The organism is Chryseobacterium culicis, from assembly GCF_002979755.1.
Taxonomy (GTDB): Bacteria; Bacteroidota; Bacteroidia; order Flavobacteriales; family Weeksellaceae; genus Chryseobacterium; species Chryseobacterium culicis_A.
The window spans coordinates 1,310,094-1,366,157 of the sequence record NZ_PCPP01000001.1 but is presented as its reverse complement, the minus strand read 5'-3'; the positions used below and the strand labels follow the sequence as shown (position 1 = coordinate 1,366,157).

Below are 56,064 nucleotides of genomic sequence, written 5' to 3'. Positions count from 1 at the left end.
TTTGTGAAAATCTGTAACAATTTTTTTAAATGAAAACTAACTCTATAGTAACAAGCTATGACCTCATTAGAACAAGAGTTTATACGTAAAATTGAACAGCATAAAGGAATCCTATTTAAGATTTCTAAAATGTACATGACTGAAAAGGATGATCGTGATGATCTTTTTCAGGAGATTACCTATCAGCTCTGGAAAGCATTTCCCGGTTTCAGAGGGGAAAGTGAATTTTCTACATGGCTGTACAGAATCTCTTTGAATACAGCGATTATTTTCCTTAAAACAGAAAAGAGAAGAAGCTTTATTGCCCGTGAAGATTTTTCTAATCAAATCATTGTTCAGGAAGATTATGATTACCATAAAGAAGAAAGACTGACAGAAATGTATAAAGCGATTCATCAGCTCAATCCCATTGATAAAGCCTTTATATTCTATTATCTCGAAGACTTTTCAGGAAAGCAGATTGCAGAGCAGATGGGTATTTCTGAAGGCAATGTAAGAGTGAAAATGAACCGGGCAAAAAATAAACTTAAAGATATCTTAAGCCAAATAAAAACCAACAAACATTAAAATCAGTAATCCTATGAATATAGATGAATTGAAAAATACCTGGAATGAAGATATTGTGGAAGAAACTCCTGAAATCAGTATAGAGCAAAGAAATAAACTGAATCTTCCCCTTGAAAAAATACGTAAAAATATGCGTGTGGAATTCTGGTGGGTAATAGGAATCTTTGTTTTCGCCTTTCTGGTGTGCTCTGTATGCAGACCATTCAAACTTCAATTGTACATAACGGTTTTGATTGCTTCCATGCTTATTGTCACCGTTTTCTTTTTCAGTAAGTTCTTTAAACTGTATAATGAAATCAGTAATCCTGCACCCAAAACTTATGATTCTCTGAAAGATCTGGTGATGCAGCTGAACCTTAATAAACAGTATTATCTCTCATACTACATCAGTTTTGCCCCATTTCTGGTGTGTGAAATTCTTATTGTCCTGGAATTTATTCCCTGGCCAAAACCATTGAGTGAACTGAAGATTGCCGTCATTTTAATCGGATCGGTGATTATAGGATTGTTTTTACTGTATCTGGCTGGAAAATTCTGGTTTCACCGCTATTACGGAAGATACATTCAGCACATTGAAAATCTTCTGGAAGAGTTGAAATGATAAAAAAGATTTCGGCGGGCTGAAAGCCCGCCGAAACTCTATACTTATTGTCCTTTATTTTGCTTTTCTTTTGCTATTTCATTTTTTATCCAATCCAGCTGAGGATCTTTTTTATCGAGAATATCCTGCATATTTTCAGTAATAGTCACATCAGGGACAACCCCTTTCCGTGAGTCTGAAAAATTAATATTAGGCTGTACCAAAAGCAATCCGATAGGAAATCTTATTTCAGAATTCGGAAGTTTCTGATACGAATAAAAACCGGCAACAGTTCCGTCATTGGCACCTCCGGTTTCTTCTCCTACCAGCGTTGCTCTTTTGTCGTTTTTAAGCTTAGCGGTAATAATAGAAGATGCGGAGAAACTTCCTCCGTTGATCAATACAAAAACTTTTCCGTGAAAGGATTCCTTTTTGGGTTTTGTAGGTTTGTCAGCCTTCATCTTGTAGAATACTTTTCCATCCTTTTTATACGTACTGAAAGTCTGTGCAAAAAAGTAGCTCGGATAGGCAATGCTTTTAAGGGCATATTCTAAGGGAGTACTTTTTCTGAAATAATTTGTACGCAGAGGAACATTCCTGGAAGTGAGCTGAGACGGTTTGATCAGGGTAAATGGTTCATCGGCCAGATAAGAATACAGATTATTGATTTCATACAATGATCCACCATAGTTATTTCGGACATCTATGATAAGGTAGGAAGATTTTGCATGACTGATCTTGGCAAAAGTTTTTTTATAAAATTCATCCGAATAATCTCTTGAAAAGCTTTTCACCTTAATATAAGCAATGGTACTGTCTTTATCCAGAAATCTGAAACTCCTGTTATAAGAATTACTGGAGGCTACATAGTCATTCAGTTTCTTTTCCGGAGTTTTTTTCTGCATTTCCTTATCCTTTTCAAGATCAGAATCGGATTTCGTTTCTCGGGTTAAGGTATATGTTCGCTTTTCTCCCTCATAAAGGGTTTCAAGAGTAGCTTGAGTCCCAAATCCATTTTCTGCAGTATAGAAATTAAAGAACAGATCTTTTAAAAAATACGGCTGGAAAGTGGTATTATCACCATCACTACTGATCAGGCCTCTGTACTTCTTTATATAATCAGATACAGGGATATTGTTGATGGATAAAATCTCAGTTCCCGGTTGTATATTTTCAATAGAATCTCTGTTTTGAATGATATACATCCGGTCTCCAGAAATGTAATATTCAAAACGGCTGAACATTCCTTTCTGATGTTCCAGTCTTTTGATTTCGGTTTTGGTAAATTTCTTTCTGGGAATTCTTAATGAAAGATGCCCTTCGCGAATTCCAGCAATGACAGGCTGGAGCTTAAAATAAAACTGTAGAGGAGTAAGAGGTTCGGTGATTGTCTGTTTAAGACTGTCAAATTTATATTCCAATTCCTTCTTAGGAATATACCAGTATAGTTGAGGATGCATTTGCTGTAATTTTGAATAAGCAAAATCTATATCCTCCTTAAGTTGCTCCGGTGGAATACATGAAGCCCGCTGTTCGTTATGTTTTTTTATAGAGGCACATGACGAAAAGATAGCGAGAAGAAATATTACCGAATAATTTTTCAATGTATCTGAGTTTTTTTAAGGTGCTAAAATAGAAAGTTTAAAATTAATGATGACCTAAAGACATAATAAATTTTTTAAAATACATGATAAATTTAGTTAAAAAATGCAGTAAAATGGAATATGTTTTCATTTAAAAGCAAAAGTCAATACATTTGAAGTTTATTTTATACAGATGATTTATTGGATTATTACGACTGTAGCTGTTTTGACAGTTACCTTTTTTATCGTGATTAATATGAAAGCGTTTGGCGGAGTGCCCAAAGGAAACAGGCTGAAACGCATCAGGAATTCGAAACTTTATAAAAAAAGACAGTTTCAGAATATAAACCATACCCCTTCCATTACAGAAGGCTACAAAATGTGGAAAGTGACATATGATTTCTTTTTAGGAAAGAAAGATCCTTTGCTGAAACCTTTGAAAACTATTCCATCGTTTCATACTGATTTAAAAAGTATCGATAAGAATCAAGATGTTTTTGTCTGGTTGGGACATTCGTCTTATTATCTGCAAACCGATGGTGTTTCTTTTTTAATTGATCCCGTCTTGAGTCTGTATGGTTCACCATTCAAATACTTTAATAAAGCATTTAAAGGCTCAGAGATCTTTCAATCCGAAGACATTCCCAATCTCGACTATCTGGTAATAACCCACGATCATTTCGATCATTTGGATTATCCTACCGTAAAATCTATTGAAGGAAGAACGGAAATGGCCATTATACCTTTGGGAGTAGGTGTGCATTTGGAAAGATGGGGCTATGCTGAAAACAAACTTATCGAAGAAGAATGGGGAACAGAAGTTACTCTGAAAAATGATATAAAAATTGTTTTTACTCCTGCCAGACACTTTTCCGGCAGAAGGGTAAGGCAGAATGATACACTTTGGAGTTCCTATGTTTTGATAACGCCTACAAAAAGAATTTTCTTAGGAGGAGACAGTGGCTATGATTCTCATTTTAAAACGATTGGTGAGCAATATGGACCTTTTGATTATGCTATTCTTGAGAACGGACAGTATGGAGAGGCGTGGAGGTATATCCATACATTGCCGGAGGATGTTATTCAGGCTGGAACGGATCTTAAAGCAGAACGTATTATTCCGGTGCATGCGGCAAAATTTGCATTGGCACTGCATCCATGGAATGAGCCTTTTCAAAAGATAACGGCTCTTGGAAAAGAAAAAAAACTGGATATCCTCACTCCGATGATCGGCGAGGTAGTAGATCTGAATCAGTCAGAACAAAAATTTACAGCCTGGTGGGAAAGCTGATCAGGCATGCCAGATTTCTTTATATCTCGCAGGGTGATTTTCAAACTGCTGTCTTACAAAATCACATTCCGGATCTACAAGCAAATCTTTCTCTTCTGCGTAGCGTACCAGCTCATCCAGTAATAATTTGGCGTATCCTTTTCCCTCACGCTCTTCTTCAAGTTTCGTGTAATATACGATAAGCAGTCTTCCATCAACCTCTATGGACATATAGCCTGCCTTTTTCCCATCTATAAGTAGCTGCAATTCATCCTGATATTGAGATACCTGAAACTTTATATTTTCCATAATAATGTAAGATTTGGATGATTAAAAATAATTTGAGAAGATCTTCTTAAAAACATTCTCTTCATTAAAATTACGAAATTAAATCATATGAAATAATAGTTTTTAGGAATCTTAACGAATTTTATAACATAAATGTGAAAAGATAAAAGATAAAAGATAAAAGATAAAAGATAAAAGATAAAAGATAAAAGATAAAAGATAAAAGATAAAAGATGTTGTTATTAAAATTCAATAGGGGTGGGCTTTAGCCCAGCCAGACTTTTAAAAGACATCCATTGGCTTTAGCTAAAACTTAGAATATTTACTCTTTATAAGACTAAATTTAATCCCGGTTTACTGATTATTATTTGTTTATCAAAAATCTCTGTTTAATAAAATTAAATGTATTGTGAATGTAATTTCAAGATGGCTAATCTGTAATGATTTCCTGAAAAATGTGTAAAATATTTTAAAGATAATCAGTTGTTTATGATTTTTCTTAACAAATATTAGCATTTGTGATGAAGGATTGGCACTTTAATTGACTATCTCTTCATGTTTAATTTTAAAGTGGAGTGAAATGAAAAAATTAATATTAACAGCATTATTGGTTGGGACATTTAGTTTGAGTTATGCCCAGTCAGATTATTATAATGATTACAGAAGGAGTATCTCAGATATCAATTGGCAAAGAGTAATTACAGATCTTGTGCTTTCAACAACGCAGGCCAATCAAATATATGTGCTGAATGACAGATACCATGATTATGATACATGGAACAGAGTGTATGTAGTGGAGCCGGGAAGATGGAGAAACGACCGTTATTCGGAGCTGGAAAGAATTCTGGGAAGAGAAAAGTATATCATTTTTAAAAAGAAATATTACAGAGGTCAGAACCCTGTAATTGTTTACGGCAGAAATAAAAACGACTATAAAAAATACCGTAAACAACAGGAAAAGTATTATAAAAATCAGGAGAAATACTACAAAAAACAAAATAAACATCGTGGTCATGGACATGATGACGATTGGGATTAACCCATTATCAAATCTATATCACTTTAAATGGCTGGCATCTTTTTGTCAGCCATTTTATTTTTTCAATCCCAGGATTATTTATTATTGTTATTTAATTTGTTTGATTTTTATAACTTTGATCTATGAAATCACACGAGTCACTCAAAGGTTTTTATGAAAGAAACGCTCCCAATCTTGCATCACAGTGTATTGGGGTGAATAAAATGGGGCATTTTAATGTCTTTTCAAGAGAATACTGTTCTCCTCTTACCCCTTACAGCAGAAGAGATTATTATAAAATTTCACTGATCATAGGAAAAGGGAAACTTCATTATGCCGATAAATGGATTAAAGTAGACCGCCCTGCCTTATTGTTTTCAAACCCTATTATTCCTTATTCCTGGGAGGCTGATGATGAAGATCAGAAAGGCTGGTTTTGTCTGTTTACAGACCAGTTTCTGCATAATGGAAGCCGTATGGGAAATCTTCAGGATTCTCCGCTTTTTAAGATTGGAGGAACTCCGGTTTTCTTTGTCAATGAAGAACAGCAGAGAATACTTTCTGAGATGTACACGAAAATGATGACGGAAATCCAGTCGGATTATATTCATAAATATGATATGCTGAGAGCTTATCTTCACCTGATGATTCATGAAACGATGAGGATGCAGCCTGCAGACAGCTTTGAACCTTATCAGAATGCTTCACAAAGAGTTGCTTCTTTATTCATGGAGCTCCTGGAAAGACAGTTTCCTATCGATAGTCCTGAAGCTTTTTTAAAATTAAAAACGCCTAATGATTATGCTCAGAGTCTTTCCATTCATGTGAATTCTTTAAACCGTTCCGTAAAAGAGATTACAGGGAAAACAACCAGTCAGCAGATTACCGGAAGGATTATTCAGGAAGCCAATGCTTTATTGAAACATACAGACTGGAATATTTCTGAGATCGCTTATGGATTAGGTTTCGAAGAACCCGCCTATTTTACCAATTACTTTAAAAAACAAACCGGAATTACTCCCAATGCCTTAAGAATGGATGTTGTTTGAATTTTATAATTCTTAGTTTGAATTCTATATCGTGGTTGGTCCTTACTTGTTCTAATTTTGTCTTGTAAAATTAAATCATACCTATCATGAAATTTAAAAAATTAGGAAACACAGAAGAACAGTTATCAGCCATCGGACTAGGATGCATGGGAATGAGTTTTGCTTATGGTCCTACCGATGAGCAGGAAAGTATCAATACCCTGCACAGAGCATTAGATTTAGGCGTTAATTTCTGGGATACAGCAGATATGTATGCCAATGGGGAAAATGAAAAACTGATCTCTAAAGTTCTGGTTCCGAACCGAGATAAGATTTTTATTGCGACCAAGTTCGGGTTCAGGTTTAAAGATGGAAAAGCCAGCCACAGCGGAGCTCCCGGAACTTATTTTGATGGTTCTCCGGAATGGATCAGACAGGCAGTAGATTTAAGCCTTCAAAGATTAAAGATCGATACCATTGACCTTTACTATGCCCACAGAGTAGACCCGAATGTTCCGGTGGAAGAAACAGTAGGAGCAATGGCTGAGCTGGTGAAAGCAGGAAAAGTGAAATATATCGGATTATCTGAAGCTTCGGCAGAGTCTATCAGAAAAGCTAACAAAATTCACCCGATCGCAGCCTTACAGTCAGAATATTCTATTTTGACCAAAGATGTTGAAAAAGAGATTTTACCAACCATCAGAGAGTTGGGAATTTCTTTAGTTCCTTACTCACCGTTGGCGAGAGGACTTTTCACCAATATCTATGATGTACAGAACCTTGGTGATGACGATTTTAGAAAATCATTACCACGTTATCAGCAGGAATATCTTGAAAATAATACCAAACTGGCTAACGAGATTAATGAGCTTGCCGCTTCCAAAGGCGTGAAAGGAACTCAGCTCGCATTAGCCTGGGTATTGAACCAGGGAGATGATATTATCCCAATTCCAGGCACTAAGCGAATTAAATATCTGGAAGAAAATATTGCCGCTGTCAATATAGAGCTTTCCCAATCAGATCTGGATACCATTGATGCTATTCTGAAAAAATACCCGAATGTAGGGGAAAGATATACCGAAGGTTCAATGAAATTGGTCAATAACTAAAAGACTATGATATAAAAACTGAGTTCCCAATCATGAAAGGAACTCAGTTTTTTGTTTTGATAGTTAAAATGAACAAACCTAACCTATGAACAGAAGAGAATTATTAAAGAACGGATTATTAGCGGGAACATTAAGCATGATCCCTTTTTCCGGTTTAATGGCACAGTCTAAAACAACTGTTGAAAAAACTGAAGATGATCTTTCCGGTTTTAAGAAATTAAAGTTTGGAGAACTTGAATTATTTGTACTTACCGATGGGTATATCCGTGAAGAAAATGTGAACACCTTTGCTCCGAGAGCCAATATTTCGGAACTGAAATCAATTCTTACAGATCATTTCAGACCGGATCATTATATTGATCTGGCGATGAATATCCTATTGATTAAAACAAAAGATAAGCTTATTATGATGGATGCCGGAATGGGGAATTTTGCTGATGAAAGAACCGGATTTTTACTAAAAAGCCTTCAAAAAGCAGGGTTCTCTCCAAAAGATATCACCGATATTTTTATTTCTCACGCACATCCTGATCATATTGGGGGCGTTATCGATAAAAAACAGAATCTGGTTTTTCCGAATGCCAATATTTTCATTTCAAAAATTGAACATGATTTCTGGATGAAAGCTTCCCTTAAAGATTTTAATAACAGTGCTTTGAAAAATCACCCTGAAGTTCTCAATCATATTATTCCTGCTCTTCAAAACATATTAAAGACCATTCAGCCGAAACTGAAGTTCTATGATTTTGATAATCCGCTGTATAAGTATTTCAGTTTTCAGCTGGCTCCCGGTCATACCCCGGGTTTAACCATTACCACAATATCTTCGGGGAATGAAAAGCTATTGTATATTGCTGACCTTATCCATTCTGATATCATTCTTTTTCCTCATCCTGATTGGGGATTTTCCGGAGATACTGATCTGGAAATTGCAACCGCTTCAAGAAGAAAAAATCTTCAGCAGTTGGCAGAAACTAAGACCAGAGCATTTGCCAGTCATTTACCATGGCCTGGACTAGGATTTACAAAAACAAAATCCGGCGCATTTGAATGGTTTCCGGAAAGTTTTATGAATTAGGTAATAGGTAATAGGTAATAGGTAATAGGTTGCAGGGATTAGGGATTAGGGATTAGGGGGATAAATAGAAACGAGTGATCTCAATCAATAGTAATGAGGTGCTTAGGATTCCCCTTCTCCGGAGGGGTGGCAAAAATTCAAAAAATTTTTGACGGGGTGGTTAACGAAACGGAATGGTTAATCATGCGTATAATCCAATCAATAGAAGCGGACTTTAGTCCGCTTTTTTAATAGATATTTATTCATTCGGCTTTAGCCAAAACTTATTGATCACTACTTTTACACAACAAATCCTCCCGGACAACGAGAGGATCTGTTTTAACATAAGAAAAATTAGAGTTTATCATTAAGCCTCTCCGAATATCAATTCCGGAGAATAGAGTTTTCTGAACATCAGATAAGTCATTGTGAGCATAGAAAAAGCGACTATAGCATCTATTGTAGACGGAAAACCAAGCACCACTATTTTTGAAAAGAAAGCAAAGAGAATATCAAAGAACATTCCTGCAAATACCCATTCTTTCAGTCTTAATAATCTGTTGGGAAGGAGAAGGACAAGAACACCTGCAATTTTAAAAACACCCAATATATAAATAAAATGAGGAGGATAGCCAAGCTGTTGGGTAATGTCCCATACAACCGGGTTTTTTGTAAGTTCAAAGAAACCACTGGCTCCAAACCAAAGTGACATAAAAATGGCTCCTGCCCAATAGATGATTTTTGTTGTTTTTGTTTTCATTGTTGTCGTAATTTTAATTGTTGATGATGTAAAAAATTATTGAAAAGTTGTTTTTGCTGATCCTGAAATTTTTCCGGTTTTAACATTCTGAATAAAGGCTATGACTTCCCAGTTCTGTGGTGAAAAACCTTCCGGAAGTTTGAATGCTGTTGTTCCTCCCTGTTGCTTATTCAGTGAGATCTGGTTTTGCTGGTGTACGATTTGCCAGTGATGCAGATGACGTCCTTCATTTTCACCTTTTCCTACCTGAGTGGAAGAATGTTTTTCAACCAGATTAACCAGAAGCATACCCTGAGGATCAAGGGATGACGTTTTATACTGCACATCAATTGTATTCTGTGAAACATTTGCAGATAATTCTACATTTGTTTTTTTAGCGGCAAACAAAGCTTCCTGAATAGCATTTTTGATATTGCCCTCATCAGAACCTACAAATTCCTTTTGTCCGTTGACTACCAGCTGTGGCGTATACACCTGTGAATGTAAGATACGGCTGTATTGCTGCTGTCTCTGGGAGTTTTCGGCGGTACTGAATCTATCCTTCCATCCAAGGCGGTTCCAGTAATCCACATGGTAGGAGAGAAGGTAAACAGGTTCATCCTTATATTCTTTTTCAATTTTTCCCATAAGTTCATCAGCCGGAGGACAGCTTGAACACCCTTCCGAAGTAAAGAGTTCCAAAACAGCAAAACCATTGTTTTCGGAAGCTTGCTGTAATGTTGTCTTTTGATCTTTATTTTGATAAATAAATGCTGACGTAGCAAATAATAATGCGGTGAAAGCGCTTACTGTGATTAAGTTTTTTAGTATCATGTCTTTTAATTTGATTCAAAAGTAGATACTCTGGAAAGGCAGAAAAATGAAAAAAAGGGTTAACCGGACAAATCAGAGGGTTAACCCGGAAATTGTAGGCGGAAAAGTTTTAAGGCTGGAAGCTGGAAGAGGGAGGCTGGAAGTTTTTGGAGTGCAAAGAGGAATTGATGTTTATATTTTTGATAGTAAAAATATGAGCAATGAAGCTTAAAAAATTAAAGCAAAAGAAAACCCTGATCATCTCAATCAGGGGTATAATGTATTTCAAAAGAGATCTATATCTTAGAATGACTGCAAGTACTTCCTTCTTCCAGCCTCCTACTTCCAGCTTCCTTACATCATCTATCCTCCAGCCACGTAAAGAAACTATGGGTTTTTTCTTTATTAATAAGAAGCTTTTCAGGGGTTTCAATGGTGAGTTTTACCAATATTTTTCGCTGAAAATAATGTTCCATCTCCTTAATTGCTTTAAAATTAACAATATACTGTCTGTTGACTCTGAAAAATTGTTTGTCAGAGATCTGTTCTGCAACCTGTCCCAAAGGCTGGGTGAGGGGAAACTGTTCTTTTGCAAATGTAACAAGATGAGTGATCTCATTATGGATATAAAAATACGCAATATCTTCAGTAAGAACTGTAGTGTATTTTTGATTTTTAAAAACCAGAAAACTACTCTTACCAGTAGGAGCAGGCTGGTTGATTTTTTGTATCAGCAATTCCAGATCGGGGAGATCATTCTTCTGAAAGAATTTTTTCAGTTCATCAACTTTTCTCAAAGCTTCAGCAATATCTTCCCTGGAAAATGGTTTTAAAACATAATCCACTCCCTTGCTTTTAAAGGCATCCAGCATGTACTGGTCAAAAGCGGTACAAAAAACTACAGGACAGGTGATGTCCACCGATTTGAAAATTTCAAATGAAAGTCCGTCCGAAAGATGGATATCCATAAAAATAAGATCGGGTTTGATCTCCTTTAAGCCTTCAATACTTGCTTCAATACTGTCGTAAACACCCAATATCTTTGAGTCCGGTTTTAACTCTGAAATTAAATTCTGAAGGGATTTTGCGGCCCTGAATTCGTCTTCAATAATGATTATATTCATGGATTAATGGTAGTTTTATCTGAAATGTTTTTTCGTCTGAATGAATAGTAATATCCTTTTCCAGCAAGTGTTTGTAACGCATTTTAATATTGTCAAGTCCAACCCCCAAAGAATCTTCAGTATTTACTTTTCGCTGTATCGGATTTTCAATCACAATATTACCGTGAGCAGTATAGATTTTAATATGTAAAGGTTTACTTTGTGAAACAATATTATGCTTGATACAATTTTCCACCAGAAGCTGAAGCGTAAAAGGAGGAATAAGAGTAGAGCAGGTTTCTTTTCCAAGCTCATTGGTAAACATAATGCCGTCACCAAAACGTGCTTTCTGAAGAAAAAGATAAGCATTTACTATTTTCATTTCTTCCTGAACACTGATCAGGTCTAATTTTCGGCTTTCGAGGGTAAATCTGTAAAAATCGGAAAGCTTCACAATAAAGTCCACTGTTTCTTCATCACGGGTTTCTGCCATCAGTTTTAACGTATTCAGGCTGTTGAAGAGAAAATGAGGATTGATTTGCTGTTTTAACAGTTCATACTGAGCTCCAAGATTGTCACTTTTTACCTTTTCCAGTTCCAGCTGTACCTGTTGTCCTGTATAATTGTTCTGAAGAAGATTCAGGAACATATAGCAGACCAGATTGATTAAAATTCCTCTTACTTCAATCATCAGCATCACCGGGCCAAAATTAATGTGGGAAAGAATCAGCTGCTGAATCCAGGCCAGGCCAAACATAATCACCATTCCAAAACCCAGGATCACCATCAACCTTGAATAGGAAATATGCTGTCTTCGTTTTTTTGTGCGGTTCAGCATGTAAATATTGATGTACCACATGATGACAGAAAATGCAGCCGTAATTCCGGAGTTGACAACGGCTTCTTTCCAGTTGAACTGATGGGATGCAAGCTGAGGTACAGAAGATAAAATGCCCAGAAAAATAGAGCTTATCCAGATAATGGCCTGTGAGATTTTTATTTTTTGCTGTTGCATGAAATCTGCTGATTTGAAAGGGTTAAATTAATGTTTTTTCTTGAAAATATTATGATAAATAGTGAAACGTAAACTTTTATGCATTTACAGAGTACGATCATTATTAAAAGGCAAAATTCAGGATTTACAAAAAGTTACCCTATGGTTACTTTTATTAAGGTCTGCTGACTGGTCGGTAGCTCATAAAATACTGTATTCTTCCTTCTTTATCAGGAGAAGTACTTTTTGCCGGATCGTTTTTAATTTCATAAGAAATATTTCCAAGATGATCAGCCTGAACAGTTTCAATACTTAATAATTCTCCGGTGATTGTTCCGCCAATATATTGAGGATTTTCATGATATTTCCAGGTAACCAGTTTCATAACGGTACCCGCTTCCGGTTTTTGAGTTTCCTTTGATAAAGATTCCAGTGCTTTTTCATTTCCGTATAAAGCAGACATCGTTTCTTTCTTAGGATTTAAAGAACTGGAAATGAATTTGAGTTGGCCCGGGTCAAAAACAACCCTTGAAAGTCCATTATTTGTATCACTATTTTCTTTGCTGCAGGCGGTAAGTGAAATAAGGCTTACCAGTAAGATCAGGATTGTATTTTTCATTTTTTCTGTAAATTTTGGATTAATCTTTGGGTATTTACTTTCATGGGAACATCAAAAAGATAACCTGTTTTTTCTGCTAATTGTCTATGGCAGGCAATACAGGATTCTTTGGCGAAAGAAGCTGTTTTTCCGGTTGGATGGAGGTCGTTTCCTGAGAATTTTGCAAACCCCCAACCCTCAGTATCTTTATACTGTCTGGAATCTTTTACCATAAACTGTGCATTGACAAATTTTCCGGGTCTGATTTCTCCATCAGGCATTTCCTGTTGCGTCCATACAGATTTTACGACGATACTTCCGTCTGGCCATGGGTGAAAGTTTTCTGTTTCCACAGCTTTTACAGCAATATCATTTCCATAAATGACACGGATAGAATGGTCAAAGAGCGTACTCATACTTATCACTTTCCAGTTTTTAAAATCAGGAGTGTATTGAACTCCATTGGGAGAGACCGGAAATTTTGTTGATGCCGGCATGGGTACGATGGATGAGGTTTGAGGGGTTTCAGTACTTTTTTGAGCCGATGGACTTACTGAGGATAATGAAAGGGTATATTTTTTAATGGTTTCAATATCTTTTTGAGTGATTTTAGCCGAAGGATGAAGAAGAGTATATTCATGAAGAGGCATTTTTCCGCTTTGCATCATATTGAGAATGGCGTACATTTTTCCCTGATTTTCAGCAGGAGATTTTCCCCATTCTGAAAAGTTCAGGACTTCTCTGGCTCTTTTAATATCTTTATTGACGGCCCAGGAAACAGGAGCAATTTTATCATACCAACTTAAATTTTGCTGGTTGGAATGACAGCTAAAGCATGAGTTTTCAAGAATACTGATCACTTCCCTTGGTGCTTCAATTTTTCCTGTAACCGGTTTCCCTTCCAAAGGTTTGCTGAATAGCTGCAATCCTCCGAAGATTCCTAATATAGCCAGAAATACTATGGCAATGGGATTTCTTTTTTTCTTTACGGTATCCATAATGAGTATTGTTTTTATTTTCTGGTTCAAAAGTAGGTGGACAGCACCTCCTGTGAAACGGAAAACAGGCTGATCCGGACAAATCAAAAGGCGAATCCTGAATTTTTGACTCCGAAAATACACAAGAAAAATCCCGGTAACACAATGACCGGGATTTGATTAAATCTGTTATTTACAAAGTAATACCGCCGTCTATCACAATTTCGGTTCCGGTGACATAACTTGAGATCTGATCATCTGACAAATAGGTAACCAGTTTGGCAATTTCTTCAGCTGCTCCCATTTTTTTCAATGGAATCTGATCAATGAGATGATTTTGAATATTTTTTAACGTTTCCTCATCCAGTCCAGCCTTGCTCATGATCTCAGTTTTTATAGGGCCGGGGCTTATCATATTCACTCTGATTTTTCTCGGTGCTAATTCTGCTGCTGCCGTTTTTGCAATGGAATTCAATGCGGCTTTGCTTGCCTGATACGCTGAACTGTTGGGTTTATAGGTAGAAGCCACAATAGATGATAAGAATATGACAGAAGCACCGTCGTTCAATAAAGGAATGAATTTGCTTAACGTAAAATAAGCACCTCTGAAATTAATATTCATTACCTGATCAAAATTTTCGACATCCATGTTTTCAATAGGAGTCAGACTTCCGGTAATGCCTGCATTGATGAACAGAATATCTATTTTACCAAACTTTTTTTCTACTTCTCTTTTCAGCAGATCAATATCATCAAGGTTAGCCTGATCTGCAATGAATGGAATGGCTCCAAGTTCCTGAGCCGCTTTTTCTACAGCTTCTTTCCGTCTTCCGGTGATGAGGACCGTTGCTCCTTCTGAAATAAGTTCTTTTGCCGCAGCGAATCCGATTCCACTGTTTCCTCCTGTTACAAGAGCTACTTTATTACTGAATTTTTTCATTGTAAAATTTTTGACAAAGTTATCTCAAAATGGTATACTTTTGTAATCAGTATCACATAGTATACCAATATCATTGGTGATATCACTTAACTTTGCAGCTATGGAAAGAGATCAAAACGAAGAACTTAGAGCACTGCAGGACACCCTTTATTTTATTGGAGGGAAATGGCGAATTCCTGTAATCAACTCACTTTGTAACGGAAACAGACGTTTCAGGGAAATTGAACGCAGTATTCCCGGAATTACCACCAGAATGCTTTCAAAAGAACTGAAAGATATGGAACTGAATAAGCTGGTAAAACGCACCGTTTATCCGGAAACACCTGTTCTGATAGAATATGAACCCACAGAATATTGCCGCACCTTCGGAAATATCATTCAGGAAATGATCAACTGGGGGAGAGCGCATAGGAGAGTGATTGTGGAGGATAGGTAGCGGATGTTAGGTAGCGGGTTGTAGGGATTAGGGATTAGGGATTAGGGATTAGGGATTAGGGATTAGGGACGCGCTGGACTTTGATGAGTAAGTATGTGTTCAGTATTCCCCTCCTTCGGAGGGGTGGCAAAAATTCAAAGAATTTTTGACGGGGTGGTTTTAACATGGAGATGATATCCATAAAAAAAGCCCCTTTAAAAAAGGAGCTTTTAATTGTATATCAGAACGAAAATTAGATTCCGTCAATGATTTCATTTAAAACTGTACTAGGTCTCATGGCTGCATACGTTTTATACGTATCAGTTTTGTAGTATCCTTCAATGTTCTGAGGTTTACCCTGAGCACCGATTAATTCAGCATTGATTACTTCTTCATTTTCCTGCATTGCCTGTGCAACCGGAGCAAACTGAGCTGCTAATTCAGCATCAGCTGTCTGGTTAGCCAGTGCTTCAGCCCAATACATTGCCAAATAGAAGTGAGAACCTCTGTTGTCAATCTGACCTACTTTTCTTGCAGGAGATTTATCTGTTGCCAAGAACTTAGCATTTGCTTCATCCAATGCATCAGCTAAAACCTGAGATTTTGTATTTCCCTGAGTCTGTGCCAAGTGCTCTAAAGAAGCCTGAAGAGCTAAGAATTCACCTAGAGAATCCCATCTTAAGTATCCTTCTTCCAGGAATTGCTCAACGTGTTTTGGAGCAGAACCTCCGGCACCAGTTTCAAATAAACCACCACCATTCATTAATGGAACGATAGAAAGCATTTTTGCAGAAGTACCAAGCTCAAGAATTGGGAAAAGATCTGTTAAGTAATCTCTCAATACGTTTCCTGAAACAGAGATTGTGTCTTTACCTTCTCTTGCTCTCTTCAATGTTTCAGTCATAGCATCTTTTACATCAAGGATTCTGATGTCAAGACCTGCTGTATCATGATCAGCAAGATATTTTTCTACCTTTTTGATGATCTCTCTGTCGTGAGCTCTTCCTTTATCTAACCAGAAGATAGCAGGCGTATCAGATAATCTTGATCTGTTTACCGCTAGTTTTACCCAGTCCTGGATAGGCGCATCTTTAGTCTGGCACATTCTGAAGATATCGTCTTTTTCTACTTTCTGAGAAAGAAGAACGTTTCCAGCTTCATCCTGAACTTCTACAGTTCCGTCAGCCGTTAATTGGAAAGTTTTATCGTGAGAACCATATTCTTCAGCTTTCTGAGCCATTAAACCTACGTTTGGAACAGATCCCATTGTTGTAGGGTCTAATTTTCCGTACGCTTTCATATCGTCAATTACAGACTGGTAGAAACCTGCGTAAGAACGGTCTGGAATGATACAAACGGTATCTTCCTCATTTCCTTCTTTGTTCCACATTTTACCTCCGCCTCTTACAAGAGCAGCCATAGATGCGTCAACGATAATATCAGAAGGTACGTGGAAGTTAGTAATTCCTTTGTCAGAATTTACCATTGCCACTCTAGGTCCTTCAGCTAAAGCTTTTTCAATATCAGCTTTGATGTCAGCTTCCTGAGCATTTCCTTTGATTTTGTCAAAAAGGTCAGCAAGACCATTGTTTGGATTGATATCTAAAGATTTGAAAGTCTCAGCATATTTAGTAAATACTTCTTTGAAGAAAGTCTCAACGATAGCCCCGAAAATAATTGGGTCGGAGATTTTCATCATTGTCGCTTTAAGGTGAGCAGAAAGAAGTACATTTCTTTTCTTAGCCTCCTCAATTGCCTCCTGAACAAATACTCTTAATGCATTTAAGTTCATTACTGAAGAATCAATTACTTCACCAGCCTGAAGACCTGCGAAATCTTTTAATACAGATTCAGAACCATCATTTCCTTTGAATACGATTCTGTATTTTGTAGCATTTTCTAATGTTGTAGAAGTTTCTGTACCGTAGAAATCACCATTGTTCATGTGAGCTACGTCAGTTTTGCTGTCAGATGCCCAGTCGCCCATTCTGTGAGGGTTTGCCTTTGCATAGTTTTTAACAGCTTTTGGAGCACGTCTGTCAGAGTTTCCTTCTCTTAACACAGGGTTTACAGCACTTCCTAATACTTTAGCATATTTAGCTTTGATGGCTTTTTCTTCATCATTTTTAGGCTCTGCAGGATAATTTGGAACTGCGAAACCTTTCCCCTGTAGTTCAGCAATTGCTGCATCCAGTTGAGGTACAGAAGCCGAAATGTTAGGTAACTTAATGATATTAGCATCAGGTTGTGTTGCCAATTCTCCTAGTTCTGCCAACGCATCACCAATTTTCTGTTCGTCTTTTAAAAACTCAGGGAAGTTTGCTAAAATTCTTCCTGCCAAAGAAATATCCGGAACTGCGATTTCGATATCTGCTGATTTTGTGAAAGCTTTTACGATAGGTAAAAACGAGTGAGTAGCCAGCATTGGAGCTTCATCAGTAAGTGTGTAATAGATTTTTGATTTTTCTGACATTATACTGTTATTTTTTATTTGAAATTTTAAGTCCCACAAATTTAGTAAATATCATTGTTTTATTTGGGATATTTCCATAAAAAAAAGAGGCTTTTCTGTCTTTAATTTTATATCTGTCTAATTGTATTGCTTCCGGATGTGTTGTCATTAATTCTAAAAATAATGGTAGACTTTAAACGATTGAACTTTTGCCGTCTAAAGCTTAGTTTTTTTAAGAGTATCAACATATAAGTAATTCTATTTGAAAACTGAGGATCAGACGAATGAGTTTTATTTTCACTTTAAGATTAATTTAACCATAATAAAACGGAGAAAATTTTCTTTTTTGACTAAATTTGAAAAACTAAAAAAATAAATATTATGTCAACGACAATCACTTTAAAAGGAAACGAAGTACACACAATAGGAGCATTACCATCTGTAGGAACTACTGTAAAAGACTTTGCACTGGTAGATTCAGGATTAGCGGTAAAAACGCTTGAAACTTTTGCAGGAAAGAAAAAAGTATTCAATATTTTCCCAAGTATTGATACCCCTACTTGCGCTGCTTCTTCCAGAAAATTTAATGAAGAAGCTTCAAAACTTGATAATACAGTGGTGATCAATGTTTCTAAAGACCTTCCTTTTGCATTAGGAAGATTCTGTGCTGCTGAAGGTTTGAATAATATGGAAACACTTTCAGATTTCAGAAGCAACTTTGGTGATGATTATGAAGTGACTATTACAGATTCTCCTATGAAAGGATTATTGAGCCGTGCTGTGATTGTAACAGATGAAAACAATAAAGTAGTATATACGGAGCAGGTTCCGGAAATTGCTAATGAGCCTAATTACGATGCCGCTCTTGCCGCATTGAAATAATAAAATAATTTTTTGTAGAAAAGCCTTGTGAATAATTTTGCAAGGCTTTTTTTGAATATAAAACCTAATCAAATAAACACCAAATGACGTCTAACAATTATAAGAAATATGGAGAACTTTTTCAGGTAGATTCAGATCACTTTGAAGAATTCTACGCTTTACTTCATGATACAAAACTTTTAAAATCTGATTTTTTTCTAAAACAAGGGGAAAAATGCAAGTATCTGGGCTTTATTAAAAGAGGAACCATCAGAAGTTTCTATATCAATGATCAGGGACGCGAAATCAATTTCGGATTCTATTTTGAGAATGAATTTTTTACGGATTATGAAAGTATTCTCTGCGATACTGTATCTAATATGAATATTCAGGCGCTGGAAAACTGTGAAATTTTACTGCTGAGTAAAGATAGTTTGCAGGATTTATATAAAAAAGAAGCGTACTGGCAGCAATTCGGGAGAATGATGAGTGAAAAGATCTATCTGGATGCCAAGAAACGGATTGATGATCTGTTGTGTTTTTCCCCCGAAAACAGATACCTTAATCTGGTCAAAAAACAGCCTGCACTCTTTCAGAAAATAGCCCAGAAACATATTGCCAGTTATCTTGGTGTAACAGAGCAGTCGCTCAGCCGTATAAGAAGCCGGATTGTTAATTAACTTAAGTTAACGTCCACTCATGTTTTAAGCTGTAGCTTTATCATCATCAAATTCTAACACAATCATTATGGAACAAAAAGATTTGACCATTATTTTGGTACACGGAGCATGGGGAGACGGTTCACACTGGCAATACGTTATCCCTTCATTGACAAAAGCTGGGTATAAAGTAAGAAGTGTTCAGAACCCATTAACTTCGCTTCAGGACGATATTAATAAGACCAAAGACCTTATTGATGCCCAGGAAGGGAAAGTGCTTTTAGTAGGACATTCTTATGGGGGTGCTGTTATTTCAGGAGCTGGACATCATGATAAAGTAGTAGGGCTTGTTTATATTGCTGCTTTTGCACCTGATGCGGGAGATAGTCTTGGGTCTCTTTTAGGGAGAAGGGAGTCACCGGGCGGAGCAAGTATTTATCCTGATAACAAAGGCTTTTTATGGATTAAATATGACGAATTTAAATCTGCTTTCTGCCAGGATTTAGATGATGAAAAGGCATTGGTAATGTCATTATCACAAAAACCTATTCACGGACAATGTTTTGGGGATGTAGCGGGTGAACCTGCATGGAAAACACGCCCAAGTTGGTATCAGATTTCATTGCAGGACCGTATGATCCCTGCAGAAACAGAAAAAGAAATGGCAGAACGTCTTGAGCCTAAGAAAATAATCTCTCTGGATGCAGGACATGCTTCATTGGCTTCGCATCCCGAAGAAGTTACTCAGCTGATTTTAGACGCAGCTTCTTCAATTTAACAGAATATATACTACAATAATTTATAAAGCCTTGTGAAATTTTATGTAATTTCACAAGGCTTTTTTTAATGAAAAATCAGTCAGAATGGTAAAAAGAATCGTAGCCAATATCAAAACAAATGATCTTTCCAGAGCCAATCAGTTTTATCAGGATATTCTGGAACTGGACGTTTTGATGGATCATGGATGGATCAAAACATTGGGTAATAACGAAGAGGCAAAAGTTCAGATCAGCTTTGCCGAACAGGGAGGAAACGATACAGAAGTTCCTGATTTCTCCATTGAAGTGGATAACGTAGATGAAATCTATGGTAAAATGAAAGATGCTGGTTTTGAAATCGCTTATGAATTGACCAATGAGGAATGGGGCGTTCGCCGTTTTTTTGTTAAAGATCCATTTGAAAAACTGATTAATATACTGTCACACCAATAAAAATATTTCCCAATGAAAGCAGAAAAGATTATTCCTGTACTAAGAATTTTCGATTATCAGAAAACAAAAGAATTTTATGTAGACTGGCTGGGATTTGAGATTGTATGGGAACATTATTTCGAAGAAAATACACCCGTTTATATGGAAGTGAAAAAAGAGAATATCATTTTCCATTTAAGTGAACATCATGGGGATGGAACACCTGGAACAAAGGTGTCGATCTGGGGTGAAGGCGTTCCGGAATATCATAAGGAGCTGATTGAAAAAAAATATAAATACAACCGCCCGGGACTCGAAAAAACGTTTTATGGCGCTGTATCCTTTACGGTAATTGATCCTTTTGGGAATACAATCACTTTCGAAGAAGAATATGATGAGGCAAAACATAAAGACCTGCCATTGTATTCACATGATTGATTTTGTTCAAACAACATAACTGATTTTTAGTAAATTATGTTTTCAAATATACATCAGGAATTTGAAGTCCCGGAAGAACTTCAGGATACCATAAAATGCTTTTGGTATAACAGAAGGGATTATGGAGAAGCACTGTCGGAATTTACAGTACTGCCGGATGGTTATGCTGAAATTATTTTTCACTTTGGCAGCGGATGCAGTATTTCTCATCAGGGAATTTTGCAGGCTTTACCATCTCCGTTTATCATGGGATTACTCAATCAGCCTGCTCTTTTTTATGCTCAAAATCAACTGGAAATCATCGGAATCAGGTGTTTTCCATGGGCTATTTTTGATATATTGGGACTTTCATCAGAAAAAACAGAAAACGCAATTCATAGGTTTGAACATCCCGTTGCAAAGCTTCAATCTGCCTTGAATGACCTTATTACTCAGGGGAAAATAGAGGATGCTATCTTTCAGGTAGAACAATATTTTCTGAAATTACACTCACAGATTACCATAGACAGTCTGCTTTTCAAAGCTGGTGCGGCTATGAGAAAAAATTACGGAGTTATTCCAGTAAACCAGGTTGCTGATTCTGCTCATACAACAGTTCGGACATTAGAAAGAAGATTCAAACAGTCTTCAGGACACACTGTAAAAGATGTTTCCGGAATTATGCGTTTTGAACAGATCAGAAACCGCTTATGGCATGCTCCTGAAACTTCTATTGCGGCACTTGCACAGGAATTTGGATATACTGATCAATCTCACTTAAGCAGAGAATTTAAACGATACAGCGGTTCTACACCTGCAGCTTTTGCAAGAGAAGCAAGAAAAAGAAAACAAGCGATGAGCAATGATTTTGTCGCATTTGTACAAGCATGATACAATTGCATTCCTGAATTTTGTGGCATAATAAATACATCACAAAATTATGGTACTGAATCATAAAAAAGTAGCCATCATCGGCGCAGGCCCTGTGGGTTTAACCATGGCGGTCTTATTACAGCAAAAAGGCGTTGAAGTCAATGTTTATGAAAGAGATATGAATGCACAGACCAGAGTCTGGGGCGGTACATTGGATCTTCATCAGGACTCAGGGCAGAAAGCGATGGAAAAAGCTGGACTGCTTAATCAATATTATGCCACAGCATTGCCTATGGGAATCAACATTGCTGATGAACAGGGCAACATACTCTTTACAAAGGAAATTACACCAGAAAACCAATATGACAACCCGGAAATCAACAGAAATCATTTAAGAGAAATGTTACTGGGCAGCCTGGCAGATCATACCGTAATCTGGGATATGAATTTTACCGGAATGGAAGAAAATGACGGAAAATGGCTGCTTCATTTTAAAGATAAACCTGATGTGACTGCGGATCTTGTTATTGGTGCCAATGGTGGAATGTCCAGAGTAAGAAAATACGTGACAGATGCTGAAGTGGAAGAAACCGGAACATTTATTATTCAGGGAGATATTCCTCAACCCGAGAAGACATGCCCTGAATTTTTTAAATGGTGTGACGGAAAAAGACCAATGGCCGCGTTTGAAGGAAATTTATTGGTGGCTAATCCATTTAATAACGGAGCTTTGACGTATGGAGTCATATTCAAAAAGCCTGAGGAATGGAAAGATGGCTGTGATTTGGATTTTAAAAATACAGAACAGGTCCGTCAGTTTCTTTCTGAAAGATTGTCTTCATGGGATGAGCTGTATCAACAGTTATTCCTTTCAACTTCCTTTTTTGTAGGACTGCCGACAAGGAAAATTCCATTAGACAAACTCTGGAAAAATCATCGTCCTTTACCTGTAACATTGATTGGGGATGCTGCTCATCTTATGCCTCCTTTTGCAGGACAGGGAGTGAACAGCGGACTGATGGATGCTTTAATTTTATCGGAGAATTTAACTGAAGGAACCTATCAAACGATATCCGAAGCCGTTGAAGCTTACGAACAAAAAATGTTTATCTATGCCGGAGAAGCACAGCTGGAGTCAGGTAAAAATGAATTGGAGATGCGTGATATCAACTTCTCTTTTACAAGCCTTATCCACTAGTTGCTGATTCAACGGCACAATTAATGATCCGGATCATTAAATAGTAAGATGAATATAACTTACCTTTACATTTTAATAATAGAATGAAACGTTCAGGCACAGCAGATTTACCTCTTCACTATGGCAAAGTACCGCCATGGCTGTATGAGCGTATGTCTGTTCTGGGACTTTCTATTATTGAAGTAATTCTGATGGATTACGGTAAAGATGAGGTATTGCGCAGATTGGCAGATCCGTTTTGGTTTCAAAGCTTTGGAGCGGTAATGGGGATGGACTGGCATTCTTCAGGAATTACCACTTCCGTTATGGGCGCATTGAAACGTTCCATTAATCCGAATTCACAATCGTTGGGACTTTATATCTGTGGCGGAAAAGGGAAATTTTCCCGTGAAACTCCGTCAGAACTGATAAGAATTGCCGATAAAACAGGGCTCAACGGAACAGAGCTGGTAAGAGCCAGCAAGCTTTCCGCAAAAGTGGATAATACGGCTATTCAGGATGGCTATCAACTATATCTGCATAATTTCATCCTGTCAGATAACGGAAACTGGAGTGTCATTCAGCAGGGAATGCATGAATCAGACGGAACAGCAAGACGATATCACTGGCATTCTGAAAACATCACATCATTTGTAGAAAAACCTCACACAGGAATTAATGGTATTTCAAGAGGAAAAATTCTGAATCTTACCGATACCGAAGCTTCAGAAAACAGAAAAGGAATTTTAGATATTTCCCATACCGATTCAGCAGAAGTGATGAAAGATTTCGCCAGACTGATTCTTCCTGCCCACCATGATGTTCGGGCTTCAGATGTAGATTTAAAACGTCTGGGAGCACTTCTGTATGTAACCCGGGAACAGCAGCCTCAGAATTTTGAAGATTTGCTGATGCTGGAAGGATTAGGCCCCAGAACCATGCAGTCCTTGGCTTTGGTAAGTGAAGTGATTCATGGAGCACCTTCAAGATTTGCAGATCCTGCAAGGTTTTCCTTTGCTCATGGAGGTAAAGACGGACATCCTTTCCCTGTTCCCATCAATACCTATGATGAAAGTATCAGCATTCTCAGAAAAGGAATAGAAAAGTCCAAACTGGGAAATTCTGATAAATTAAGCTCTTTAAATAAACTTCATCAGATCATAACCGAAGCAGAAAAAGACTTCACTCCGGATTTTGATATTCAGCAGGTCATTGAAGAAGAAAGACAAAACTCATGGCGTCTTGGTGGGAAAACTGTATTTGGAGATGCTCAGAAACCCAGTCCTCCAAAACCTATACAGCTTTCTCTGTTTTAAAAATTCTTTCCCTTTAAAAGTCTAAGATCACAATCATCAACAAATAGTCATTCCCATCCTTTGGAGGGATGGTGAAAATTCAAAGAATTTTTGACGGGGTGGTTTTAAATAACTGTTTAAAAAAAGAATAAGTTTAAAATACCTTTTATTTCAATATGGTATCTGATGGTCTGTGAAAGTATTCAATTCACTGTTTAATGTTTTTTTTGCTCTTAATTCAATTAAAAATTTTATTTTTAAAGTCTTAAAAAATTGACACCAATGACCAGTAAAGCCTTAGAAATCTGCTATGACTTTCCATTTTTTTTCAAGGAAGAGCTTGAAGAGATATTTCAGGCTCACGAAAAAAGATCCTTCCAAAAAGGTGATTTCATTCTTGAAGAAGGTAAAACAGCCAATGAATACTATATTCTGGAAAGTGGGCTGGCACGTTCGTATGTGAATGATTTTAATGGGAATGAAGTAACCACCCATTTTTTTACGGAGAATGAAGTGATTATTGAGGTTTTATCAATGTTTCAGAGAATACCTTCCCAGGAAAATATCGTTTGTATTACAGATTGCGAATGCTTGAGGCTGGATTATGATACTTTTCAGGAGCTATTCCATAAAATCCCGAATCTCAGAGAATGGGGAAGATCATGGATGTCTCAGGAGCTTTTTGCCTATAAACAAAGGTCGGTAGAAATGTTTACCCTTTCTGCCACCAAAAGATATCTTAATCTGCTGGAGCAGAAACCTAAAGTCATACAATTTGCACCCTTGAAACAGATTGCTTCCTATCTGGGAGTTACGGACACTTCTTTGAGTCGTATTCGTAAAGAAATCGTTTCCCATCCTAAGAAAATTTAAATCTTGCCTTATGACAAGTTGATTTTCATTGCACCTTGGTAATTTTGGATAACAGTTTAATACTAAAATTACAAAAAATGAAAGTCAATCAAATTTATGTAAACCTTCCGGTAAAAGATGTGCAGAAAACAAAAGATTTCTGGACCAGGGTAGGTTTCCCGATTAATGAACAGTTTTCTGATGATAAAGCAGCCTGCGTTGTTTTGAATGATACCATCTATGCGATGTTTTTGCAGGAAGATTATTTTATGACCTTCACCAATAAGCCTGTGGCTAAAGAGAATACCAGTCAGGTTCTTGTTGCGGTAGGACTAAACAGCCGTGAAGAAGTAGACAAAATAGTGAACACTGCGGTAGAAAATGGGGCGTGGCAGCATGAAGAACCTCAGGATTACGGATGGATGTATCAGAATTCTTTCTGGGATCTTGACGGACATGGCTGGAATATTACTTTTGCAGATCTATCGCAAATGCCAACAGAATAGTTTTCATTTCAGATAACAAGACTTTTCTGAAATTTAACAAATAAATCTTGTCTTATGGCAAGCTCATTCTTATCACATCTTGGTAATTTTGAGTACAATTCACCACTAAAATTTACAAAATGAACATTACCGATATTTACGTCAATTTACCCGTAAAAGACGTTCAAAAAACTAGAGAATTCTGGACAAAGCTTGGCTTTTCTATCAATGAACAGTTTTCAGATGATAAAGCAATATGTGTTGCAATGAAAGAAAATCATATCTATACGATGTTTCTTAAAGAAGAGTTTTTCCAAACCTTTACCAACAGGCCTTTTGCTAAAGGAGATACAACACAGGTGCTTTTGGCTATTGGAGTCAGCAGCCGTGATGAGGTAGATGATATGGTAAAAACAGCTATCGAAAACGGAGGTTCAAAATATAGTGAACCAGTAGATTACGGATGGATGTATCAGAGCAGTTTTGCAGATATCAACGGCCATCAGTGGGAAGTGATGCATGGAGATGCCTCTCAAATTCCTACAGAATAATTCTTTATTTTTCTTTAAATACCAATCACATGGAAACACAATCAAACGATATAGAAATCATAAAAAATCAGGTAGCCAGCAACTATTATGTGATTACTATGAATATTGACGGCATCTCCCACGAAGAGTCTATGATTTTTCCGAATGGTGAAGCCAATTGTATGAACTGGGTTCTGGGACATTTGATCTACATCAGAAATCCCTTACTGAATATTTTAGGAGAAGAATCTGTCTGGGACAGTGAAAAATTCTCCTTCTATAACAGAGGTGAAATTGCCTTAAATCGAAAAGATGAACTGGTAAGCTTTGAAGATTTACAATCCTATTTGAAACAGTCTCAGGACAAACTGGAAGCAAAACTCAATACTATTGAAAGTTTTCAGCCAGAAACAGTTAAAGATATATCCACTTTAAGCCTTCATGAAATTTACCACAGCGGGCAGCTGGGCTATCTCCGCAGAATTTTAGGAAAACCTGGGGCGATAAAATAGCATGCTATTTTTAGATTCCTTGCTTGGCTCGGAATGACAAGTATATCGCTGACATATTAGTATTGCATTTTTAGAATAGTACAATTTTATCGAAGATAAAATCCTCGCGCCTTAAAAACGCATGGTTGGTAAACCCTTAGCGTCTTAGCGTTTCTCCAAAATTCTAACCTCTAATTTCTAACTTCTAATATCAAAATTACAATGAACACCCCAAAATCAAAAAAAATGGAAGTCATTATTCCGGCTTACAGAATGCATTCCCAAAGCTTTATGAATGTTTTGGACGGCATTTCGGAAGAAGATGCGTTGAAAAGAATTGAAAATAAAACCAATCACATTGTATGGATGGCTGGAAACTTTGTCAACATGCGCTACGGCTTAGGCTGGGTGCTTGGACTCCAGGAAGAAGATCCTTACAGCGAATTGTTTTTTCAGGGAAAAGCTTTGGATGAAAGTTTTAAGTATCCAACTTTAACTGAACTGAAGGAAAATTTCCATGCCATTTCCGCTAAAGTATACCAAAGACTTCATGAAGTAACGGATGAAGAACTGGATGAAATATTTGAAATAGGAATGAATATCCCCTTCATCAAAGAAACAAAACTCAATTTTGCCGGAATGTGTATCGGCCGTGAAGACTATTTATGCGGGCAGATCGGTCTGATGCGTAGAATTTTGAACTATCCGGGAATGAAGTATGATGTAGATGAAAAACTTACCTATTAACAATGAATCCAGTAGAAAAAGGCTATAAAAAAGTCAATGGAATCCAACTGTATTACGAAATCTACGGATCAGGAAAACCTTTGGTTTTGATTCATGGCGGAGGCTCGTCTATTCTGTACGATTTTAAAGAGGTGATTGTAAGATTGCAGGATAAATTCCAGCTTATAGGAATTGATCTGCAAAACCACGGACGCAGTGAGCACCGCGATATTCCCGAAACCTTTGAACAGGATGCTGACGATGTTGCCGGACTTTTAGCAGAACTCAATATCGGAAAAGCTTCGTTTTGGGGATTCAGTAATGGTGGAAGTACCGTAATGCAGATCGCCCATCGGCACCCCAGACTTGTTGAAAAAATAGTTGTTGCTTCAGCATTTTATAAAAAAAACGGGATGATAGACGGCTTTTTTGAAGGAATGCAGGATGCCACTTTCGAATCAATGCCTGAACCTTTCAAAATCAATTTTTTAAATCTCAATCCGGATTTTTCAAAACTGGAAAACCTTTTTGAGAAAGACTGCAAAAGGATGCAGACTTTTGAAGACTGGGATGATGAAGTACTGACTTCCATACAATCTCCCACATTGTTCATCAGTGGGGACCAGGATGTCATGAAACCGGAGCATACCGCAGCAATGTGGCGTCTGGTGAAAGATTCCCGGCTTATAATACTTCCCGCTACTCATGGTATTTATATGATGCCAGACTTTGACGGAAGTATTGATACAAACTTAATAGACTTTACCGTCAACGAAGTAGAAAAATTTTTAAATCATTAAGACTTTAAGAACGGCAAGCTGGCTTCCGGTAATGGAAACCGTCTTTACGATTCATATTAACTTAATTAATTCTTAATGAACCAGCAGTAGAACCTATATTTTATAATAATAACTTTAAAATTAAAAATCATGGCTAAATTAAATCCGTATCTAAATTTTGATGGAACAGCTGAAGAAGCGTTCAATTTTTACAAAACTGTTTTCGGGGGTGAATTCGTTGGAGGAATTCATAAAATGGGAAATGCTCCCGGTACTGAAAACCTTTCTGAAGAAGAAAAAAACAGGGTAATGCATATCGCTTTGCCTATCGGAGGTGACCTGTTAATGGCATCGGATATTGTACCCGGATTCGGACAGACTCTTACTGTAGGAAACAATAATTATGTATCTGTTTTCCCGGACTCCAGAAATGAAGCAGACAGAATCTTTAAAGAACTTTCTGACGGCGGAAACGTAGAAATGCCGATTGAAGACCAGTTTTGGGGAGATTATTTCGGTTGCTTTCAGGATAAGTATGGTGTTCATTGGATGGTGAACTATAATGAAGAATATGCAAAATAATCTTATATTTAACTAATAATAATAAAGAGGTGCTCATTTTTGGGCAGCTCTTTATTCAAACATAAAAAAATTAGAACTATGGATCCAATTAAAATAGACATTACAATTTTAGCACCGGTGGAAAAGGTTTGGAATTATTTCAATGAACCCAAACACATCACAAAATGGAATTTCGCCCACGAAAGCTGGCAGTGTCCTAGTTCTGAAAACAACCTTACAGTAGGAGGCAAATTCAAAAACAGAATGGAAGCTAAAGACAAAAGTTTCGGATTTGATTTTGAAGGTGTATATGATGAAATTATCCCTCATGAGGTTATCAAATACCACATGGAAGACGGAAGGAAAGTAGAAGTCATTTTCGATAAAATAGATGAAAATACAACGAAAGTGATTGAAATTTTCGATCCGGAAAAACAAAATTCTGTGGAAATGCAGCGAGATGGCTGGTATGCTATTTTGAACAATTTCCATAAGTATGTTGAGAATCATTAACAATATTTTTTGTAGCCATGATCAATTTAGTTATCATGTCCAAGAGTTTAAATTCCATTTATGCTTTTAATTATGACCCTACAGAAGATTTTCTTCATGGGGTTATTGCAATACCTGCAAGAAGAGCCTTAGAAAAAGAAAAAATAAATTCTTTGGAAAAACTTTCAGATTATTCCGAGAAAGAAATTATGCAGCTTCATGGTTTTGGTAAAAATGCAATGATGAAACTGAAGAATTACATGCAGGAAAATCAGGTCTCTTTTAAGGAAGTATAATAAGTAAGTAACCGAAAACTTGTTGGAATGTCTTGCAATAAACGGAATAACTTCGTTCAAATGCAAGGGCATAAGATATCTTTTGCGGTTGCTTCATGAGGAAGCTAGAAGTATAAATACACCCCTTATTAAAATGTAAAATTATGAATAAAGATATTTTCCCATGTCTCTGGTATGATGGAGACGCCAAGCAGTCTGCCGAATTTTATTGTAAAGTTTTTGGAGGCGAAATTACGGCAGATACTCCTGTGGTGATGAACATTGATTTGTTTGGGCAAAGATTGATGCTTCTGAACGGAGGTCCTCAATTCAAAAAAAATCCTTCCATATCTTTCATGGTGATCTGTGAAACAGAAGAGGAAGTTCAAAAATACTGGGATCAGTTACTGGATGGCGGTATAGCGCTAATGGAACTGGGATCTTACTCATGGAGCCCAAAATACGGATGGGTTCAGGATAAATATGGAGTAACATGGCAGTTGTTTCTGGGCGAAAAAGCAAGTGATCAGAAAATAGTTCCTACCCTGATGTTTATCCATCAGAATAATGGGAAAGCAAAAGAAGCAATGGAGCTTTATACCAGAACTTTTCCAAATTCCAGCATAGGAAGCATATTAACCTATGGAGCAGGAAGTGAAGGACATGATATTCCGGAACCGGCAGAAAATGTTCAGCATGCTCATTTTGTGATTGACGGTTACAGCTTATTCTGTATGGATAATTCCTATGACCACCCATTTGATTTTAATGAAGGAATATCATTGGTCGTGATGACCGATGACCAGGAACAAACCGACAGATATTGGAATACCTTTACAGCAGACGGAGGCAGAGAAAGTATGTGTGGCTGGCTGAAAGATAAATATGGATTGAGCTGGCAGATTGTTCCTAAAAGACTCATTCAGTTAATGAACGATTCTAATCAGGAAAAAGCTTATAAAGTAGTTCAGGCAATGATGAAAATGCAGAAAATTATCATCCAGGATCTGGAAGATGCTTATCAGTCATAAATATTTTTCGGCGTATTGTTTGATGTAATTTAGAGAAAAGATTTGCTTATGAAGACACAGAACAAATCACAATCTAAGTCAAAAGTCCCTAAAGAAGGGGTATTTCCGGAAATTATTCGGAACGATTATCGGGGAAGCCGGAAGTTGCAAAATAAAAAAGCGGTTATTTCCGGGGGAGACAGTGGCATAGGACAGGCCGTTGCTGTTCATTTTGCCAGAGAAGGGGCTGATGTCGCTATTATCTATAAAGAAAGTGATGATGATGCCAAAGAAACCCAAAAACTGGTTGAAAAAGAAGGACAGAAGTGCCTTTTGATCAAAGGTGACCTTACCCGGAAAGCTTTCAGGGAAAAATGTGCAAATAAAATCAAAACCCAATGGAAAAGCCTTGATATTCTTGTGAATAATGCAGGAATTCATACTTCCAAAAGCAGTCTGGAGAAAATCTCTGATGAACAGATTCAGGAAACATTTGATACCAATATCATTTCCATGATTTCTTTCACCAGAAATTTTCTTCCGATTATGGGAAAAGGAGGACGGATTATCTGCACAACTTCTGTCACAGCGTATCGTGGAAGCGATCACTTGATTGATTATGCAGCTACAAAAGGAGCTGTTTTGTCTTTTATCCGTTCATTGGCTGATAACCTTGCGAAAAAGGAAATTCTGGTGAACGGAATTGCACCGGGGCCTATTTGGACACCTCTTGTAAAAGAAGCTTTTGATGACCTTTCCCAATTTGGAAAAGATACTCCGCTGAAACGAGCTGGTCAGCCATCAGAAGTAGCACCGGCTTATGTTTTTCTTGCTTCCAAAGATGCAAGCTATATTACGGGAGAAGTCATTCATATTAACGGAGGTGATTTTGTCGGAGGATAATTAGAAGTTAGAGGCTAGAAGTTAGAAGTGTCTATAAAATAACTCTCTTACCCTCAAACCCTCCAACCACCCGCAACCTATTATCTACTATCTAAAACTTAAAAATATATGGAACGATTATCATATGAAATAGAAATCAATGCCGAACCTGAAAAAGTATGGAGTGTCCTTTGGGGAGATATTACCTATAGGCAATGGACAACGGCATTTACAGATGGTTCTTTTTATGAAGGAACTTTAGAAGAAAACAATATCATCAAATTTCTTGATCCCAAAAATAATGGAATGTACAGCAAAGTACTAAAAGTCATTCCTAATGAAGAAATTAAATTTCTACATCTGGGAGAAATTTATGAAGGTATCGAAGTTGCGAAAGATTGGGGAGAAGCAACAGAAGCTTATTTTCTTGAGGAAAATGACGAAGGAACGTTACTGAAAACAGAAATTCAGACTCCCGCAGAATTTAAAGATTTTTTTGAAGAAAAATTTCCAAAAGCAATGGCGATTGTTAAGCATCTTTCAGAAAATCAGCTGTAAATAATTTAGTTAGAACGAAAGAAAAAATCATTGAGCTTTAAGATTGCTTCGCTTGGCTCGCAATGACCAATCTAAAAAAATGAAACAAATGGAAACCTTATCATACGAAACAGTAATTGATGCTCCTTTACAAAAAGTATGGGACATCCTCTGGAATCCGGAAACCTATAGTGAATGGACAAAATATTTCGGTGCAGGATCTGTCATGAAATCAGACTGGAAGGTAGGAGGGAAAACCTATTTTCTGAATGCTCATGGTGAAGGAATGGTTTCAACCATAGACAGCCTGGATGAACCTAATCAGATTGTTTTTAAACATCTGGGCATGGTAGATAAAGAAGGTAATGAAGATACACAAAGCAAAGAAGTAATGGAATGGAACGGAAGCTTTGAAAAATACTTTCTGATCGACTTTGGCGGGAAAACAAAACTTCATGCCGAAGTTCAGGTGGAAAAACAATGGCAGGATCACATGAATACAGGATTTACAAAAGGGCTGATGGTGGTAAAAAGCCTTGCAGAAGGCGTAAGTTTTGGATCAGTATAATGAAATTCAAAGTTCAAGGTTTAAAGTCTAAAGTTGAGGTTTTGATCCTGAATCCTAATCCCTGCTACCTACTACCTACTACCTGCCACCTATAACCTCTCATCTATACCCTAAAAAATGAAACTACTCGTAATACTTTTCATCACCTGTATTCTGGCTTTGCTGGGAACTTTTTTGGTTCAGGGAAAACCAGATTTCATATTTTCAGGCAATCTTGGAATGGCTGTTTTCATCATATTTACAGGTTTTTCCCATTTTAAATTTCAGAAAGGAATGGCGATGATGATTCCGGATGTTATTCCTGCCAGAATGTTTTGGGTATACTTTACAGGAGTACTGGAAATTGCAGCAGGAATTGGATTGATGATTCCGGCTATTCGTGAAATTACTGCTATTTTACTGATCATTTTTTATGTATTGGTTTTTATGGCCAATATCAATTCTTCCAGGAAAAAGATTAATATTTTTAAAGCCGATTACACAGGCCCGGGAATGAAATACCTTTATACTCAAAGAATTCCCATGCAGATTATCTTAATCATCTGGACATGGTATTTCGGAATATACTTACACTAAATAATAAAGACAGTCATTGAGGCTGTCTTTTTCATATAATTGATATTTTTTAAAATTAATTGTTAAAATAGTGTAACGTTTTATAGGGATAGCGTGTCTTATTATATAAATGCATTTATTTTTTATTGTTTTGAAAATAAGTGCCTATATAACTTTAACCTTAAAACAGAAGTTATGAAACTAAATCACAACATTTTCGGTACAGCATTTATTGTACTATCTACCATCATGACCAATGCACAAAGCTCTACTGCCGCACTGCCGGGAGATCCTACTTTACCATCTTCCAAAGCCAGTCTTGAGAAACTTATTTCTTATGACAAAGGTAATTTTAAATACAAAGTGGAAGACTACTTTGCAAGACCAAAAGCTTCAGCATTTAAAATCTCTCCTGACGGGAAGTTCCTTTCCTATAAAGAAAAAGATCATGATAAAAAGAATCATGTCTATGTAAAAGACCTGAAAACAGGAAAAATTACCAAAGCTATTGTAGAAAAAGATGACCTGGTAAGAGGGTATGGCTGGCTGAACAAACAACGTCTTTACTACACTCAGGATAGAGGAGGGAATGAAAATATTCATTTGTATGCCACAGATATCGATGGAGGAAATCAGAAGGATTTAACACCATTTGACGGAGCAAAAGTACAGTCAATTATTCCTATAAAAGATACAGACTTTGTTGTGGTTACCATGAATAAAAACAATAAGCAGATCTTTGAACCTTTTAAAATCAATTTCGTTACCGGAGAAATAACTCAGCTGTATGAAAATAAAGATGTCAACAGTCCTATTGACGGCTATATTTTTGATAAAGACGGAACTTTGAGAGGATATAACATTCTTAAAAACGGACTGACTACAAAGACATATTATAAAGATCTGCAGACAGGAAAATTCAATCTGATTAAATCTGCTGACTGGTCTGATACCTTTGGAATTATTGAGTTTAATGAAAATTCTAAAAATAAAGATGAAGCCTATGTCGTAACGAATCTGGATAGTGATAAAGCCAGAATCGTACTGTATGATCTGAAGAAAAATGCAGTGATTAAAGAAATCTATTCCAATCCTGTATATGATGTAAGCTCAATAAGTACAGCCGGTAAAAACAGAAACTATGAACTGGATTTTATCAGCTATGAAGGAATCAAAGGAGAAACAGTTCCGGTAAGTAAATTTTATAAGGAAATAGATGACAAATTAAAATCTCAATTTGGAGACAAGGAATTTGGAATCGTTTCTTCTGATGATAATAATGATAAACTTTTAGTGGTTGTAGGAAGTGATAAACTGTATGGAACTTATTACGAATATGACACAAAAACCAAACAGACCAAGCTTCTTTACAACCTGATGCCTCAGCTGAAGGAAGAAGATATGGCTGAAATGAGGCCTATTGAATTTAAAAGCAGAGACGGATTGACCATCCGAGGATATATTACACTGCCTAAAGCCGCATTGGAAGGGAAAAAAGTTCCTTTAATCGTTAACCCTCACGGTGGTCCTCAGGGAATCAGAGACCGATGGGGATTTAACCCCGAAACACAATTATTTGCAAGCAGAGGCTATGCCACACTTCAGGTCAACTTCAGAATTTCCGGAGGCTATGGGAAATCATTCCAGAAAGCTGGTTACAAACAGATTGGAAGAAAAGCGATGGATGATGTGGAAGATGGAGTAAAATATGCTATTGAACAAGGATGGGTAGATAAAGATAAAGTAGCCATTTACGGAGGAAGTCATGGTGGATATGCAACCTTAATGGGATTAATCAAAACTCCGGATCTGTATACCTGTGGAGTAGATTATGTAGGAGTATCCAATATTTTTACCTTCTTTGCTTCCTTCCCGGAATACTGGAAACCCTACAAAGAAATGGTAAAACAAATCTGGTATGATCTTGACAATCCTGAAGAAGCCAAAATTGCTAAAGAAGTTTCACCTGTCTTCCAGATTGATAAAATCAAGAAACCTTTATTTGTGGTACAGGGAGCGAACGATCCAAGGGTGAATATCAATGAATCTGATCAGATTGTAAAAGCAATGCGTGCCAAAGGTTTTGAAGTTCCTTATCTGGTAAAATATGATGAAGGACACGGATTTGGAAAAGAACAGAACAGAATTGAACTTTACAAATCAATGTTAGGATTCTTTGCAGAGAACTTTAATAAATAAACTATTAATCTTATAATAATGGAAACGGAAGGCAAAAGCCTTCCGTTTCTTTTTTGTTATTGTGAGCGATTGAAAAAGTCATTGCGAACCGAAGGTGAAGCAATCTCATTATAATTGTTACATTAAGGGTTTAGAAAGTGGGAATGAATATACATAGAAACTTTTATCATTCATCACTTATTATCCTAGCCCCGATAGCAGCGGTTACCCCGGAGCATGAATGGGAGAGTCGGAGGGTAAGAGTGTAGGATGGTGGGGCGTGAGGAGTATGAGCGGATAGCGGGAAAAAGCTCCTTTAAACATAAGCAATGAGTAATGAGTAATGAGTAATCCGGGAATAATTGAGAAGATGAAAATGCTGATGGGTAAAAGAAAAATTGAATTGTAAGAAAAATATTTTAAATTTATTAAAGTAAAACCAAAAGATCAGCCGTCATAGCAATATGGAGGTTGTCGAAAAAATAACAATGCCACAGAAGGATAAAGAAAGTATCATCTCACAGACCGTTTCGAGCTACGGAGGGAAGCTGATGTCTTATATTCGTCCGAAAGTGAAAAACACGGAGGATGCGGAAGATATTCTGCAGGAAGTGTGGTATCAGTTCAGTAGCCTTACGAATATTTCGGAGATCGTAAATGTTGGTGGGTGGCTGTACAGGGTAACGGCGAATAAAATTACAGACCGTTACCGTAAAAAGAAAACGGAAAATCTTGAAGATTTCGTATATGAAGATGAAGACGGTAGTTTTTCTATCAAGGATATCCTTTTGATGGATGAAAGCGCAGGCCCTGAAGTGAAGATGTTTCAGGATGAGATCTGGAAGAAACTGTTTGAAGCTCTTGATGAACTTCCTGAAAAACAAAGGCTGGTTTACGTAGAAAATGAACTGAACGACAAAACCCTCCAGGAGATTGCCGATGAACAGGGAGAAAATATCAAAACCATCATCAGTAGAAAAAACTATGCTGTGAAGCACTTGAGAAACAGGCTGAGAAAGCTATACGAAGATTTAAAAAGTTAGAAAAAGAAATTATGAATCATAAACACAAAAAGGGCTGGATTTTTTTATTGTTATGTCCACCATTAATTTTAGCCGCAGTTACATGGATTGTAATGCTGCTTTGGAATTGCCTTCTCCCAGAGATTTTAGGCGTGAAAACCATTAATTTCTGGCAGGCAATGGGGATACTGATCTTAAGCAAAATTCTTTTTGGAGGTTTCCATTTCGGTAAGGGAATGAGAGATTTTAAGGAAAGAAAAATGAGAGAAAAAATGGAAAGCTGGTCGCCTGAGGAAAGAGAGAAATTCAAAGAAGTATGGAGAAATAAATGCTCAGGTGGATTCTTCAACAGAAACAACGAATAATTTGAAATTTTTAAAGAAGTAGTAAAGTAAAATTAGAATTCATTCGTCTCTATAAAAAATAAGAAGTAGTAAAATTTAAAATTTTGAAAAAATGAAAAATTCAGCATTAAAAGGAGCTCTTGGAGCACTAGCCGTTGTAGGCGTAGCCTTAATTGCCAAAAAAGCAGCCCAAAGAAAAAGATTCATCAAAGGTATTTTTGATGAGTACGGAATCAAAGAAAAATCACCTTTCGGACTGGCAGATAAGATCAGAGAAATGAATGACGAAGACTATCAGGAACTGAAAGGAAAATTTAAAAAAGAATTCAGTTCAAGATGCTGCAAAAAGGATAATACCTGCGAAGCATAATATCCTAAGAACTAAATTGAAATTGTTTAATTCCGGCGCGGGAAGCTCTGCTTCCCGCGCCGGAATTTTTTATATAAAACGGTTTCCACAAAGGCTTTTTAATACTATATTTGTTATTACTAAATGCTATTTCAGGTTATGATGAGGGTCAAAAATATTTTCATTACAGTATTTTTCTTTTTATCAATGATTGTGTTGGGGCAAAAGCCACAACAAAAACAATACATTTTCTTTTTACATAATAAATTTTTGGAAGATCATTCTTTTGGGGAAAAACATCCTAAATATGGTGTTGCAGAATATGAAACAATACTCAACAAACTAAGGGCTCAAAATACAGTTGTTATTTCAGAGAAAAGGAAATCAGATACAGATCCATCGGTTTATGCTGAAAAGGTAAAGAAACAGATTGATAGCCTGATGAAAAAAGGAATTCCGGCCGGAAAGATTACGGTTGTAGGAACTTCTCAGGGAGGATATATTGCACAGTATGTGTCTTATTATGAGAAGAATCCGCAATTGAAGTTTGTATTTATCGGAGCTAGTTTCAAAGATGATTCTTTGGAAAAGGATAAAAACTTCAGGTTGTACGGAAGAATTCTTTCCATTACAGAGAAATCAGATGACGGACATGTACGGTTATCACAGGAACAAAGGTTTATCAGATCTGGTATTAAAGATTTTAAAGAAATTGAGCTTAACACAGGATTGAATCATGGTTTTCTTTTTAAAGCGCTCAATGATTGGATTGTTCCCACTAAGGATTGGATTTCCCGTAAATAGATATTGGTAAGTTTATTACCTTTTAGTGGTTATCATTGAAGTTGTTGCGAAATGATCTGCGTAATCTGCGGGAAATACCTCTAATCGAAGTTGAGATTCCTCGCTATGCTCGGAATGACAAAAGTGCCGTTGAAATATCCATTTTACTTTTAGAGAAGTACAATTTTATCGGAGATAAAATCTTTGCGTCTTAAAAATATTCAGATAGCAGAAAAAACTTGGCGCCCTTGCGTTTTCCAACCTATAGATTACGAGCTGTATTGAGATTGCTTCACCTTCGGCTCGCAATGACAGCGTGACTGTTGGGGTAAAGGTTTCATTTTTTAGGAAAGTACAATTTTATCGGAGATAAAATCTTTGCGTCTTAAAATTATGCAGGTAGCAGAAAAAAACTTGGCGCCCCTGCGTTTTCCAACTAATAGATTACGAGCTGTATTGAGATTGCTTCACCTTCGGTTCGCAATGACTTTTTGATCTATACTTTCAACAAAATTTTACCATAAACATCAAACACAAAGAAAAATAAATCCTTATTTTTGTAATGCTCAATGAAAGATTACTACTATTTTCTCGGTATATCACAGGATGCTTCGGAAGAAGACGTCAAAAAGGCTTATCGAAAGCTTTCTTTAAAATATCATCCCGATAAAAATGACAATGACGATTTTTTTTCAGACCGGTTCCGTGAAATTCAGGAGGCTTATGAGACATTGAGTGATCCTGTCAGGAGGCGCTCCTATGATCAGAATTTAGAAAATCATCAGAGAAGTTTCAGGTATAATATTCCGCCTGCCATCAAAACTTTTACAGCGAATAAAATTCATGCGAAAAAAGGGGAGGAGATCATCATCAACTGGCAGACGAGCAATGCTGATGTGGTAAAGGTATTGCCTTTCGGATTAGAAAAGCCGTATGGAGAGAGGATCTTTAAGATCACAGAATTTAAAGATGGAAAATTCCAGCTTTTGCTTCATGCAACGAATTCTCTTTTGCACAAAACGGTTGTTCAGGGAATTACCATCACGGAAGTTTTTGAAAACGATTCTGAGAAATTCAAAAACTCGGTGGAAGAAATGTTTAAGCCACAACCCAGAACAAGAATTAACAAATCGGGTCAGCCTAAGATTATGATGCTGATTTGGGGAATTATTATCTTAGCAATTGCTGTTTATATCCTGATCAGAAACTTCAGCTAGTTTATGCCATTTTCTTTCTACCAGGACATTTTTTACATCTTTTCCCTTTCTTGAATTTTTTACAACACGATTTCTTTTCACAAAACATCTCTTCGTTATTGAATGAGTAAGGTGCCAATGGCGGAACTTTAAATGGAACAATCATATTCATGTTGCAAATATATTAATTTAGAATAAATATAATTAATAAATTTTCATAAAATTCTTTAAACCTGATGTATAGCAGAAGGAACCTGCTTTCAAAGCAATTAAAAGACTCCCTTTTCATGCCTGATAGCTTCTTATATTCACATAAATAATACGCTAATTTATACTTTGAATACAATTAAACTGTATGGATTATTTTAAAGGTAGACTTAATCAATAGAAAGAGACTGTTGAAAAATTCACATTATTTTTAATAAAGTGGAAAGTGTTTAATTGTGTGAAAACTGATGTTATTATTGTGTATTATGCATAGAATAGAGAGTGTGCTTGTTTGGATTTATGAAAACCCTGTTAAAAGTTTATTTAAAATAGAATGTGATAAAAATCACAAATATTTTTGTGAATGAGCACCCTGGAAATGCTCTTGTACAATCGTCTAAAAAATTGTAATTTTACGAATCTTTTTACAAACAAAATCTAATAAATAAAAATGAATACAGAACAGTTTGTGAGCCGTCACATTTCCCTTAATGAAGCCGATAAACAGGCGATGTTGGAAAAACTTGGCGTTTCTAGTATTGAAGAGTTAATTTCTCAAACCATCCCTTCTTCTATCCGTTTAGAGAAAGATCTTGAGATCTCGGAACCACTTTCTGAATACGAAATGTTGAACCACTCAAAAGAATTGGCATCTAAAAATACAGATTATACGAGTTATATCGGATTTGGATACCACAACACCCTTTTACCTTCAGCAATCCAGAGAAATATTTTTGAAAACCCTAGCTGGTATACGGCGTATACTCCATACCAGGCAGAAATTGCACAGGGGAGACTTGAAGCTCTTCTTAATTTCCAGACTGTAGTATGTGATCTTACAGGTTTCGCGTTAGCCAATGCATCTTTATTGGATGAATCTACTGCTGCTGCTGAAGCAATGCACATGTTCTTCAACAACAGATCTAAAGACCAGAAAAAAGCAGGAGCTAATAAATTCTTCATTTCTGATCTTGTACTTCCTCAAACAGTTTCTGTATTAAAGACAAAAGCTGAAGGACTAGAAATCGAAGTGGTAGTTGGAGATCATAAAACCTATCAGTTTGATGGTTCTTATTATGGAGTTTTATTACAATATCCTGGTAAAAACGGAATCGTTTTAGATTATACAGAAGATATCGTAGAATATAAAAAACTTGACCTTCAGGTAGCAGTTGCTTGTGATCCGATGGCTTTGGTAAAACTAAAGTCTCCGGCAGAAATGGGTGCTGACTGTGCAGTAGGAACTACACAGAGATTCGGTATTCCATTAGGATACGGAGGTCCTCACGCCGCTTTCTTTGCTTGTAGAGAAGATTACAAGAGAGACATTCCGGGAAGAATCATTGGGGTTTCCCAGGATATGTACGGAAGACGTGCATTAAGAATGGCGTTACAGACAAGAGAGCAGCATATTAAAAGAGAAAAAGCGACTTCAAACATCTGTACAGCGCAGGTTCTTTTGGCAGTAATGGCGGGGATGTATGCTGTATATCACGGTCCGAAAGGATTAAACTATATCGCAGATCAGATCCACTTTAAGGCAAACGCTTTGAAAAACGGTCTTAAGGCATTAGGATATCAGGTAGTAGAAGAGCCAATCTTCGATACAGTGAAAATGACAATGGCTGAAGAGGAGAAAGCAAGATTAGTAAGACTGATGCTTGATCACAGATTAAACCTTAACTATTTCACAGAAGGAGTAGTAAGTATTGCGATCAACGAAAGTACTACATTAGAGAAATTAAACTACCTAATGGCTTCTTTTGCTCAGTTTAAAGACAAGCAGACTTTCAAATTAGAAATAAAAGAAGGATACAGCATTCCTGAAGAAAACTTAAGAAAAGACGAAATTCTTACGGAATCAGTATTCAACAAATACCACACGGAAACAGAATTGATGCGTTACATCAAGCGTCTTGAGAGAAAAGATTTATCATTGACTCATTCAATGATTTCTTTAGGATCTTGTACCATGAAACTGAATGCAGCGACTCAAATGTTACCGCTTTCATGGGAAAACTGGGGTGCAGTTCATCCATTTGTGCCTGTAAATCAAGCTGAAGGGTATCAGGAAATGATCCGTGAACTGGAGAAAGATTTAGCAGAAATTACAGGTTTTGCAGGAACTTCTCTTCAGCCAAACTCTGGAGCTCAGGGAGAATATGCAGGATTAATGGTGATCAGAGAATATCACATTTCAAGAGGAGACCACCACAGAAATGTAGTATTAATCCCTCAGTCTGCACACGGAACAAACCCGGCTTCTGCGGCTATGGCAGGAATGAAAATCGTTGTGGTGAAAAACCTTGAAAACGGGGAAATCGACTTCGAAGATCTTAAAGCTAAAACAGAACTTCATTCAGCAAACTTATCTGCTGTAATGATTACTTATCCTTCCACTTATGGATTCTTTGATGCTAACATTAAAGAAATTACCAACCTTATCCACGAGCACGGAGGACAAGTATATATGGATGGTGCCAACATGAACGCTCAGGTAGGATTTACAAGTCCTGGAAACATCGGAGCTGACGTTTGCCACCTTAACCTTCACAAAACATTTGCAATTCCTCACGGAGGTGGAGGTCCTGGAGTGGGTCCAATTTGTGTTGCTAAACACTTAGTGCCTTTCCTTCCTTCTAATGCAAATATCAGAATTGGTTCTAAAGAAGCTATCGAAGGTATTTCGGCTGCTCCTTACGGTTCAGGATTGATCCTTAACATTTCTTATTCTTATATCAAAATGTTAGGAACTGAAGGTCTTAAAAAGGCTACAGGACACGCCATCATGAATGCCAACTACCTGAAAGAAATTTTAGCAGAGCATTTCCCAATCTTATATTCAAACGAAAACGGAAGAGTAGCTCACGAATGTATCGTAGATTTCCGTCAGTTCAAATCTTTAGGAATTGAAGTAGCGGATGTGGCGAAGAGATTGATGGATTATGGATTCCATGCTCCTACCGTTTCTTTCCCGGTTGCTGGTACATTGATGATTGAGCCTACAGAATCTGAAAGCAAGTCTGAAATTGACCGTTTTGCAGAAGCATTAATTTCAATCAAAAAAGAAATTGATGAAATCGCCAACGGTGAAGCAGATGCTGCAAACAACGTATTGAAAAATGCTCCTCACACAGAACAATTGGTAATCTCTGATTCTTGGGATAAACCATACAGCAGAGAAAAGGCAGCTTATCCATTAGAGTGGGTAAGAGACCACAAATTCTTCGCTTCTGTATCAAGAGTAGATGAAGCTTACGGAGACAGAAACTTAGTATGTACTTGTGAGCCGATTGAAGCTTATATGTAATCTCAGTTTTTTAACTATAAAAAATCCCTTTCAGTAATGAGAGGGATTTTTGTTTTCTGTCATGGCGAACAAAGCAAAGCAATCTCAAGACCTATTTCGGGAAATTATAAGAAAGCCACGTCATAAATGCCACCACACTCACCAATGAAATTAATGATCCATAAAAAAGACCAAAACCAAGATTTTTAAGAGATACAATTTTTACCGATTTTGAAAAATAAATCAAAGCTCCCATGACAAGGCAGACAATGAAAATTCCAATGATGGTTTCGAAACTGTCTAATAATTGTAACGATATGATTAATAAGAGTTGTATTACAATGGTGAGGGTGAGAAAAAAGTATTTCATGAAAGTGGTTATGAGTTGATTCAAAGATAGGTTTTTCGATTATTCAAATATCTTATATTTCTCTACATAATTTTCTTTTTCCTTAAAATGCCCTGTTTTTCGATCATAAAGAAAAATATATTCTACAGGAATTTTTTTGAAAGGATTATCAACAGAATAGCTAACCTGCTTACCATTAATAGTTTCAAAATCATACCAATCTCCTTGTGGAGTCTGCCCTTGTATCAAAAGAAGGTTTCCAGTGAAAGCTATATCATTGAAGCCATCATTATTGTAGTCTTTTATTTTTAATTTTAACTCATTAGGTTCATATACTTTATTGTCTTCATGGGCATCATATGTTCTGACCTCTCCCTCATAGATATTTACTAAAGAGTCTGCCGTTATTTTGTAAATATCATGGCCTCCGTTTCCATGCCCTGTTACTAGTGTTGTCAGCAAAAAAGGATTTTGTTTGGGGAAAATAGAAACAAATTCATGCCGTTCTGCTGATAAGATTTTGACAAGCTTCCCTTCTTGTGTTAGTAGGAGTTGATTTTTCCAGGGATATTCTGCGGAAGATCCTGTTTTCCAGTCGTATTCAATAAAATAATAATCCTGATCTGAACCATTAATTTTTACCTTTTTGAATACCGTTATTTTTTCATCTTCCTGATGAACAGGACTTTCATGAACATGGAGATCAAAAGCCTGTCGAAGATTTGTGATGAATTTAGAAGAATCTTTGATTGCAGGATAATCTGCAAGATATTCAAGGGGTATGGACATTTTAAGATTGGGATTCTCTTTGCCTGTCTGTTGAACACTTTCTTTTTTGTGAGTACAGTTCAAAATCAGTAAAGGTAAAAGTATTGCCAGAGGTATTTTTTTCATGAGTTTATTAGTTGCGAAAGTAAATTCTTTGAAATTTATTATATTTTAATGAGATGTCAGTCATTTAATTACTATTTTAAAACAAAATCACCTCCCAAAAAATTGAGAGGTGTCTTAGTGTTTAAGTTCCGGTTTTTTTACCTTCTTTTAAAGCTATAGGCAAGCAAAATGGCTACGCCCATAGTAACGCAGGTTATAATTGAAATGGTTTCAATTGAAATTCCACTTTTTATCTGTGGGTTTTCTTTTTCACACGAAAAAAAGAATAATAATGTCATGAACAGACATACCGATAGTAATTTTTTATTCATAAATGCATTTATTTGGTTATGAAACATTTACAGCAAAAAGTATACCGGATTTGTAGACTTTGAAAACATAGTGTTTCAGGGATTTTGATTACTTTTAGTTACCAACAAATAAATAGGAGAGTGGAATTATGAAAGGTAATTCAGCTTATGGACAATTTCTTCAATTAAACCTTGACTTCCAAAATAAGAGAATAAATGATTGATCAAAAGTCCGAAAACAGGAAGTAATTTCCCAAAGAAACCTTCAAAATAAATCATCGTAATGATAAGAAATACAAGGGCAAATAGATGCAATTTCCATAATTTTACTTTATAAGTCAGTATCTTGGTTTTTTCATTATAAGTAAATGCTCCTTCATCAATTAAAGATAAGTAATCGTTATTGCTTCTTGCCCTGGGAAAACCTTCATCGAAAGAAACAAATCCATGCCCGTAAAGAATGTTTTGAACCTTTTTCTCTCTTAACAGATCACGTACTGTATAGATGACCTCATCAGATGTTTTATCTCCGATGATTTCTCTTTCAAAAGTATAAGTAAATGGAAACATGTGATTTTATGCTTTTTTATTCGCTTTACCCTCATCCCAATAATAACTGTCCGGATAGATTCTCGCCCCAAAAACAGCGGTTCCTACCCGTACAATGGTAGCTCCTTCTTCAATGGCTGTTTCCAGATCTCCGCTCATTCCCATTGAAAGCTCTTTCATTTCCACACCGGGAATATTTTCAAGGATAATATCCTGTTGAAGTTTTTTCAGGATTTTAAAGCATGATCTTACTTTTTCAGTTTCTGCACTGAACAGACCAATGGTCATTAAGCCTTTTATTTTTAAAGTAGAAAAATCAGAAATTTTCCGGGTAAGTTCGATAGCTTCAGCAGGGTCAACTCCAAATTTACTTTCTTCATTGGAAGTATTCACCTGAATAAAGATATCCATCGTTTTGTTTTCCGCCAGAAGCCTTTGGTGTAGCTTTTCGGCCAGTTCCAGACGATCCAGAGACTGAATACAGGTTACATTATATTTTAGAATATCTTTGATTTTATTGGTCTGAAGATGTCCTATAAAGTGATTTTCATGAGGGATGTCTTTCAGATTTTCATATTTTTCCTTCAATTCCTGGACTTTGTTTTCTGCAATTAAGGTTTGTCCGTTTTCTAAAGCAATTTTGATGCGGTCTGCAGAAACGGTTTTTGTGGCAAGCAATAATTTGACATTATTAAGGTTTCTTCCGGATCGTTCACAGGCAGTTTTTATCCGTTTATTGATAAGGGTTAGATTGTGGAGAATGTCTTCCTTCATGATGGGGTGTTTTCTTTCAACTATTTTTACGATTAAATCTGCACAACATTCATAATGTTCATAAATCACCTTTTTGTCTTATTCTAAATATTTTCGTCTTCCCAAATAACTGAATTTATTTTCCAGCCTTTTGCGGTCTTAACATACTGAAAAAATTTAGTGCCATTTCCTTCAAAATAATTACCATTAAGGTATCCACGCTTTTGGTATTTAGAAAAACGTTGAGCAATATTGTTAACTATTTTTGTTTCCTCATTTACTTCATATTCCTCAAATTCAGTAAGTGTTCCGTCTGTTAAAATTCTTTTTCTTGGAGTAATAAAACTGTCAAGGGTATAAACTTCTTCGTCACTTTTATCTTTTTTGATTATTATTGTTTCATTTAAACAAATATCATCAATACTTTCAAAGTCCGGCTTTTTTCCATTAGTATTAGTAAACAAATTAAAAAATGATTTGGTTAGCTGATTGAGTAAAAAAATATCGTCCATTGGTATTCATTCCAGTGTTTTAAAATTAATAAATTTTCAATTCCAAAATGGGTTCTAATTCAGTACTTACTCAATTGATATTTTTTAGTAAAGAAAAAATTCGTTTCCAGGAAAAACGGATCCGTATAATTTTGGCAATTAATTTAGTGATCTCAATTCTCAACTATTTTTGCTTCCAACTTTTTTATCAAAGCACTTTTAACCACGGTAAATGCATAATCTTTCGCTTCGGCAAAAGAAATAGAGTATTTTCTTTCAACGGTTCTCATCTCTTCAGGAAACTGTGCCAGCAACTGATCGTAGAACACATCCAAAACTTCGGCAGAAGGCATTTCATAATTGATCTTTAGCTGAAAACGCCTTAGCAGAGCTGTGTCAATGATCTCAGGGTGATTGGTAGCACAAAGTAAAAGTGAATGCTCAGGATAATAATCAATTAATTGAATCAACGTATTCACCAGTCTTCTCATTTCACCTACATCTTTATCATCACTGCCTCTTGCTTTCCCGATCTGATCCAGTTCATCCAAAAAAAGTACTGATCTTTCTCTTGCTGCTTTATCAAATATCATTTTGATATTCTGAGAAGTTTCTCCGATTCGTGATGAGACAATATTGCTCAGATTCAGGATCATAATATTTTTCCCTAAGGCATTGGCAATAGCCTTTGCAGTCATTGTTTTTCCACATCCTGAACTTCCCTGAAGCAAAATCTTATTATTAACCGGAAGACCATATTCCTGCAGTTCTTTTATATAATTGTGTTCCTTGATAAGTTGAACAAGATGCTCCTTGTTATTTTTATCGAGAAATACTTCGTTAAGGTTTACTTGTTCTTTATCCTGGATAATAAGATTGTACAGACTCATGATGATAATAAATGATTATTGAATAAACAAAGATAAAGCTTTATTAAATGCCGGAAGAAATCCTGAATCATAATAAGTATCTGGTCCAGCGTAAAATGAATGATGAATTATAAATGATAAATTATGAATAGAAATGAGCATTACAAAGCGATTTACAGTAACACGAGAAAAAATTCCATAACAATCTATGAAAAGCTGTGATAAAAAACAATTTACACTTTTCCAGAACGCTCTGATAAAAAAAATAAAGCCAGACTTGCGACTGGCTTTATTCATTTGGATATTAAAATTTGTTATGAAACTAAGATCTTTTTGTTTATGTTTTTGGGCCCTTTTACCCGATGAGTAAAAGAGCAATCTGATCTCTCAGACTAAAAACATAAAACAATATAATTAGTATAGATATTCTATAGGCTTGTTTTATTTTAAGATTAGTTTCTTTCTCTTCTTACTGTCATGAAATATGAAGTGATTACTACTAAACCTGTTACGATACCGATATAAGTTACCATTTTGTATTATTTTTAATTATTTGACTTTTTTTTATCAATCTTTCAATTGCAATATTACTACTTTCAAATCACGTGCCAAAGTAAATAGTTATGATGTATATCAGTGTATTACGGGGTTATGGGTTCATGTATTGGTGAATTTTTGTTTACATTAAATTAATGTATTATTTGAAATTTATTAATACTTTTATTATTCTATCTGTAAAATTATGTGAAAATGTTAATCGTTTATCGACTTCTATATTGGAGTTGATAAAACAAATAATAAATAATGCTTAGCATAATATTGCTGTAAAGTGATTTTGGGGGATGTGAATTTTTCACCCGAAATAGATTTTCATGTTAAGAAAACTTATTTTTAGCTTAGTATTTTCCCTCGGAATTTTTGTCATGTGTCACATTTCATGACATGGAGAAATATTTTTTTATGTCAGAACTTAAAAATAATTTGATACTCTGGCACATTTTACCGATCTGTTATTCAGACTCAATATGTTAAAAATAAAGCTATTACATTATATTAAGTGCTTGAGATACGTAAAAGAGCGATTATAGTATTAAAAAAAGCAAAATTTTTATTGAGTGAAAAGGATAGAGAAATCCCATAGGCTTGAGAATAAATGAGTCATCACAGCGGTTTCCTTTTTTGGAATTACTGATGCGCTTTTGTTACTTTTGTATAAAGAATGAATTTATGGGACGCAGTTATATTTTTCTTGCTTTGGCTATTATATTTGAGATCATTGCTACCACTTTTTTGAAAAAATCTGAGGAATTCTCGAAGCTATGGCCATCGGTGGTAACAATCATCGGATATGCCTGTGCTTTTTACTTTCTGAGTCTTACTCTTCGTCATATACCGGTAGGCATTACCTACGCCATCTGGTCCGGAGTAGGAATTGTCTTTATAACGATGATCGGAATTATAGCATTCAAGCAGGTTCCGGATCTGCCTGCCATTATTGGGATTGCTTTGATTGTTATTGGAGTAATAATCATTAATGTATTTTCAAAAATGGGAACTCACTAAAAAATAATTTCCTGACGCTTTTCCATCTGTTTCCAATGTTGGGATCTTGATTTGTATAAAAAGAATTTTCCCAGTTTATATTTAAACCTTAAATATCCACGGAACTCAATGCCGTGAAATAATCTAAAGGGAATTGCCGGATTTTCCTCTAATGATTTCCTGATTCCTTTACTGAATACAGTAGGGCCTGTAGTCGCATGGATATCATGCGGATAGCGGTGATGGTTTATATTATCAATCATCAGTTCTAATGTTTTCTTTAGAAAAGGATGATTTTTATTGAAAATAAGTGCCCATTGAACATACAGATTTTCGTGTCTTTCTGCACTGATCACAGCTTCATCATCTTCCTGAATAAGTTTTTTAAACGGTTTTATAATGCTGCTGTCTATATCCAGGTATATTCCGCCTTTTTTATATAAAACAGCGTATCTGAAGAAATCGGCTTTTGAAGCTCCAATTCTCAGTTTTCGATAGCTTTCAATATATGCAGGAGGAAATTCTTCTGTGAGAAATTGCTCTATGTCATGGTCATCATAAAAGAAATAGCTGTATTCCGGATTTTTCCTTTTCATATTCCAGATGTGATATCGTGTAATCAAAGGAAGTTTTTTAGTTTTAAAAGTTTGAAATATTTGTTTGGGTACTGCCATTTTCTATTTTTTAAAGTCTATTCTTATATAAAATCCCGAAATTATTTTCATAAACCGTTTGCATGCGAGGTAATAAGATTTTTCACGAAAGAGAGGCTTCCAATTTGTGTTTTTATGAAGTTTTGATTCTATTTTCCAGGAATGGTTAAATGCGGAAGAGAAGAAATTTTAATTTTTTTTTAATATCCGGGTTTAGAAACATTAATGATAAGTTCGGAACTTGTAAAATTCAATTGCAGTTGGATATTATTTTACTTTTCGTCTTTCAAAAGGATTATATGAAATTCCGGCATTGAAATAGAAGGAAGGCTTATAAGTTCCTTTCCATATATAATCATTAAAGGAATCCTGCTTATTAAATGCCCTGGAATTGATATTCGCTCGAAGCCCGGTTTTAAATGTTCCTATAAAATTTCCTCCAAGATTGTGTTCATAAATAACTCCTGAATTGAGGGCAGCCTGCCGGAATTCATACGTGTTATTATTGCGGTAGGTATAAAAAGAGGTATTATCCATCTCTGTTCCCAGAGAAAGCCTTCCGCTTGAAGAAATATCTTTTCTTACCAATACTTTTTTCGGGAGCAGGACATCCAGTACCCATCCGTTATTAAATCTGTTTTCTAAAGTGAAAATAGGCAGAATGGGAATTTGAGTGCTGGGATCAATAATACCAGCCAGTCCGAGAGACATTTTGGTTTTAGGAGTTGCTTTTAAAATTAATGAAGCGGTAACCAATCCTCTGATACGTTCAAAATGTTGATCACTTCCATCTGTAGAAATACTGGCGGAATAGATCGCCGTTTTTTTTAATAACCTTGAGAAATAACTAAGATTAATCGCTTCCGAATGATAGTGAAAGTTTTTTTCCCCTTCAATTCCGGGGATTACTGGACTTTCGTTGCTTATCGAGGTAAAACGATAGCTCAGGGCAGTGCTTAAAAGCCAGCTTCTGTTTTTGATGAAGTAAATATTGGCATCTGCCTTCACCTGTTGAAAACTTTTCATTTTGTTGTCCGGCAGATCTTTTCCCTGAAGCTGTGAAGAGAAAGAGGAGGGTGTCACAAAAGTATATTCAAGGTTAAAATTTCTGGCCTGTGGAATTTTATCAGCAAAAAAAGCACGGACTTTCAATGGAATACTATCCTTTTTCTGGGCGTAAATGCTGTTTTTTAAAGGAAGTATGGCAAGAGGAACCAGCATTCTTCTCAATGTTTTCATGGTGAGTTTATTTTAAGGGTTGGATTATAGATTGGAAAAAATTGAATGTAAAAATCCTGTCATAGAAAATATCCAGACTGTTTTCAATAATCGCATCGGCATATCCGGAAGTATCCGGAACAAATGTTTCCTCCACAAAAACAAACCAGAGTTCTGAGAGTCCGTATCTTCTTCTAAACTCTTCAGAAGCATTGCTGTCAGGAACGGCAGAATGCTTAAGATCACAGAATAAAATTCCTTTTTTATCTCCCTGGTGTTCCACAATATTAATAGGATGATGGAGGTAGCTTAGAATATTCATTTTGGGGTCAAAACATTCTACAAAATGATGTAAATCAATGAGCTGTATTACTTTTTCTTCCTGTTGAGATTCTGTCATAAAAAAGCATTCTAGTGATATTTCCTGAGTCAGTTCGTGAAAAGCTGTTAATTCCATAAGTGTCATTTTACGCTACAAAGGAATAGAGAAAAGCACAGCGTGATTGTGTTTTTATACGAAATGGCAGGTATTTTATACAAAATCCGGGAAAGCAAAAGTTGGTATAATAAAATACAGGTTTTGTATAATAAAGTAGTAATAATTTCCGTTATTGTCTATTTTTGTTACTCATAAAATGAGCCTATCGCATGAAATACAGCCCGTGGAAATTTGAAGAAACCTTTGTCATGGATTTTCTGGTGGAAGGGAAGTACCGATTTCGAAGACATCTGCTGTTTCTGATCTTCTTTTTCCTTTTGATCTACAGTGCAAGATTTTGGCACTGGTACTCAGGGATCTATCAGTATTATGTTTTATTCTTTGTGTATACCGTTCTGATCACCATGGTTTACATTAATATATATGTATTGGTTCCCCGGTTTTTCTTTAAAACAAAATATGTCACTTATCTTGTTCTGCTTGTTTTGATGGGAGTACTGGGACTCAACTTTATAGGATATGGTTTTAAACTTTTCTTCGAGGAATTCAGAATTAAAAATATTCTTAGGGAAAATGAGAAAGGAGGAATTTATGAAGGCGTTCTGATGTGTATTCCGATTATCATGACCACCACTACAGTAAAACTTTTACAGAAATGGATCAGTGATAATAAAAGGATTAATGAACTGAGCAATCTTACATTGAATATGGAACTGAATGAACTGAGAAACCAGATCAATCCTCATTTTCTTTTTAACATGCTGAATAATGTAAAAGCGCTCATCAGAACAGATCCTGCAAAAGCTTCGGTAGTGATTGTCAAACTTTCTGAATTTCTACGGTATCAGCTCTATGAAAACAGTGAAGAGAAAACGTTACTGACCTCAGAGATTGATTTTCTGTCTAACTTTTTAAACCTGGAAAAAATCAGGCGTGACAATTTCTTATTTGATATTCATGCAGATGTGGATAAAAGAGTTCTCAACAGTACTTTTATTCCTCCTAATTTATTTACCACATTCGTGGAAAATGCGGTGAAACACAGTGTGGATATCAGTGGGGGAGAATCGTATGTGAAAATAGAAATCAATATCGAGAATAAGCAGCTTTATTTCAGATGTGTAAACTCAAGAAGTTCGGGCTATGCTGTTTCGGATAAGAAAAACAGTGGGCTTGGCCTTGCCAATATTACCAGAAGACTGGAACTTCTCTATAGTGATACTTTTGACCTGCAGATAGAGTCTGGAGACAAAGAATATATTGTAAATTTAAAAATTCCCGTGTGATGAACTGTATTATAGTTGATGATGAACCGCTGGCAAGATCCGAAATGAGATCGCTGATTGCTGAAATCTCCAGTATTGATATCCTTGGTGAATTTTCCAATGCACCTTCTGCCCTTGAATTTCTTAAAGATAATGATGTAGATCTTATTTTCCTCGATATAGAAATGCCGATGGTAACGGGTCTTGAGTTTGCGGAAATGCTTCCCAAGAAATCCCTGATCATTTTTACCACTGCCTATTCCCAATATGCATTGAAGAGCTATGAGCTGGAAGCTGTTGATTATCTACTGAAGCCCATTGATCCCCAAAGGCTGGAAAAAGCCATTGATAAAGCCATACTGTATACCGAACTTTTGTCTAAAGATACCGTGAAAAATACGGTAGAATCCAATACCGCAGATTTTTTATTCATCAAAGCTGAGCGAAGGTTCTATAAAATCAGTTTTTCAGACATTAAATTTATAGAAGGGCTTAAAGATTATGTAGTTCTTCATACCCGACAGCAAAAGCTGATCACTGCAATGAATTTAAAAACGATTCATCAGAAAATCTCAGGAGAAACTTTCATCAGAGTCAGCAAATCATACGTTGTGAATATGAATTATATTGATTCATTTGATAATCATAATATATACATCGAAGATTCCGAGATTCCTCTGGGAGAAGTATACAGATCCGAATTTTTCACAAAATTTGCCGGAGGACTTTTGAACTCAGACTAGCTTTTCATCAATAATGAATAATAAGCAATGAGTAATAAGATCCTTGAAACCCTCTGTTACCAACAAAAATATGCATTCTCATCTGTGGAAATCTGCGTAATCTGCGGGAAAACCTATTCAATAGAAACGGGCTTTAGCCCGTTCAGATAAATAAGCCCTTCAACGGCTTAAGCCAAAACTTAAAATAGTATTGATCTAATACAGCTTCTGATCCTTTTCACAATAGAAACTCCTTCTTTTTCCTTTACCGGTTTGTTTTTTGATCAATTTCTGTCCACATAGGGGACACACAGATTTAGTATGAGCAAGCCAGTGTTTTTTCAACACAAATTCTCTTTTCCATTTCAGAAAATCAAAACTGTAATTTCTGGCTTCAGTAATAAGTTCTTTCCTTTTTTTGGCAGGTAGATTTCCCAACATACTTTCCGGCTGTACTCCAATTCTGAAAAGCACTTCGTTTTTAATGATATTGCCGACACCAGAGAAAATATCCTGATTCATCAGTGCATCACAAACCATCATTTTCGGATTCGATTTTAATTTCTCTTCAGCTTTCTTAGGATTCCACTGATCGCTCATTACATCGGCTTCCCAATCAATTGTGGAGAGAAATTCAAGGTCTACAGACTTTACAGAACAGGTGTAAAAATAGATGCTTCCCGTAGAGAAAAATAATGCTAACCGCAAGCTTTTATCCGGTTTGATTTGTTCATTAATGCTGTAAGAACCAAACATTAATAAATGAATCCGGATGGCTGCTTTTTCAAAAACGAGATAAGTTTGTTTTCCAAAAGTTCGGATTTCCAGAAGGGATTGGCCAATGAAAATTTCTTTCTCGAATTTGGCATTTCCTGAAACTTCTGTCACTTGCTGACCTGCAAATGGCTGCAGGTTTTCTTTCATTAATATGATGGATGGACCTTCAGGCATACGTTTGTTTTGAGATAAAGATTCAAATAATATTCCATAACCCAATAAAATCTGAGCTTTATCCCAAAACAAACCTGTTTAAAATATCCTTAGACCAGTTTTTGTCCTACAAAACGGATAACAGAACCCGTTCCATTATGGAATAATCCTTCATTAAGTTCTATTTCTGTTTCAGCTAATTCAATAATATCATAATCAGGAAAATCAGCTTTGATTTCGTCAATAGAAAATAAGGATTCAATATCCTTTGGTCCGCCTACCTTTTCGTTCTTTGCAATATATTCAAGATGGCTTTTACTGAAAGCTTCAAAAATAATAAAACCGCCTTTTCGCAGATATTGATTCAACATTTGATGGATGGAAGATTTTATATTTCCCGGAAAGTGAGCATAGATAAGGGCAATAGCATCAAACTGTTCTTTTTGATAATTCAAAGTGGAAAGTTCTCCCACCTGATAATCAATAGTAGTTTTTTGTTGCTCAGCAAGTTGTAATGCTTTGTTTCTGCCATTTGCACTGATGTCGAATGCAGAAACCTGCCATCCTTGTGTTGCTGCAAAAACAGCATTTCTACCTTCGCCCTCTGCAGGGAAGAGTATTGTGCCGGGAGTTAATCTGGCTAGCTGCTCTCTCAGATAATTATTGGGTTCTGTTCCATAAGCAAACTCTTCGCTGCTGTATCTTTCATCCCATCTATTGAGCCATGTGTTGTCTGTCATAGTTATAATTTAAAATTTGAAAGAAGAATTTTAGGATTCTTCAACTGTATTAGTTGTATCAAATGTAGAATATTTCTTCAAGCTTTCTGATCTCGAAAAAACGTTTGTTATCATAGATTTTTTGAATGACAGATCTCTTTAATAAAAATCTAAATACTATTCCGTACAATTAAAATTTGGAGTAATTTTGAAAAATGATGAATTTAAACCAGATTTTCACCAATCAACGTACAGGAAACAATCCACAGACTAAAGCTTCTCGAACTGATTTTCAAAGGGATTTTGACAGAATTATCTTTTCATCTGCCTTCAGAAGACTGCAGAATAAAACCCAGGTTTTTCCTCTTCCCGGAAGTGTTTTTGTACACAACAGGCTGACGCATTCTTTAGAAGTATCGTCTGTAGGAAGAAGTCTAGGAAGTATTATCGGTGAATTTATTGCGGATGATTTTAAAAATGAACTGACTGAAGATTCAAAGAATTTTTATCTCTATAACTTAGGAAATGTAATTGCAGCCGCATGTTTGTGTCATGATGTGGGAAATCCTGCATTCGGACATTCCGGAGAAGATGCCATTGCAAGCTATTTTGAAAGGAACGAAAAAGACCTGAAATCAAAGTTCAATGAAAAGGAGTGGGCGGATCTGGTTAATTTTGAAGGAAATGCCAATGCAATCAGAGTGTTGGCGCAGCAACAACAAGGAAAAGATGCCGGAGGTATTCAGCTTACTTTTTCAACACTGGCAAGTATCGCGAAATATCCGTGTGAAGCCGTAGCAAAGAAAAAAGGAATCATTCACAGGAAGAAATTCGGTTTTTTCCAGAATGAAAAAGATATATTCCTAGAAATTGCAAAAGGAACTCAGCTTATTTCTGAAAGCGAAGAACCGCATATTTTCAAGAGACATCCTTTTGTTTGGCTGGTAGAAGCGGCTGATGATATCTGCTACAACATCATCGATATGGAAGATGCTCACAGACTGGGAATTGTTTCCACAGCAGACTGTAAAAACTTATTTTTCGAACTGGTAAAATCTGAAACAGATGATGTTCAGAGAATTGAGACCAAGTTAAGTTCTATCTCCAACGAAAACGAGCAGATTTCCTATTTGAGAGCAAAAGTAATCAATGCTTTGATCAATAAGTCGATTGAAATGTATAAGCATAACTTTGAGACAATTCTTGAAGGAAATTTAGGCAATGGTTTACTTGATATCTACAAAAAAGAAAATAAAGCATTACAGGATATTGCCAGTTTCTCCGTAGAAAAAATCTACAATCATAAAGCGGTTGTTGAAATTGAAAATGCCGGTTATAATGTAATGTATGAATTGCTGGATCATTTTATTCCTTCCATTCTGAAACCTGAAGACCACAGAAAATCCTATGATGAAAAAGCTTTGAAATTAATTCCAAAGCAATTTATTTACAATGACGGCACCGATTATCAGAAAGTGCTGGGTGTGATTGATTTCGTTTCAGGGATGACGGATAACTATGCGACCGATTTGTATCGAAAAATTAAAGGAATAGACATCGGAATGACGGTGTAAATTCTATTTATTGTAATAATTCAGAAGCCTCTTCGATTAATGACTGCATTAAAGTGGAGGCTTTTTTATGTTTTAAAAGCGGAGCAATCTGACCCGACCAGAAAAATACGAGATCATTCTTTTGCTGTTCCAAAGCCGCTTTTCTCAATGCTCCCATGAAATGAGTTTGTAGAGGAAAGGGCAGGGTTTTATCCGTTGCAGTCAATACATCTCTTGTGATTTTTGTAGTAATTCCACGTCCCAATCTTCCGGTATAAGCTCTGGAAAGTGTGGTGGATTTAGCAGCGTCTGAAAATAGAAATTGCTTATGAATTGGCAGAGCTCCGGATTCTTCAGTTGCCAGAAAAGCGGTGCCAATCTGTACAGCATCAGCTCCCAGCTTAAAAGCTCCCGCAATGCCACGGCCGTTGGCGATTCCTCCGGCAGCCACTACAGGAATTTTTACCCTATCCTTAATTAATTGAATCAAAGCGAAAGTTCCCGTTGTAGAAAGTTCAGCCTGATCCAGAAACGAAGGTCTGTGACCGCCACTTTCGAAACCGGAAGCCACAATAGCATCCACACCCGTTTTTTCCAGGGCAATCGCTTCATCCAGTGTTGTTGCATTTCCCAATACAACCGTTCCCTGACGATGAAGTTCCTCAATGATATTTTCATCCAATAAACCAAACATAAAGCTGAACACCTTGGGCT

At 36.2% G+C, this 56,064-nt stretch carries 64 protein-coding genes (1 of these 64 cut by a window edge); 42 read left to right on the top strand and 22 right to left on the bottom strand.

Features of this window, described 5'->3' with window-relative positions; translation table 11 throughout:
• Nucleotides 1-57: 57 nt before the first annotated feature.
• Together CQ022_RS06365 and CQ022_RS06360 are read left to right on the top strand one after the other, a co-directional pair.
• Nucleotides 58-567 carry an RNA polymerase sigma factor gene (locus CQ022_RS06365; protein WP_105680619.1) on the top strand — a complete coding sequence of 170 codons (510 nt, stop codon included), beginning with the start codon at nt 58-60 and terminating at the stop codon, nt 565-567.
• 13 nt (nt 568-580) lie between these two features.
• Nucleotides 581-1,168: a hypothetical protein gene (locus CQ022_RS06360; protein WP_105680618.1), complete on the top strand. Its 588-nt coding sequence runs from the start codon at nt 581-583 to the stop codon at nt 1,166-1,168.
• 44 nt (nt 1,169-1,212) lie between these two features.
• On the opposite strand, the gene CQ022_RS06355 is transcribed toward CQ022_RS06360, so the two are convergent.
• Complete coding sequence (locus tag CQ022_RS06355) at nt 1,213-2,607, bottom strand: S41 family peptidase (protein WP_228421474.1); 1,395 nt, start codon at nt 2,605-2,607, stop codon at nt 1,213-1,215.
• A 316-nt stretch (nt 2,608-2,923) separates the two neighbouring features.
• On the opposite strand from CQ022_RS06355, the gene CQ022_RS06350 reads away from it, so the two are divergent.
• Nucleotides 2,924-4,021, top strand: a complete 1,098-nt coding sequence (locus CQ022_RS06350) for an MBL fold metallo-hydrolase (RefSeq protein ID WP_105680616.1) — start codon at nt 2,924-2,926, stop codon at nt 4,019-4,021.
• On the opposite strand, the gene CQ022_RS06345 is transcribed toward CQ022_RS06350, so the two are convergent.
• On the bottom strand, nt 4,022-4,309 hold the full coding sequence (locus CQ022_RS06345; protein WP_105680615.1) for a GNAT family N-acetyltransferase: 288 nt from the start codon (nt 4,307-4,309) through the stop codon (nt 4,022-4,024).
• 559 nt (nt 4,310-4,868) lie between these two features.
• Here CQ022_RS06345 and CQ022_RS06340 point away from each other — a divergent pair.
• From CQ022_RS06340 to CQ022_RS06325, 4 genes are all read left to right on the top strand, one after another.
• Complete coding sequence (locus CQ022_RS06340) at nt 4,869-5,327, top strand: hypothetical protein (protein ID WP_105681827.1); 459 nt, start codon at nt 4,869-4,871, stop codon at nt 5,325-5,327.
• Nucleotides 5,328-5,449: 122 nt separating this feature from the next.
• On the top strand, nt 5,450-6,355 hold the full coding sequence (locus CQ022_RS06335) for a helix-turn-helix domain-containing protein (RefSeq protein ID WP_105681828.1): 906 nt from the start codon (nt 5,450-5,452) through the stop codon (nt 6,353-6,355).
• Nucleotides 6,356-6,441: 86 nt separating this feature from the next.
• Entirely contained in the window at nt 6,442-7,443 is a 1,002-nt protein-coding gene (locus CQ022_RS06330) for an aldo/keto reductase (protein ID WP_105681829.1), read from the top strand.
• 85 nt (nt 7,444-7,528) lie between these two features.
• Nucleotides 7,529-8,521, top strand: a complete 993-nt coding sequence (locus CQ022_RS06325) for an MBL fold metallo-hydrolase (protein ID WP_105681830.1) — start codon at nt 7,529-7,531, stop codon at nt 8,519-8,521.
• 346 nt (nt 8,522-8,867) lie between these two features.
• On the opposite strand, the gene CQ022_RS06320 is transcribed toward CQ022_RS06325, so the two are convergent.
• Nucleotides 8,868-9,260, bottom strand: a complete 393-nt coding sequence (locus CQ022_RS06320; RefSeq protein ID WP_105681831.1) for a DoxX family protein — start codon at nt 9,258-9,260, stop codon at nt 8,868-8,870.
• 36 nt (nt 9,261-9,296) lie between these two features.
• Nucleotides 9,297-10,073 (bottom strand): DUF1223 domain-containing protein, encoded by a 777-nt coding sequence (locus tag CQ022_RS06315; RefSeq protein WP_105681832.1) that lies wholly within the window; start codon nt 10,071-10,073, stop codon nt 9,297-9,299.
• 46 nt (nt 10,074-10,119) lie between these two features.
• Here CQ022_RS06315 and CQ022_RS22900 point away from each other — a divergent pair, with 46 nt between their 5' ends.
• Complete coding sequence (locus tag CQ022_RS22900) at nt 10,120-10,284, top strand: hypothetical protein (protein ID WP_165791629.1); 165 nt, start codon at nt 10,120-10,122, stop codon at nt 10,282-10,284.
• 127 nt (nt 10,285-10,411) lie between these two features.
• Here the strand turns inward: CQ022_RS22900 and CQ022_RS06310 are convergent, their stop codons facing one another.
• From CQ022_RS06310 to CQ022_RS06290, 5 genes are all read right to left on the bottom strand, one after another.
• Nucleotides 10,412-11,176 carry a LytR/AlgR family response regulator transcription factor gene (locus CQ022_RS06310; protein WP_105681833.1) on the bottom strand — a complete coding sequence of 255 codons (765 nt, stop codon included), beginning with the start codon at nt 11,174-11,176 and terminating at the stop codon, nt 10,412-10,414.
• Complete coding sequence (locus CQ022_RS06305; protein ID WP_105681834.1) at nt 11,157-12,170, bottom strand: sensor histidine kinase; 1,014 nt, start codon at nt 12,168-12,170, stop codon at nt 11,157-11,159. The genes CQ022_RS06310 and CQ022_RS06305 overlap by 20 nt, the downstream gene beginning before the upstream one ends.
• A 154-nt stretch (nt 12,171-12,324) precedes the next feature.
• A complete protein-coding gene (locus CQ022_RS06300; protein ID WP_105681835.1) occupies nt 12,325-12,768 on the bottom strand; it encodes a hypothetical protein in 444 nt (147 codons plus the stop codon).
• A complete protein-coding gene (locus CQ022_RS06295; RefSeq protein ID WP_105681836.1) occupies nt 12,765-13,745 on the bottom strand; it encodes a heme-binding domain-containing protein in 981 nt (326 codons plus the stop codon). Before CQ022_RS06295 ends, CQ022_RS06300 begins: the two co-directional genes overlap by 4 nt.
• A gap of 172 nt (nt 13,746-13,917) precedes the next feature.
• On the bottom strand, nt 13,918-14,664 hold the full coding sequence (locus CQ022_RS06290; RefSeq protein ID WP_165791630.1) for an SDR family oxidoreductase: 747 nt from the start codon (nt 14,662-14,664) through the stop codon (nt 13,918-13,920).
• A 100-nt stretch (nt 14,665-14,764) separates the two neighbouring features.
• Between CQ022_RS06290 and CQ022_RS06285 the strand changes: the two genes are divergently transcribed.
• The gene (locus CQ022_RS06285; protein WP_105681837.1) at nt 14,765-15,100 is read left to right on the top strand and encodes a winged helix-turn-helix transcriptional regulator; all 336 of its coding nucleotides are present in this window, start codon (nt 14,765-14,767) and stop codon (nt 15,098-15,100) included.
• Nucleotides 15,101-15,332: 232 nt separating this feature from the next.
• Here CQ022_RS06285 and CQ022_RS06280 read toward each other — a convergent pair whose 3' ends face one another.
• On the bottom strand, nt 15,333-17,552 hold the full coding sequence (locus tag CQ022_RS06280; protein ID WP_105681838.1) for an NADP-dependent isocitrate dehydrogenase: 2,220 nt from the start codon (nt 17,550-17,552) through the stop codon (nt 15,333-15,335).
• A gap of 360 nt (nt 17,553-17,912) precedes the next feature.
• On the opposite strand from CQ022_RS06280, the gene tpx reads away from it, so the two are divergent.
• The 29 genes from tpx (at nt 17,913) to gcvP (ending at nt 42,135) form a co-directional block, all read left to right on the top strand.
• A complete protein-coding gene (tpx, locus tag CQ022_RS06275) occupies nt 17,913-18,413 on the top strand; it encodes a thiol peroxidase (protein WP_105681839.1) in 501 nt (166 codons plus the stop codon).
• An 83-nt stretch (nt 18,414-18,496) separates the two neighbouring features.
• Complete coding sequence (locus tag CQ022_RS06270; RefSeq protein WP_105681840.1) at nt 18,497-19,072, top strand: Crp/Fnr family transcriptional regulator; 576 nt, start codon at nt 18,497-18,499, stop codon at nt 19,070-19,072.
• Between the two features lie 67 nt (nt 19,073-19,139).
• Nucleotides 19,140-19,829, top strand: a complete 690-nt coding sequence (locus CQ022_RS06265) for an alpha/beta hydrolase (RefSeq protein WP_105681841.1) — start codon at nt 19,140-19,142, stop codon at nt 19,827-19,829.
• Nucleotides 19,830-19,914: 85 nt separating this feature from the next.
• Complete coding sequence (locus CQ022_RS06260) at nt 19,915-20,262, top strand: VOC family protein (protein WP_105681842.1); 348 nt, start codon at nt 19,915-19,917, stop codon at nt 20,260-20,262.
• 12 nt (nt 20,263-20,274) lie between these two features.
• Nucleotides 20,275-20,679: a glyoxalase superfamily protein gene (locus CQ022_RS06255; RefSeq protein WP_105681843.1), complete on the top strand. Its 405-nt coding sequence runs from the start codon at nt 20,275-20,277 to the stop codon at nt 20,677-20,679.
• 36 nt (nt 20,680-20,715) lie between these two features.
• The gene (locus CQ022_RS06250) at nt 20,716-21,549 is read left to right on the top strand and encodes a helix-turn-helix domain-containing protein (RefSeq protein WP_105681844.1); all 834 of its coding nucleotides are present in this window, start codon (nt 20,716-20,718) and stop codon (nt 21,547-21,549) included.
• 49 nt (nt 21,550-21,598) lie between these two features.
• Nucleotides 21,599-22,729 carry an FAD-dependent oxidoreductase gene (locus tag CQ022_RS06245; protein ID WP_105681845.1) on the top strand — a complete coding sequence of 377 codons (1,131 nt, stop codon included), beginning with the start codon at nt 21,599-21,601 and terminating at the stop codon, nt 22,727-22,729.
• An 83-nt stretch (nt 22,730-22,812) separates the two neighbouring features.
• On the top strand, nt 22,813-24,024 hold the full coding sequence (locus CQ022_RS06240; protein WP_105681846.1) for a DUF763 domain-containing protein: 1,212 nt from the start codon (nt 22,813-22,815) through the stop codon (nt 24,022-24,024).
• A gap of 261 nt (nt 24,025-24,285) precedes the next feature.
• Nucleotides 24,286-24,876 (top strand): Crp/Fnr family transcriptional regulator, encoded by a 591-nt coding sequence (locus CQ022_RS06235; protein ID WP_105681847.1) that lies wholly within the window; start codon nt 24,286-24,288, stop codon nt 24,874-24,876.
• A 77-nt stretch (nt 24,877-24,953) separates the two neighbouring features.
• Nucleotides 24,954-25,361, top strand: coding sequence for a VOC family protein (locus CQ022_RS06230; protein ID WP_105681848.1), 408 nt, complete (start codon nt 24,954-24,956; stop codon nt 25,359-25,361).
• Nucleotides 25,362-25,480: 119 nt separating this feature from the next.
• Nucleotides 25,481-25,891 (top strand): VOC family protein, encoded by a 411-nt coding sequence (locus tag CQ022_RS06225; RefSeq protein WP_105681849.1) that lies wholly within the window; start codon nt 25,481-25,483, stop codon nt 25,889-25,891.
• A gap of 29 nt (nt 25,892-25,920) precedes the next feature.
• Nucleotides 25,921-26,382: a hypothetical protein gene (locus CQ022_RS06220; protein WP_105681850.1), complete on the top strand. Its 462-nt coding sequence runs from the start codon at nt 25,921-25,923 to the stop codon at nt 26,380-26,382.
• A 225-nt stretch (nt 26,383-26,607) separates the two neighbouring features.
• Nucleotides 26,608-27,108, top strand: a complete 501-nt coding sequence (locus CQ022_RS06215) for a DinB family protein (protein WP_228421571.1) — start codon at nt 26,608-26,610, stop codon at nt 27,106-27,108.
• Nucleotides 27,109-27,110: 2 nt separating this feature from the next.
• A complete protein-coding gene (locus CQ022_RS06210) occupies nt 27,111-27,887 on the top strand; it encodes an alpha/beta fold hydrolase (RefSeq protein WP_105681852.1) in 777 nt (258 codons plus the stop codon).
• A gap of 129 nt (nt 27,888-28,016) precedes the next feature.
• Nucleotides 28,017-28,448: a VOC family protein gene (locus tag CQ022_RS06205; RefSeq protein WP_105681853.1), complete on the top strand. Its 432-nt coding sequence runs from the start codon at nt 28,017-28,019 to the stop codon at nt 28,446-28,448.
• Nucleotides 28,449-28,526: 78 nt separating this feature from the next.
• A complete protein-coding gene (locus tag CQ022_RS06200) occupies nt 28,527-28,940 on the top strand; it encodes an SRPBCC family protein (RefSeq protein WP_105681854.1) in 414 nt (137 codons plus the stop codon).
• 35 nt (nt 28,941-28,975) lie between these two features.
• Nucleotides 28,976-29,215, top strand: coding sequence for a hypothetical protein (locus tag CQ022_RS06195; protein WP_228421573.1), 240 nt, complete (start codon nt 28,976-28,978; stop codon nt 29,213-29,215).
• Nucleotides 29,216-29,358: 143 nt separating this feature from the next.
• Nucleotides 29,359-30,225: a VOC family protein gene (locus CQ022_RS06190; RefSeq protein WP_105681855.1), complete on the top strand. Its 867-nt coding sequence runs from the start codon at nt 29,359-29,361 to the stop codon at nt 30,223-30,225.
• A 48-nt stretch (nt 30,226-30,273) separates the two neighbouring features.
• The gene (locus CQ022_RS06185; RefSeq protein ID WP_105681856.1) at nt 30,274-31,107 is read left to right on the top strand and encodes an SDR family oxidoreductase; all 834 of its coding nucleotides are present in this window, start codon (nt 30,274-30,276) and stop codon (nt 31,105-31,107) included.
• Nucleotides 31,108-31,215: 108 nt separating this feature from the next.
• Nucleotides 31,216-31,644 (top strand): ATPase, encoded by a 429-nt coding sequence (locus CQ022_RS06180; RefSeq protein WP_105681857.1) that lies wholly within the window; start codon nt 31,216-31,218, stop codon nt 31,642-31,644.
• 88 nt (nt 31,645-31,732) lie between these two features.
• A complete protein-coding gene (locus CQ022_RS06175) occupies nt 31,733-32,191 on the top strand; it encodes an SRPBCC family protein (RefSeq protein ID WP_105682749.1) in 459 nt (152 codons plus the stop codon).
• A gap of 117 nt (nt 32,192-32,308) precedes the next feature.
• Complete coding sequence (locus CQ022_RS06170; protein WP_105681858.1) at nt 32,309-32,767, top strand: hypothetical protein; 459 nt, start codon at nt 32,309-32,311, stop codon at nt 32,765-32,767.
• Nucleotides 32,768-32,941: 174 nt separating this feature from the next.
• Nucleotides 32,942-34,945, top strand: a complete 2,004-nt coding sequence (locus CQ022_RS06165) for a S9 family peptidase (RefSeq protein ID WP_105681859.1) — start codon at nt 32,942-32,944, stop codon at nt 34,943-34,945.
• Nucleotides 34,946-35,412: 467 nt separating this feature from the next.
• Nucleotides 35,413-35,967 (top strand): RNA polymerase sigma factor, encoded by a 555-nt coding sequence (locus CQ022_RS06160; RefSeq protein WP_228421575.1) that lies wholly within the window; start codon nt 35,413-35,415, stop codon nt 35,965-35,967.
• An 11-nt stretch (nt 35,968-35,978) separates the two neighbouring features.
• Nucleotides 35,979-36,311, top strand: a complete 333-nt coding sequence (locus tag CQ022_RS06155; RefSeq protein WP_105681861.1) for a hypothetical protein — start codon at nt 35,979-35,981, stop codon at nt 36,309-36,311.
• A 91-nt stretch (nt 36,312-36,402) separates the two neighbouring features.
• Entirely contained in the window at nt 36,403-36,660 is a 258-nt protein-coding gene (locus CQ022_RS06150) for a hypothetical protein (protein ID WP_105681862.1), read from the top strand.
• Between the two features lie 138 nt (nt 36,661-36,798).
• Nucleotides 36,799-37,443 (top strand): alpha/beta hydrolase, encoded by a 645-nt coding sequence (locus tag CQ022_RS06145; RefSeq protein ID WP_165791632.1) that lies wholly within the window; start codon nt 36,799-36,801, stop codon nt 37,441-37,443.
• Nucleotides 37,444-37,991: 548 nt separating this feature from the next.
• Nucleotides 37,992-38,639: a J domain-containing protein gene (locus CQ022_RS06140; RefSeq protein ID WP_105681864.1), complete on the top strand. Its 648-nt coding sequence runs from the start codon at nt 37,992-37,994 to the stop codon at nt 38,637-38,639.
• 637 nt (nt 38,640-39,276) lie between these two features.
• Complete coding sequence (gcvP, locus tag CQ022_RS06135; protein WP_105681865.1) at nt 39,277-42,135, top strand: aminomethyl-transferring glycine dehydrogenase; 2,859 nt, start codon at nt 39,277-39,279, stop codon at nt 42,133-42,135.
• Nucleotides 42,136-42,226: 91 nt separating this feature from the next.
• On the opposite strand, the gene CQ022_RS22725 is transcribed toward gcvP, so the two are convergent.
• From CQ022_RS22725 to CQ022_RS06105, 6 genes are all read right to left on the bottom strand, one after another.
• Nucleotides 42,227-42,484, bottom strand: a complete 258-nt coding sequence (locus CQ022_RS22725; protein ID WP_123864394.1) for a hypothetical protein — start codon at nt 42,482-42,484, stop codon at nt 42,227-42,229.
• Nucleotides 42,485-42,523: 39 nt separating this feature from the next.
• Complete coding sequence (locus CQ022_RS06130; protein WP_105681866.1) at nt 42,524-43,357, bottom strand: hypothetical protein; 834 nt, start codon at nt 43,355-43,357, stop codon at nt 42,524-42,526.
• A 437-nt stretch (nt 43,358-43,794) separates the two neighbouring features.
• A complete protein-coding gene (locus CQ022_RS06120; RefSeq protein ID WP_105681868.1) occupies nt 43,795-44,217 on the bottom strand; it encodes a hypothetical protein in 423 nt (140 codons plus the stop codon).
• A gap of 6 nt (nt 44,218-44,223) precedes the next feature.
• Nucleotides 44,224-44,970 carry a YggS family pyridoxal phosphate-dependent enzyme gene (locus CQ022_RS06115; RefSeq protein WP_105682750.1) on the bottom strand — a complete coding sequence of 249 codons (747 nt, stop codon included), beginning with the start codon at nt 44,968-44,970 and terminating at the stop codon, nt 44,224-44,226.
• An 83-nt stretch (nt 44,971-45,053) separates the two neighbouring features.
• Nucleotides 45,054-45,461, bottom strand: coding sequence for a DUF4440 domain-containing protein (locus tag CQ022_RS06110; RefSeq protein ID WP_105681869.1), 408 nt, complete (start codon nt 45,459-45,461; stop codon nt 45,054-45,056).
• Between the two features lie 152 nt (nt 45,462-45,613).
• On the bottom strand, nt 45,614-46,330 hold the full coding sequence (locus CQ022_RS06105) for an AAA family ATPase (protein WP_105681870.1): 717 nt from the start codon (nt 46,328-46,330) through the stop codon (nt 45,614-45,616).
• Nucleotides 46,331-47,536: 1,206 nt separating this feature from the next.
• On the opposite strand from CQ022_RS06105, the gene CQ022_RS06100 reads away from it, so the two are divergent.
• A complete protein-coding gene (locus CQ022_RS06100) occupies nt 47,537-47,872 on the top strand; it encodes a DMT family transporter (protein WP_105681871.1) in 336 nt (111 codons plus the stop codon).
• Here the strand turns inward: CQ022_RS06100 and CQ022_RS06095 are convergent.
• The 3 genes from CQ022_RS06095 to CQ022_RS06085 form a co-directional block, all read right to left on the bottom strand.
• Nucleotides 47,869-48,525, bottom strand: a complete 657-nt coding sequence (locus CQ022_RS06095; protein ID WP_105681872.1) for a glycosyltransferase family 32 protein — start codon at nt 48,523-48,525, stop codon at nt 47,869-47,871. The two genes, CQ022_RS06100 and CQ022_RS06095, sit on opposite strands and share 4 nt — an antisense overlap.
• 246 nt (nt 48,526-48,771) lie before the next feature.
• Nucleotides 48,772-49,743, bottom strand: coding sequence for a DUF6268 family outer membrane beta-barrel protein (locus CQ022_RS06090; RefSeq protein WP_105681873.1), 972 nt, complete (start codon nt 49,741-49,743; stop codon nt 48,772-48,774).
• A gap of 7 nt (nt 49,744-49,750) precedes the next feature.
• Entirely contained in the window at nt 49,751-50,179 is a 429-nt protein-coding gene (locus CQ022_RS06085) for a hypothetical protein (protein ID WP_105681874.1), read from the bottom strand.
• 191 nt (nt 50,180-50,370) lie between these two features.
• Between CQ022_RS06085 and CQ022_RS06080 the strand changes: the two genes are divergently transcribed.
• Nucleotides 50,371-51,447 carry a sensor histidine kinase gene (locus CQ022_RS06080; RefSeq protein ID WP_105681875.1) on the top strand — a complete coding sequence of 359 codons (1,077 nt, stop codon included), beginning with the start codon at nt 50,371-50,373 and terminating at the stop codon, nt 51,445-51,447.
• On the top strand, nt 51,447-52,169 hold the full coding sequence (locus tag CQ022_RS06075; RefSeq protein ID WP_105681876.1) for a LytR/AlgR family response regulator transcription factor: 723 nt from the start codon (nt 51,447-51,449) through the stop codon (nt 52,167-52,169). The genes CQ022_RS06080 and CQ022_RS06075 overlap by 1 nt, the downstream gene beginning before the upstream one ends.
• A 195-nt stretch (nt 52,170-52,364) precedes the next feature.
• On the opposite strand, the gene CQ022_RS06070 is transcribed toward CQ022_RS06075, so the two are convergent.
• Together CQ022_RS06070 and CQ022_RS06065 are read right to left on the bottom strand one after the other, a co-directional pair.
• Nucleotides 52,365-53,099 carry a DNA-formamidopyrimidine glycosylase family protein gene (locus tag CQ022_RS06070; protein ID WP_105681877.1) on the bottom strand — a complete coding sequence of 245 codons (735 nt, stop codon included), beginning with the start codon at nt 53,097-53,099 and terminating at the stop codon, nt 52,365-52,367.
• Nucleotides 53,100-53,188: 89 nt separating this feature from the next.
• On the bottom strand, nt 53,189-53,818 hold the full coding sequence (locus CQ022_RS06065) for a class I SAM-dependent methyltransferase (protein ID WP_105681878.1): 630 nt from the start codon (nt 53,816-53,818) through the stop codon (nt 53,189-53,191).
• A gap of 197 nt (nt 53,819-54,015) precedes the next feature.
• Here CQ022_RS06065 and CQ022_RS06060 point away from each other — a divergent pair, with 197 nt between their 5' ends.
• The gene (locus CQ022_RS06060) at nt 54,016-55,371 is read left to right on the top strand and encodes a deoxyguanosinetriphosphate triphosphohydrolase (protein ID WP_105682751.1); all 1,356 of its coding nucleotides are present in this window, start codon (nt 54,016-54,018) and stop codon (nt 55,369-55,371) included.
• Between the two features lie 7 nt (nt 55,372-55,378).
• Here CQ022_RS06060 and CQ022_RS06055 read toward each other — a convergent pair whose 3' ends face one another.
• Nucleotides 55,379-56,064, bottom strand: partial view of an NAD(P)H-dependent flavin oxidoreductase gene (locus CQ022_RS06055; protein ID WP_105681879.1) — the 3' portion only. 388 nt of this gene lie beyond the right edge of the window; the window shows 686 of its 1,074 coding nt (coding positions 389-1,074); the start codon falls outside the window, past its right edge; the stop codon is at nt 55,379-55,381.

Bases quoted from the DNA above. Each gene is read 5' to 3' on its own strand.
- CQ022_RS06365 (WP_105680619.1), top strand. From the start codon at position 58: ATGACCTCATTAGAACAAGAGTTTATACGTAAAATTGAACAGCATAAA.
- CQ022_RS06360 (WP_105680618.1), top strand. From the start codon at position 581: ATGAATATAGATGAATTGAAAAATACCTGGAATGAAGATATTGTGGAA.
- CQ022_RS06355 (WP_228421474.1), bottom strand. From the start codon at position 2,607: ATGCATCCTCAACTATACTGGTATATTCCTAAGAAGGAATTGGAATAT.
- CQ022_RS06350 (WP_105680616.1), top strand. From the start codon at position 2,924: ATGATTTATTGGATTATTACGACTGTAGCTGTTTTGACAGTTACCTTT.
- CQ022_RS06345 (WP_105680615.1), bottom strand. From the start codon at position 4,309: ATGGAAAATATAAAGTTTCAGGTATCTCAATATCAGGATGAATTGCAG.
- CQ022_RS06340 (WP_105681827.1), top strand. From the start codon at position 4,869: ATGAAAAAATTAATATTAACAGCATTATTGGTTGGGACATTTAGTTTG.
- CQ022_RS06335 (WP_105681828.1), top strand. From the start codon at position 5,450: ATGAAATCACACGAGTCACTCAAAGGTTTTTATGAAAGAAACGCTCCC.
- CQ022_RS06330 (WP_105681829.1), top strand. From the start codon at position 6,442: ATGAAATTTAAAAAATTAGGAAACACAGAAGAACAGTTATCAGCCATC.
- CQ022_RS06325 (WP_105681830.1), top strand. From the start codon at position 7,529: ATGAACAGAAGAGAATTATTAAAGAACGGATTATTAGCGGGAACATTA.
- CQ022_RS06320 (WP_105681831.1), bottom strand. From the start codon at position 9,260: ATGAAAACAAAAACAACAAAAATCATCTATTGGGCAGGAGCCATTTTT.
- CQ022_RS06315 (WP_105681832.1), bottom strand. From the start codon at position 10,073: ATGATACTAAAAAACTTAATCACAGTAAGCGCTTTCACCGCATTATTA.
- CQ022_RS22900 (WP_165791629.1), top strand. From the start codon at position 10,120: ATGAAAAAAAGGGTTAACCGGACAAATCAGAGGGTTAACCCGGAAATT.
- CQ022_RS06310 (WP_105681833.1), bottom strand. From the start codon at position 11,176: ATGAATATAATCATTATTGAAGACGAATTCAGGGCCGCAAAATCCCTT.
- CQ022_RS06305 (WP_105681834.1), bottom strand. From the start codon at position 12,170: ATGCAACAGCAAAAAATAAAAATCTCACAGGCCATTATCTGGATAAGC.
- CQ022_RS06300 (WP_105681835.1), bottom strand. From the start codon at position 12,768: ATGAAAAATACAATCCTGATCTTACTGGTAAGCCTTATTTCACTTACC.
- CQ022_RS06295 (WP_105681836.1), bottom strand. From the start codon at position 13,745: ATGGATACCGTAAAGAAAAAAAGAAATCCCATTGCCATAGTATTTCTG.
- CQ022_RS06290 (WP_165791630.1), bottom strand. From the start codon at position 14,664: ATGAAAAAATTCAGTAATAAAGTAGCTCTTGTAACAGGAGGAAACAGT.
- CQ022_RS06285 (WP_105681837.1), top strand. From the start codon at position 14,765: ATGGAAAGAGATCAAAACGAAGAACTTAGAGCACTGCAGGACACCCTT.
- CQ022_RS06280 (WP_105681838.1), bottom strand. From the start codon at position 17,552: ATGTCAGAAAAATCAAAAATCTATTACACACTTACTGATGAAGCTCCA.
- tpx (WP_105681839.1), top strand. From the start codon at position 17,913: ATGTCAACGACAATCACTTTAAAAGGAAACGAAGTACACACAATAGGA.
- CQ022_RS06270 (WP_105681840.1), top strand. From the start codon at position 18,497: ATGACGTCTAACAATTATAAGAAATATGGAGAACTTTTTCAGGTAGAT.
- CQ022_RS06265 (WP_105681841.1), top strand. From the start codon at position 19,140: ATGGAACAAAAAGATTTGACCATTATTTTGGTACACGGAGCATGGGGA.
- CQ022_RS06260 (WP_105681842.1), top strand. From the start codon at position 19,915: ATGGTAAAAAGAATCGTAGCCAATATCAAAACAAATGATCTTTCCAGA.
- CQ022_RS06255 (WP_105681843.1), top strand. From the start codon at position 20,275: ATGAAAGCAGAAAAGATTATTCCTGTACTAAGAATTTTCGATTATCAG.
- CQ022_RS06250 (WP_105681844.1), top strand. From the start codon at position 20,716: ATGTTTTCAAATATACATCAGGAATTTGAAGTCCCGGAAGAACTTCAG.
- CQ022_RS06245 (WP_105681845.1), top strand. From the start codon at position 21,599: ATGGTACTGAATCATAAAAAAGTAGCCATCATCGGCGCAGGCCCTGTG.
- CQ022_RS06240 (WP_105681846.1), top strand. From the start codon at position 22,813: ATGAAACGTTCAGGCACAGCAGATTTACCTCTTCACTATGGCAAAGTA.
- CQ022_RS06235 (WP_105681847.1), top strand. From the start codon at position 24,286: ATGACCAGTAAAGCCTTAGAAATCTGCTATGACTTTCCATTTTTTTTC.
- CQ022_RS06230 (WP_105681848.1), top strand. From the start codon at position 24,954: ATGAAAGTCAATCAAATTTATGTAAACCTTCCGGTAAAAGATGTGCAG.
- CQ022_RS06225 (WP_105681849.1), top strand. From the start codon at position 25,481: ATGAACATTACCGATATTTACGTCAATTTACCCGTAAAAGACGTTCAA.
- CQ022_RS06220 (WP_105681850.1), top strand. From the start codon at position 25,921: ATGGAAACACAATCAAACGATATAGAAATCATAAAAAATCAGGTAGCC.
- CQ022_RS06215 (WP_228421571.1), top strand. From the start codon at position 26,608: ATGGAAGTCATTATTCCGGCTTACAGAATGCATTCCCAAAGCTTTATG.
- CQ022_RS06210 (WP_105681852.1), top strand. From the start codon at position 27,111: ATGAATCCAGTAGAAAAAGGCTATAAAAAAGTCAATGGAATCCAACTG.
- CQ022_RS06205 (WP_105681853.1), top strand. From the start codon at position 28,017: ATGGCTAAATTAAATCCGTATCTAAATTTTGATGGAACAGCTGAAGAA.
- CQ022_RS06200 (WP_105681854.1), top strand. From the start codon at position 28,527: ATGGATCCAATTAAAATAGACATTACAATTTTAGCACCGGTGGAAAAG.
- CQ022_RS06195 (WP_228421573.1), top strand. From the start codon at position 28,976: ATGTCCAAGAGTTTAAATTCCATTTATGCTTTTAATTATGACCCTACA.
- CQ022_RS06190 (WP_105681855.1), top strand. From the start codon at position 29,359: ATGAATAAAGATATTTTCCCATGTCTCTGGTATGATGGAGACGCCAAG.
- CQ022_RS06185 (WP_105681856.1), top strand. From the start codon at position 30,274: ATGAAGACACAGAACAAATCACAATCTAAGTCAAAAGTCCCTAAAGAA.
- CQ022_RS06180 (WP_105681857.1), top strand. From the start codon at position 31,216: ATGGAACGATTATCATATGAAATAGAAATCAATGCCGAACCTGAAAAA.
- CQ022_RS06175 (WP_105682749.1), top strand. From the start codon at position 31,733: ATGGAAACCTTATCATACGAAACAGTAATTGATGCTCCTTTACAAAAA.
- CQ022_RS06170 (WP_105681858.1), top strand. From the start codon at position 32,309: ATGAAACTACTCGTAATACTTTTCATCACCTGTATTCTGGCTTTGCTG.
- CQ022_RS06165 (WP_105681859.1), top strand. From the start codon at position 32,942: ATGAAACTAAATCACAACATTTTCGGTACAGCATTTATTGTACTATCT.
- CQ022_RS06160 (WP_228421575.1), top strand. From the start codon at position 35,413: ATGCCACAGAAGGATAAAGAAAGTATCATCTCACAGACCGTTTCGAGC.
- CQ022_RS06155 (WP_105681861.1), top strand. From the start codon at position 35,979: ATGAATCATAAACACAAAAAGGGCTGGATTTTTTTATTGTTATGTCCA.
- CQ022_RS06150 (WP_105681862.1), top strand. From the start codon at position 36,403: ATGAAAAATTCAGCATTAAAAGGAGCTCTTGGAGCACTAGCCGTTGTA.
- CQ022_RS06145 (WP_165791632.1), top strand. From the start codon at position 36,799: ATGATGAGGGTCAAAAATATTTTCATTACAGTATTTTTCTTTTTATCA.
- CQ022_RS06140 (WP_105681864.1), top strand. From the start codon at position 37,992: ATGAAAGATTACTACTATTTTCTCGGTATATCACAGGATGCTTCGGAA.
- gcvP (WP_105681865.1), top strand. From the start codon at position 39,277: ATGAATACAGAACAGTTTGTGAGCCGTCACATTTCCCTTAATGAAGCC.
- CQ022_RS22725 (WP_123864394.1), bottom strand. From the start codon at position 42,484: ATGAAATACTTTTTTCTCACCCTCACCATTGTAATACAACTCTTATTA.
- CQ022_RS06130 (WP_105681866.1), bottom strand. From the start codon at position 43,357: ATGAAAAAAATACCTCTGGCAATACTTTTACCTTTACTGATTTTGAAC.
- CQ022_RS06120 (WP_105681868.1), bottom strand. From the start codon at position 44,217: ATGTTTCCATTTACTTATACTTTTGAAAGAGAAATCATCGGAGATAAA.
- CQ022_RS06115 (WP_105682750.1), bottom strand. From the start codon at position 44,970: ATGAAGGAAGACATTCTCCACAATCTAACCCTTATCAATAAACGGATA.
- CQ022_RS06110 (WP_105681869.1), bottom strand. From the start codon at position 45,461: ATGGACGATATTTTTTTACTCAATCAGCTAACCAAATCATTTTTTAAT.
- CQ022_RS06105 (WP_105681870.1), bottom strand. From the start codon at position 46,330: ATGAGTCTGTACAATCTTATTATCCAGGATAAAGAACAAGTAAACCTT.
- CQ022_RS06100 (WP_105681871.1), top strand. From the start codon at position 47,537: ATGGGACGCAGTTATATTTTTCTTGCTTTGGCTATTATATTTGAGATC.
- CQ022_RS06095 (WP_105681872.1), bottom strand. From the start codon at position 48,525: ATGGCAGTACCCAAACAAATATTTCAAACTTTTAAAACTAAAAAACTT.
- CQ022_RS06090 (WP_105681873.1), bottom strand. From the start codon at position 49,743: ATGAAAACATTGAGAAGAATGCTGGTTCCTCTTGCCATACTTCCTTTA.
- CQ022_RS06085 (WP_105681874.1), bottom strand. From the start codon at position 50,179: ATGGAATTAACAGCTTTTCACGAACTGACTCAGGAAATATCACTAGAA.
- CQ022_RS06080 (WP_105681875.1), top strand. From the start codon at position 50,371: ATGAAATACAGCCCGTGGAAATTTGAAGAAACCTTTGTCATGGATTTT.
- CQ022_RS06075 (WP_105681876.1), top strand. From the start codon at position 51,447: ATGAACTGTATTATAGTTGATGATGAACCGCTGGCAAGATCCGAAATG.
- CQ022_RS06070 (WP_105681877.1), bottom strand. From the start codon at position 53,099: ATGCCTGAAGGTCCATCCATCATATTAATGAAAGAAAACCTGCAGCCA.
- CQ022_RS06065 (WP_105681878.1), bottom strand. From the start codon at position 53,818: ATGACAGACAACACATGGCTCAATAGATGGGATGAAAGATACAGCAGC.
- CQ022_RS06060 (WP_105682751.1), top strand. From the start codon at position 54,016: ATGAATTTAAACCAGATTTTCACCAATCAACGTACAGGAAACAATCCA.